The 57,170-nt window shown below is 67.2% G+C and carries 50 protein-coding genes, 3 tRNA genes, 1 pseudogene and 1 riboswitch (1 of these 55 running past the window's edge); of the genes and pseudogenes, 28 read left to right on the top strand and 26 right to left on the bottom strand.

The genetic code is table 11. From position 1 onward, the window contains the following. Nucleotides 1-486 carry the end of an NAD-dependent epimerase/dehydratase family protein gene (locus tag ASPHE3_RS11300; protein WP_013601345.1) on the top strand. 501 nt of this gene lie to the left of the window's left edge, so 486 of the gene's 987 nt are visible here — the last part of the coding sequence; the start codon falls outside the window, past its left edge; it ends in the stop codon at nt 484-486. Here ASPHE3_RS11300 and ASPHE3_RS11295 read toward each other — a convergent pair. Continuing rightward, the gene (locus ASPHE3_RS11295) at nt 483-956 is read right to left on the bottom strand and encodes an OsmC family protein (protein ID WP_013601344.1); all 474 of its coding nucleotides are present in this window, start codon (nt 954-956) and stop codon (nt 483-485) included. The two genes, ASPHE3_RS11300 and ASPHE3_RS11295, sit on opposite strands and share 4 nt — an antisense overlap. Continuing rightward, nucleotides 953-3,532 carry an aminopeptidase N gene (pepN, locus tag ASPHE3_RS11290; RefSeq protein WP_013601343.1) on the bottom strand — a complete coding sequence of 860 codons (2,580 nt, stop codon included), beginning with the start codon at nt 3,530-3,532 and terminating at the stop codon, nt 953-955. The genes ASPHE3_RS11295 and pepN overlap by 4 nt, the downstream gene beginning before the upstream one ends. A gap of 165 nt (nt 3,533-3,697) precedes the next feature. Here pepN and ASPHE3_RS11285 point away from each other — a divergent pair, with 165 nt between their 5' ends. The 3 genes from ASPHE3_RS11285 (at nt 3,698) to ASPHE3_RS11275 (ending at nt 6,261) form a co-directional block, all read left to right on the top strand. Continuing rightward, the gene (locus ASPHE3_RS11285; protein WP_013601342.1) at nt 3,698-4,717 is read left to right on the top strand and encodes a hypothetical protein; all 1,020 of its coding nucleotides are present in this window, start codon (nt 3,698-3,700) and stop codon (nt 4,715-4,717) included. 81 nt (nt 4,718-4,798) lie between these two features. Continuing rightward, complete coding sequence (locus ASPHE3_RS11280) at nt 4,799-5,293, top strand: ribose-5-phosphate isomerase (protein ID WP_013601341.1); 495 nt, start codon at nt 4,799-4,801, stop codon at nt 5,291-5,293. Beyond that, complete coding sequence (locus tag ASPHE3_RS11275) at nt 5,293-6,261, top strand: Fpg/Nei family DNA glycosylase (RefSeq protein ID WP_013601340.1); 969 nt, start codon at nt 5,293-5,295, stop codon at nt 6,259-6,261. The genes ASPHE3_RS11280 and ASPHE3_RS11275 overlap by 1 nt, the downstream gene beginning before the upstream one ends. A gap of 55 nt (nt 6,262-6,316) precedes the next feature. On the opposite strand, the gene ASPHE3_RS11270 is transcribed toward ASPHE3_RS11275, so the two are convergent. Beyond that, a tRNA-Gly gene (locus ASPHE3_RS11270) sits at nt 6,317-6,390 on the bottom strand. Nucleotides 6,391-6,532: 142 nt separating this feature from the next. Between ASPHE3_RS11270 and ASPHE3_RS11265 the strand changes: the two genes are divergently transcribed. From ASPHE3_RS11265 to ASPHE3_RS11240, 6 genes are all read left to right on the top strand, one after another. Beyond that, nucleotides 6,533-6,607, top strand: a tRNA-Pro gene (locus ASPHE3_RS11265). 81 nt (nt 6,608-6,688) lie between these two features. Next, complete coding sequence (gene tig, locus ASPHE3_RS11260; protein WP_013601339.1) at nt 6,689-8,086, top strand: trigger factor; 1,398 nt, start codon at nt 6,689-6,691, stop codon at nt 8,084-8,086. 231 nt (nt 8,087-8,317) lie between these two features. Then, the gene (locus ASPHE3_RS11255; protein WP_013601338.1) at nt 8,318-8,941 is read left to right on the top strand and encodes an ATP-dependent Clp protease proteolytic subunit; all 624 of its coding nucleotides are present in this window, start codon (nt 8,318-8,320) and stop codon (nt 8,939-8,941) included. A 37-nt stretch (nt 8,942-8,978) separates the two neighbouring features. Next, entirely contained in the window at nt 8,979-9,638 is a 660-nt protein-coding gene (locus ASPHE3_RS11250; RefSeq protein WP_013601337.1) for an ATP-dependent Clp protease proteolytic subunit, read from the top strand. Between the two features lie 175 nt (nt 9,639-9,813). Further along, nucleotides 9,814-11,094, top strand: coding sequence for an ATP-dependent Clp protease ATP-binding subunit ClpX (clpX, locus tag ASPHE3_RS11245; protein WP_013601336.1), 1,281 nt, complete (start codon nt 9,814-9,816; stop codon nt 11,092-11,094). Nucleotides 11,095-11,176: 82 nt separating this feature from the next. Beyond that, on the top strand, nt 11,177-11,791 hold the full coding sequence (locus tag ASPHE3_RS11240; protein WP_013601335.1) for a mycothiol-dependent nitroreductase Rv2466c family protein: 615 nt from the start codon (nt 11,177-11,179) through the stop codon (nt 11,789-11,791). Between the two features lie 349 nt (nt 11,792-12,140). Here ASPHE3_RS11240 and valS read toward each other — a convergent pair whose 3' ends face one another. Then, nucleotides 12,141-14,762, bottom strand: a complete 2,622-nt coding sequence (gene valS / locus ASPHE3_RS11235; RefSeq protein ID WP_013601334.1) for a valine--tRNA ligase — start codon at nt 14,760-14,762, stop codon at nt 12,141-12,143. A gap of 116 nt (nt 14,763-14,878) precedes the next feature. Between valS and ASPHE3_RS11230 the strand changes: the two genes are divergently transcribed. Beyond that, entirely contained in the window at nt 14,879-15,637 is a 759-nt protein-coding gene (locus ASPHE3_RS11230; RefSeq protein WP_041652111.1) for an SDR family oxidoreductase, read from the top strand. A gap of 3 nt (nt 15,638-15,640) precedes the next feature. Here ASPHE3_RS11230 and ASPHE3_RS21230 read toward each other — a convergent pair whose 3' ends face one another. Next, nucleotides 15,641-16,699, bottom strand: coding sequence for an endonuclease/exonuclease/phosphatase family protein (locus ASPHE3_RS21230; protein WP_013601332.1), 1,059 nt, complete (start codon nt 16,697-16,699; stop codon nt 15,641-15,643). Nucleotides 16,700-17,022: 323 nt separating this feature from the next. Here ASPHE3_RS21230 and ileS point away from each other — a divergent pair, with 323 nt between their 5' ends. From ileS to ndk, 4 genes are all read left to right on the top strand, one after another. Next, entirely contained in the window at nt 17,023-20,352 is a 3,330-nt protein-coding gene (gene ileS, locus ASPHE3_RS11220; protein ID WP_013601331.1) for an isoleucine--tRNA ligase, read from the top strand. Continuing rightward, a complete protein-coding gene (locus ASPHE3_RS11215) occupies nt 20,349-21,707 on the top strand; it encodes a bifunctional folylpolyglutamate synthase/dihydrofolate synthase (RefSeq protein ID WP_013601330.1) in 1,359 nt (452 codons plus the stop codon). Before ileS ends, ASPHE3_RS11215 begins: the two co-directional genes overlap by 4 nt. Nucleotides 21,708-21,710: 3 nt before the next feature. Further along, nucleotides 21,711-22,178, top strand: a complete 468-nt coding sequence (locus tag ASPHE3_RS11210) for a DUF4233 domain-containing protein (RefSeq protein WP_013601329.1) — start codon at nt 21,711-21,713, stop codon at nt 22,176-22,178. Nucleotides 22,179-22,245: 67 nt separating this feature from the next. After that, on the top strand, nt 22,246-22,668 hold the full coding sequence (gene ndk / locus ASPHE3_RS11205) for a nucleoside-diphosphate kinase (protein ID WP_013601328.1): 423 nt from the start codon (nt 22,246-22,248) through the stop codon (nt 22,666-22,668). Nucleotides 22,669-22,745: 77 nt separating this feature from the next. Here the strand turns inward: ndk and ASPHE3_RS11200 are convergent, their stop codons facing one another. Further along, nucleotides 22,746-23,417, bottom strand: coding sequence for a vitamin K epoxide reductase family protein (locus tag ASPHE3_RS11200; protein WP_013601327.1), 672 nt, complete (start codon nt 23,415-23,417; stop codon nt 22,746-22,748). A 440-nt stretch (nt 23,418-23,857) separates the two neighbouring features. Here ASPHE3_RS11200 and ASPHE3_RS11195 point away from each other — a divergent pair, with 440 nt between their 5' ends. The 12 genes from ASPHE3_RS11195 (at nt 23,858) to ASPHE3_RS11140 (ending at nt 37,311) form a co-directional block, all read left to right on the top strand. After that, entirely contained in the window at nt 23,858-27,451 is a 3,594-nt protein-coding gene (locus ASPHE3_RS11195) for an Rne/Rng family ribonuclease (RefSeq protein ID WP_013601326.1), read from the top strand. Nucleotides 27,452-27,592: 141 nt separating this feature from the next. Further along, nucleotides 27,593-27,690, top strand: a riboswitch (TPP riboswitch). A gap of 7 nt (nt 27,691-27,697) precedes the next feature. Further along, entirely contained in the window at nt 27,698-29,227 is a 1,530-nt protein-coding gene (gene thiD / locus ASPHE3_RS11190; protein WP_013601325.1) for a bifunctional hydroxymethylpyrimidine kinase/phosphomethylpyrimidine kinase, read from the top strand. A 264-nt stretch (nt 29,228-29,491) separates the two neighbouring features. Further along, nucleotides 29,492-29,800, top strand: a complete 309-nt coding sequence (gene rplU / locus ASPHE3_RS11185) for a 50S ribosomal protein L21 (RefSeq protein WP_013601324.1) — start codon at nt 29,492-29,494, stop codon at nt 29,798-29,800. A 61-nt stretch (nt 29,801-29,861) separates the two neighbouring features. Then, a complete protein-coding gene (rpmA, locus tag ASPHE3_RS11180; RefSeq protein ID WP_009372867.1) occupies nt 29,862-30,125 on the top strand; it encodes a 50S ribosomal protein L27 in 264 nt (87 codons plus the stop codon). A 116-nt stretch (nt 30,126-30,241) separates the two neighbouring features. After that, on the top strand, nt 30,242-31,831 hold the full coding sequence (gene obgE / locus ASPHE3_RS11175) for a GTPase ObgE (protein WP_013601323.1): 1,590 nt from the start codon (nt 30,242-30,244) through the stop codon (nt 31,829-31,831). After that, nucleotides 31,821-32,972: a glutamate 5-kinase gene (gene proB / locus ASPHE3_RS11170; protein WP_041652110.1), complete on the top strand. Its 1,152-nt coding sequence runs from the start codon at nt 31,821-31,823 to the stop codon at nt 32,970-32,972. Before obgE ends, proB begins: the two co-directional genes overlap by 11 nt. A 26-nt stretch (nt 32,973-32,998) precedes the next feature. Beyond that, the gene (locus ASPHE3_RS11165; RefSeq protein ID WP_013601321.1) at nt 32,999-34,378 is read left to right on the top strand and encodes a glutamate-5-semialdehyde dehydrogenase; all 1,380 of its coding nucleotides are present in this window, start codon (nt 32,999-33,001) and stop codon (nt 34,376-34,378) included. A gap of 78 nt (nt 34,379-34,456) precedes the next feature. Further along, nucleotides 34,457-34,687 carry a hypothetical protein gene (locus ASPHE3_RS11160; RefSeq protein ID WP_013601320.1) on the top strand — a complete coding sequence of 77 codons (231 nt, stop codon included), beginning with the start codon at nt 34,457-34,459 and terminating at the stop codon, nt 34,685-34,687. Between the two features lie 55 nt (nt 34,688-34,742). Further along, nucleotides 34,743-35,357 (top strand): nicotinate-nucleotide adenylyltransferase, encoded by a 615-nt coding sequence (nadD, locus tag ASPHE3_RS11155; RefSeq protein ID WP_013601319.1) that lies wholly within the window; start codon nt 34,743-34,745, stop codon nt 35,355-35,357. Nucleotides 35,358-35,364: 7 nt separating this feature from the next. Then, the gene (locus tag ASPHE3_RS11150) at nt 35,365-36,678 is read left to right on the top strand and encodes a hypothetical protein (protein ID WP_013601318.1); all 1,314 of its coding nucleotides are present in this window, start codon (nt 35,365-35,367) and stop codon (nt 36,676-36,678) included. A 46-nt stretch (nt 36,679-36,724) separates the two neighbouring features. After that, nucleotides 36,725-37,126 (top strand): ribosome silencing factor, encoded by a 402-nt coding sequence (gene rsfS / locus ASPHE3_RS11145; RefSeq protein WP_013601317.1) that lies wholly within the window; start codon nt 36,725-36,727, stop codon nt 37,124-37,126. Between the two features lie 112 nt (nt 37,127-37,238). After that, nucleotides 37,239-37,311 (top strand) — tRNA-Ala (locus ASPHE3_RS11140). A gap of 613 nt (nt 37,312-37,924) precedes the next feature. Here the strand turns inward: ASPHE3_RS11140 and ASPHE3_RS21515 are convergent. The 8 genes and pseudogenes from ASPHE3_RS21515 to ASPHE3_RS11100 all read right to left on the bottom strand — a co-directional run. Next, nucleotides 37,925-38,965, bottom strand: a pseudogene (locus ASPHE3_RS21515) (recombinase family protein); the annotation flags it as partial. A gap of 181 nt (nt 38,966-39,146) precedes the next feature. Beyond that, nucleotides 39,147-39,374, bottom strand: coding sequence for a hypothetical protein (locus ASPHE3_RS11130; protein ID WP_013601316.1), 228 nt, complete (start codon nt 39,372-39,374; stop codon nt 39,147-39,149). Nucleotides 39,375-39,378: 4 nt separating this feature from the next. Further along, a complete protein-coding gene (locus ASPHE3_RS11125; protein ID WP_013601315.1) occupies nt 39,379-39,918 on the bottom strand; it encodes a hypothetical protein in 540 nt (179 codons plus the stop codon). 37 nt (nt 39,919-39,955) lie between these two features. After that, entirely contained in the window at nt 39,956-40,396 is a 441-nt protein-coding gene (locus ASPHE3_RS11120; protein ID WP_013601314.1) for a single-stranded DNA-binding protein, read from the bottom strand. 80 nt (nt 40,397-40,476) lie between these two features. Further along, complete coding sequence (locus ASPHE3_RS11115; protein WP_013601313.1) at nt 40,477-42,231, bottom strand: type IV secretory system conjugative DNA transfer family protein; 1,755 nt, start codon at nt 42,229-42,231, stop codon at nt 40,477-40,479. A 20-nt stretch (nt 42,232-42,251) separates the two neighbouring features. Beyond that, nucleotides 42,252-42,803, bottom strand: coding sequence for a hypothetical protein (locus ASPHE3_RS11110; protein ID WP_013601312.1), 552 nt, complete (start codon nt 42,801-42,803; stop codon nt 42,252-42,254). After that, complete coding sequence (locus ASPHE3_RS11105; RefSeq protein ID WP_013601311.1) at nt 42,800-44,284, bottom strand: ATP-binding protein; 1,485 nt, start codon at nt 44,282-44,284, stop codon at nt 42,800-42,802. The genes ASPHE3_RS11110 and ASPHE3_RS11105 overlap by 4 nt, the downstream gene beginning before the upstream one ends. After that, complete coding sequence (locus ASPHE3_RS11100) at nt 44,281-45,111, bottom strand: hypothetical protein (RefSeq protein WP_041652872.1); 831 nt, start codon at nt 45,109-45,111, stop codon at nt 44,281-44,283. The genes ASPHE3_RS11105 and ASPHE3_RS11100 overlap by 4 nt, the downstream gene beginning before the upstream one ends. A gap of 149 nt (nt 45,112-45,260) precedes the next feature. Between ASPHE3_RS11100 and ASPHE3_RS11095 the strand changes: the two genes are divergently transcribed. Next, on the top strand, nt 45,261-46,022 hold the full coding sequence (locus ASPHE3_RS11095; protein ID WP_013601309.1) for a hypothetical protein: 762 nt from the start codon (nt 45,261-45,263) through the stop codon (nt 46,020-46,022). Nucleotides 46,023-46,064: 42 nt separating this feature from the next. Here the strand turns inward: ASPHE3_RS11095 and ASPHE3_RS11090 are convergent, their stop codons facing one another. The 12 genes from ASPHE3_RS11090 to ASPHE3_RS11035 form a co-directional block, all read right to left on the bottom strand. After that, complete coding sequence (locus ASPHE3_RS11090; RefSeq protein WP_013601308.1) at nt 46,065-47,534, bottom strand: PrgI family protein; 1,470 nt, start codon at nt 47,532-47,534, stop codon at nt 46,065-46,067. Nucleotides 47,535-47,537: 3 nt separating this feature from the next. Continuing rightward, nucleotides 47,538-48,917, bottom strand: a complete 1,380-nt coding sequence (locus ASPHE3_RS11085; protein WP_013601307.1) for a hypothetical protein — start codon at nt 48,915-48,917, stop codon at nt 47,538-47,540. Between the two features lie 31 nt (nt 48,918-48,948). Beyond that, nucleotides 48,949-49,245, bottom strand: a complete 297-nt coding sequence (locus ASPHE3_RS11080) for a DUF6112 family protein (protein WP_241263536.1) — start codon at nt 49,243-49,245, stop codon at nt 48,949-48,951. A 171-nt stretch (nt 49,246-49,416) separates the two neighbouring features. Next, entirely contained in the window at nt 49,417-49,683 is a 267-nt protein-coding gene (locus tag ASPHE3_RS11075) for a DUF6112 family protein (protein WP_013601305.1), read from the bottom strand. Between the two features lie 6 nt (nt 49,684-49,689). Then, nucleotides 49,690-51,300 (bottom strand): M23 family metallopeptidase, encoded by a 1,611-nt coding sequence (locus ASPHE3_RS11070; protein WP_013601304.1) that lies wholly within the window; start codon nt 51,298-51,300, stop codon nt 49,690-49,692. Between the two features lie 13 nt (nt 51,301-51,313). Beyond that, the gene (locus ASPHE3_RS11065) at nt 51,314-52,006 is read right to left on the bottom strand and encodes a hypothetical protein (protein ID WP_041652870.1); all 693 of its coding nucleotides are present in this window, start codon (nt 52,004-52,006) and stop codon (nt 51,314-51,316) included. 36 nt (nt 52,007-52,042) lie between these two features. After that, nucleotides 52,043-53,044: a ParB N-terminal domain-containing protein gene (locus tag ASPHE3_RS11060; RefSeq protein WP_013601302.1), complete on the bottom strand. Its 1,002-nt coding sequence runs from the start codon at nt 53,042-53,044 to the stop codon at nt 52,043-52,045. Continuing rightward, nucleotides 53,041-53,928, bottom strand: a complete 888-nt coding sequence (locus ASPHE3_RS11055; RefSeq protein ID WP_013601301.1) for a hypothetical protein — start codon at nt 53,926-53,928, stop codon at nt 53,041-53,043. Before ASPHE3_RS11055 ends, ASPHE3_RS11060 begins: the two co-directional genes overlap by 4 nt. A gap of 93 nt (nt 53,929-54,021) precedes the next feature. Then, complete coding sequence (locus ASPHE3_RS11050; RefSeq protein WP_013601300.1) at nt 54,022-54,426, bottom strand: hypothetical protein; 405 nt, start codon at nt 54,424-54,426, stop codon at nt 54,022-54,024. After that, complete coding sequence (locus tag ASPHE3_RS11045) at nt 54,423-55,070, bottom strand: DUF2637 domain-containing protein (protein ID WP_013601299.1); 648 nt, start codon at nt 55,068-55,070, stop codon at nt 54,423-54,425. Before ASPHE3_RS11045 ends, ASPHE3_RS11050 begins: the two co-directional genes overlap by 4 nt. Nucleotides 55,071-55,102: 32 nt before the next feature. Continuing rightward, nucleotides 55,103-56,035: a bifunctional DNA primase/polymerase gene (locus ASPHE3_RS11040; RefSeq protein WP_013601298.1), complete on the bottom strand. Its 933-nt coding sequence runs from the start codon at nt 56,033-56,035 to the stop codon at nt 55,103-55,105. Continuing rightward, nucleotides 56,035-57,114, bottom strand: coding sequence for an ImmA/IrrE family metallo-endopeptidase (locus ASPHE3_RS11035; protein ID WP_013601297.1), 1,080 nt, complete (start codon nt 57,112-57,114; stop codon nt 56,035-56,037). Before ASPHE3_RS11035 ends, ASPHE3_RS11040 begins: the two co-directional genes overlap by 1 nt. Between the last annotated feature and the right edge of the window lie 56 nt (nt 57,115-57,170).

The raw sequence follows: 57,170 nt of genomic DNA, 5'->3' as shown, positions 1-57,170 counted from the left end.
TGGCCCGCGCGGTTCGCCCGGGACAACCAGCCGGTGATCGTGCCCGCCATCGGCAGCAACCCGACGCAGGTCATCGATGTCCGCGACCTGGCCGCCTGGATCCTGCTGGCGGCAAGGCAGGGAACCACCGGTGCGTTCAACGCGCTCGGGGACCAGGTGCCCTTCGCAGAGTACATTGACGCTTCCCGGCAGGCTGCGGGCCATCACGGCCCACTGCTCACGGCAGCAGAGGACTGGCTGGCGGACCAAGGCATCGGCTACTGGGCAGGGCCGGACTCCCTGCCGCTGTGGCTTCCGCCGGGACATGGGGGCTTCATGGCACGGAGCAATAAGGCGGCACTTGAGGCCGGCCTGAGGCTCAGGCCATGGCAGGAGACCCTCGCGGACACGCTGGCCGACGAACGCCGGCGCGGACTGGACCGGCCCCGGAAGGCCGGCCTGGCGCCGGAAACCGAGGCGCGGCTGGTCAGCAGGCTGGCAGCCTAGGCCACCACTGTTTCCGGTTCATGCTCCACCGGGAAGTTCACACTGCGGGCAATGAAGCACACCTGGTTCGCCTCGTGGTGCAGCTGGGCAGCCAATTCCACGTGGCTTTGGTCCGCCACCGTCACGTGCGGGTGCAGCGTCACCCGCTCGAACTGGCCGCTGCCGTCCCGGTTCAGCTTCATCAGGCCGGTGGCTTCGTCGTGGTAGTCCGTGACCACCACGCCGTGCTTCACCGCCACGTGCAGGAACGACAGCATGTGGCACTGTGCCAGGGCAGCGAGGAGGAGCTGCTCCGGGTTATAACGTTCCTTGTCACCGTGGAACGTGGGGTCCGCCGAGCCCTGAAGGACCGGCAGCCCCGGTATGAGGATGTCGTGGTCCCTCGAGTAACCGCGGTAGGACGCTGTTCCCTCGCCAAGGTTGCCGGTCCACTGCACGGCCAGCGCGTAGTGGTGCTCATGCAGGCTCACAGCGCCTGCCGGGCGTCGCCGGGAAGCACGTCAGCCGCGCGGGCGCGCAGAGCACGGGCAACGCCGTCGCGGTTTTCCAGCATCATGCGCCGCAGTGCGGCACTTTGAGGCGGCAGCGAGGCCAGGAAACCGTCCGTCCGGTCGATGGTGGCCTGCGTGGTCAGCAGCGCAGGGTAAAGGCCGACGACGATCTGCTGGGCGAGTGCGTGGGTGCGGGTTTCAACAATTCCCGGCACGGCCTGGAAGTACTTTTCGGCGTAGGGCTCGATGAGCGTCCGGTCCAGCACGCGCATGAAGCCGGTGACCGCCGAACCTTGCAGGGCATTGGACAGTTCCCCCTTGACCACGATGGCTTCCCATGCGGCGGCCTTTGCCTCCGGGGTGGGAATGGCAGCCTTCGCCAGCGCTGCAGCATTCTGCCCGCTGGAGGTGTTGTCCCGCTGGAGTTCCGCGTCGATTTCCGCCTGGCCGAGGCGCCCGCCGGCCACCAGCGAGGCCACCAGTTCCCAGCGCAGGTCCTGGTCCACGGCCAGTCCCTCCAGCGTCAGCGAACCATCCAGCAGTCCGGCCACCCGGTCCAGCTGCGATCCGCTGCGCGCCAGCAGCGCGAAGGACTTCACGAACTGCAGCTGGGCGTCGGAACCTCCGGGGACATCCGATGCCAGTTCCCACAGCCGGTCCGCGGCAGCCACGGCCGTCTGCTCGCGGTGCTCCTCGGCCACGTAGAAGTTCAGGGTGGTTGCCAGCTGGCGCAGCTGGACCAGGATCACCGACGAATCGGATTCCGCGGCCACGTTGGCCAGGATCAGCTCCACGTACCGCCGTGCCGGGGTCTCGCCGTCGCGGGCAGCGTCCCAGGCGGAATTCCATACGAGTGTCCGCGGCAGGCTCTGGCTGAAGTCCTTCAGGTGGGCGGTGGCCGTCGCCAGGGACTTTTCGTCAAGCCGGACCTTGGCGTAGGCAAGGTCGTCGTCATTGACCAGGACCAGGTCCGGCCGGGCCAGGCCCACCAGCCCGGGAACCTCGGTGCGCTCCCCGTCAACGTCCAGTTCCTCGCGGTGCACCCGCTCGAGCTTGCCCGCGCCGTTGAGGTTGTAGAAGCCCACGGCCAGCCGGTGCGGGCGGATGGTGGGCCATTCCTCGACGGCGGACTGCAGGATGGCGAAGGACGCCAGCCGGCCGTCCGCGTCCACCTCCAGCTCCGGTTTCAGCGCATTGACCCCCGCGGTCTCCAACCACTGCCGTCCCCAGATGTCCAGGTCGCGGCCGCTGGCTTTCTCCAGCTCCACCAGCAGGTCGTTGAGCTCGGTGTTCTGCCAGGAATGCTTGGCAAAGTACTCGCGCACGCCGGCCATGAACTGCTCCGGACCCACCCATGCCACCAGCTGGCGCAGGACGGAGGCGCCCTTCGCGTAGGTGATGCCGTCGAAGTTGACCTCCACATCCTGGAGGTCATTGATGTCCGCGAAAATCGGGTGCGTGGTGGGCAGCTGGTCCTGGCGGTAGGCCCAGGACTTCTCCACCGAGGCGAAGGTTGTCCAGGCGCTGGTGAAGGAGGTGGCCTCCACCGCCGCGAGGTGGGACATGTACTCCGCGAAGGACTCGTTCAGCCACAGATCGTTCCACCAGCGCATGGTCACCAGGTCCCCGAACCACATATGCGCCAGTTCGTGGAGGACGGTGATGGCGCGGCGCTCCACCTGTGCGTCCGGGACCTTGCTGCGGAAAACATAGCCTTCCAGGATGGTCACGGCGCCCGCGTTTTCCATGGCGCCGGCGTTGAATTCCGGCACGAACAGCTGGTCGTATTTCTCGAACGGGTACGGGCAGCCGAACTGTGCTTCGAAGAACCCGAACCCTTGCCGGGTCAGCTCGAAAATGTTGTCGGCGTCCAGGTACTGCATCAGGGACTTGCGGGCAAAGACGCCGAGCGGGATGACCCGGCCGTCGGAGCTGGTGACCTCGCTGCGCACGGACTGGTACGGGCCCGCGATCAGCGCCGTCACGTAAGAGGACAGCCGCGGCGTGGGGGAGAAGGACCACACGGAGCGGGCACCGCCGTCGTCCCCTGGCGCGGCTGCCACCGGCGGAGGGGTGGGGGAGTTGGAGATGACGTCCCAGTGCGAGGGCGCGGTCACCGTAAAGGCGAAGGCCGCTTTCAGGTCGGGCTGTTCGAACACGGCGAACATCCGGCGCGAATCGGGGACCTCGAACTGCGTGTAGAGGTAGACCTCGTTGTCCACCGGGTCCACGAAGCGGTGCAGGCCCTCACCGGTATTCATGTACGGGGCGTCGGCCACCACGGTCAGTTCGTTGTGCTCTTCAAGCCCGGGCAGCTGGATCCGCACGCCGTCCGCCACGGTGGCCGGATCGAGGCTCCGGCCGTTCAGGGTAACGCTGTGGACGGCCCGGGTGACGGCATCGATGAAGGTGGAGGATCCGGCCTTCGCGCTGAACTTCACCGTGGTGGTGCTGCCGAAGACCTCCCCGCCGCGAGTCAGGTCCAGGCTGACGTCGTAGGACTCGACCGTGATCAGTTCGGCGCGCTCGCGGGCTTCTGCACGCGTCAGGTTCATGCCTGGCAAAGTGGGGCCTCCAGAAAGATTCGTCTGCCGGCTGGCGATGCCCAGCGGCGGCACTGCTCATTCTTGCATTCCTTCACCCCGGGACAAGTAGCGCGGCTCACAGTGGGTACGAATGGAGGTAGGAAGGGACGCGCGCGGCAGGAGTAGCGTTACATTATGGGCAAGTTCATGGAATCGGTGGACACCAGGGCCCTGCGCTTTGCCGCAGGCTACCCGGTGGTGCTGGCGGGCGCCTTCGTAGTGTGTGCTTTCCTGCTCCGCCCGGACCTTCCCGAGCCGCTCGCCATCCGGTGGACGGACGACGGCGGCGCGGCCTTCGCGCCCTTCGGCGCCTACGTGGGCGTGGGGGCCGCGATGATCGTGCTTTCCGGCTGGCTGGTGCTCTCGCAGGCACTGCCCATCTCCCGGCCTGTGCTGATGCGCCGGATCATGATGGGCGCAGGGCTTTTCCTTGCCCTGTTCGTCACCAGCGTGCTGGCTGCCGGCCTGGTAGGCCAGGCCGGACTCGCGGACGCCCGGGAGTCCCGGGTGGACATGACGGTCCTGGCGCTCGGCAGCGGCGCGGCAGTGTCGCTGGGGGTGGTGATGGCTTTCGTCTTCAAAGCCGACCAGCAGTGGTCGCCGGACGATGACCGGGCACTCCAGTTGGCTATCGCCAGGGATGCGGACCCGGACCTGGCCCGGGACAACATCCGGCTCTGGGTCCACGCCCGCAGTTCCGTCTTCATCATGATCGCCATCGCATCGCTGTTTCCCTCGGCACTCATTGCGGTTGCCGTGCCGTGGCTCGGTGCGCTCCTGGTGCTCCTCGCGCTCGTGGGCGCGGCGTTCCTGTGCGCCAGGATCAAGGCGGACCGCCGCGGCCTGAAAGTCCTGCTTGCCGGCATCGTGCCGGTGATGAACGTGCCCGCCGGCGCCATCTCCGGGGCCACCGCAGCCGACGTCAAGGCCGCCGACTATGGCGGGTGGGGCTATCGGCACCACGACGGAACTGCAGCCATGCTCGTCAGCAGCGGGCCCGCCGTCGTCGTCAACAAGACCGACGGGCAGCGCCTCGCCGTAAGCGGCGGCAGTCCGGCCTCGGCGGCCAGGCTGGCTGAAGTGCTGACCCGCGTGGCGGCGCGTGCGCGGCGGGGCGGCGGGCCCGCGCCAGCACCCGGCCAGCCGCAGTCCTAGTATTCTTGACGGTGTTGTCCTGACCCTGGCCAGCGCCGCGCGAGCCTGCGGCCGGCGCCACCGACCGAACGGATTCTGCTCGTGACTTCTTCCCCCGGCTTCCCGCGCGTCCACATCGCCACCGACCACGCGGGCATGGAACTCAGCGCCCACCTGGTATCGCACCTGACCGGCAAGGGATACGAGGTGGTGGACCACGGACCCAAGGTCTACGACGCCCAGGATGACTACCCGTCCTTCTGCATCAACGCAGCCCTTGCCGTGGTGGCGGACCAGCAGGCCGGGGTGCACGCCCTGGGCATCGTGCTGGGCGGCTCGGGCAACGGCGAGCAGATTGCCGCCAACAAGGTCAAGGGTGTCAGGGCTGCCCTGGCCTGGAACCTTTCCACTGCCAAACTGGCGAGGGAGCACAATGACGCGAACGTCGTTGCCGTGGGCGGCCGCCAGCACACGGTCGAGGAAGCCACCGAACTGATCGAAGCCTTCCTGACGGAGCCGTTCAGCAACGACGAACGCCACGTTCGCCGGATCGGCAAGATTGCCGCCTATGAAACCACCGGCGAGGTCATCGAGTAGTGCCTGAAGGGCATTCCGTCCGCCGGCTGGCACGGCAGTTCGGGGACGTGTTCGGCGGACGGCGGCTCAGTGTGTCCAGCCCGCAGGGACGGTTCAGTGCGGGCGCCGCCCTCCTGGACGGGCACAGAATGACGGCCGCCGACGCACACGGAAAACACCTTTTCCTGCACTTCGACAACGCCCTGGTGCTGCACGTCCACCTGGGCCTCTACGGCGCCTGGAGCTTCGGCGGCGACAGCACCTTTACCGGCTCCTCGAGCATTGGTGCGCCGCGGCGGATAGGGGAGCAGGAGACTTTCGCAGCGGCGGCCGACGACGACGCGGACGGCGGGGGTGATGCCGGCTACGCGGGTCCGCCCGCACCCGTGGGGGCTGTGCGGGTCAGGCTTGCCGCCAGCAACGGCTGGGCTGACCTGCGGGGCGCAACCACCTGCGAAACCATCACCGCTGCCGAAGCTGACGCCGTCCTTGCCCGGCTGGGTCCGGACCCGCTCCGGAACCTGCGGGGCGACGCCGGGCGCTTCGCCGCAAACCTGCAGGGCCGCAAGGCTCCGCTGGCGGCGCTCCTGATGGACCAGAAGATCATCGCCGGTGTGGGCAACGTCTACCGCGCCGAGGTCCTGTTCCGGCGCCGCCTGGACCCCTGGTTGCCGGGCAGTGACGTTCCTGAGCCCGCGGCACGCAGGCTGTGGCGCGACGTCGTGTCCGTCATGAACGACGGCGTGTCCGACGGCCGGATCATTACGACGCCGCCCAAGTATTGGTCGGATCACGGCAAAGCAGCGGGCCGGGCGGGGGCTGCACGGGCTGCGGCGCTGCCCAAGTCGGAAACCTACCCAGCCAGGGACAACGCGCACTTTGTGTATAAACGGGACGGGCTGCCCTGCCGGGTTTGCCGCACCACGGTATTGATGTCAGAACTGGTGGGGCGCAAACTTTACTGGTGCCCGTCCTGCCAGCAGTCTTAACACGAAAAAAGCCCTTCATCTGAAGGGCTTTTTTGTTGGGCGGATATTTGTCCAGTGGAGGGGACGACGGGAATCGAACCCGCGTAATCAGTTTGGAAGACTGAGGCTTTACCATTAAGCTACGTCCCCGAAAGAAGCTGCATCTGCAATGTTAGCAGGCCGGCAACTTCGGGCTGGCTGTCCAAGCCGGATACAACTAAACCTAATCCATGGCCTACGTGTCAAATGTGCAAACACGGCGCGTATCACCGTAGACTTGCCTGTGCACTAACGGGGTGTAGCTCAGCTTGGCTAGAGCGCCTGCTTTGGGAGCAGGAAGTCGCAGGTTCAAATCCTGTCACCCCGACTCTGCGGCCCGGACCACACGGCCTGGACAAAACATTGCGTTTGCAGAAACCCATCCCACAATCCCAGGAGTACTTAGACCGTGAAGAGCGCTGTCGAGAACCTCACCCCCACGCGGGTCAAGCTCAACGTTGAGGTTCCCTTTGAGGAACTGAAGCCCAGCATCGACTCGGCTTACAAGACTGTTGCTTCGCAGATCCAGGTCCCTGGGTTCCGTAAGGGCAAGGTACCCGCCAAGCTCATCGACCAGCGCGTCGGCCGCGGTTACGTCCTGGAGACGGCCATCAACGAAGGCCTCAACGGCTGGTACCAGGCCGCCGTGCAGGAATCCGGCATCCGTCCCCTGAGCCGTCCCGAGGTTGAGATCACCGAGGTCCCGGACCCCTCCGCAACGGACGGCGGCCTGAAGTTCGCCGCCGAGGTTGACGTCCGCCCCGAAATTGAACTCCCGGACTACTCCGGCATCAAGGTTGAGGTCGCTGCGGCCCAGTCCTCCGACGAAGACGTGGACAAGGCCCTGGACGAACTGCGCGGCCGCTTCGGCACGCTCAAGTCCGTTGACCGTCCCGCCGCCGATGGTGACTTCCTCACCATCGACATCACCGCCACCATTGACGGCGAAGAGGTTGACTCCGCCGCCGGCCTGTCCTACCAGGTGGGCGCAGGCACCATGCTCGAAGGCATGGACGAGGCCGTCACCGGCCTCAGCGCCGACGAGGACGCCATCTTCGACACCACCCTGGTGGGTGGCGACCACGCCGGTGAAGCCGCCCAGGTCAAGGTGGTCGTGAAGGCCGTCAAGGAGCGCGAACTCCCTGAGGCGAACGACGACTTCGCCCAGCTCGCCTCCGAGTTCGACACCCTTGCCGAACTGCGCGAAGACCTGGCCAAGCAGGCCGCCGATTCCAAGATCGTGGAGCAGGGCGTTGAAGCCCGCGACAAGGTCCTGGACAAGCTCGTTGAGCTCGTCGAGGTTCCCGTGCCGGATTCGGTCGTCGAAGAGCAGCTCGAAGCCCACTTCAAGGAGGGCAACGGCCACGGCGAAGGCGAGCACGACACCGAGGAGCACCGTGAAGAGGTGCGCGCCAACACCGCGCGTGCCTTCCAGAACGAGATCATCCTCGACGCCATAGCCGAAAAGGAAGAAGTCAACGTCAGCCAGAACGAGCTGATCGACTACATCGTCACCACCGCCAGCCAGTACGGCATGGACCCCAACCAGTTCGCCCAGATCATCGACCAGAGCGGCCAGGTTCCCATGATGGTCTCCGAGGTCCGCCGCCGTAAGGCACTGGCCGTCGTGCTGGGCCAGGCAGAGGTCACCGACACCGAGGGCAACGCCGTCGACCTGTCCGACTTCGTGCGTCCCGGCGGCGAAGAGGAAGCCCCCGCGGCCGAGGCTCCCGAGGCAGAAGCCCCGGCGGCTGATGAAGCAGAGACCGCCGCAGTTGAGGAAGACAAGGCAGAGGCCAAGGCCTAGGCCCGAACCGCGCTGCCGACGGCCCCTGGATCACTGATCCGGGGGCCGTTTGCGTTTGCTCGGTGCTGCCGCAGGCCAGGGCCCGCCGATCGTGCGCCGTCAGCGAACAGCCCTCGGTGCACGAACAAAACGCCTGTGAAACCGGTTAGTGTCCAAGTAGTGATTTTCAGTGATGTCACCGTCACCAGCGAGAGGTAAGTACACATGTCACAGCACCCAGAGTCCCCCCGGATGGCGACTGTCGATCCTGCAGCCCAGGACAACTACATCTACAACCGGCTCCTGAAAGAGCGCATCATCTGGTTGGGCTCCGAGGTGCGTGACGACAACGCCAACGCCATCTGCTCACAGCTCCTCCTCCTGTCCGCGGAGAACCCGGACAAGGACATCTACCTCTACATCAACTCACCGGGCGGCTCCGTGACGGCCGGCATGGCCATCTACGACACCATGCAGTTCATCCCGAACGACGTCGTGACCGTGGCCACGGGCCTGGCGGCCTCCATGGGCCAGTTCCTGCTGTCCTCCGGCACCAAGGGCAAGCGGTACGCCACCCCCAACGCCCGCGTCCTGATGCACCAGCCCTCGGGCGGCATCGGCGGCACGGCCTCCGACATCAAGATCCAGGCCGAGCTCATCCTGCACATGAAGAAGGTCATGGCTGAACTCACTGCAGAGCAGACCGGCCAGACCGTGGAAACCATCCTCAAGGACAACGACCGTGACAAGTGGTTCACGGCAACCGAAGCCCTCGAGTACGGCTTCTTCGACAAGATCGCGGCCCACGCCGGCTCGGTCGCCGGCGGCGGCGGAACCTCCAACGGTTCGTCCGGCGAGTCAGCTTCCCAGAACTAACCCGGCACCAAGAACACTCAGATCAGGAGCAAAGAACATGAACTACAACTTCGGGTGGTCTGCCGGTAATCTTCCGTCCAGCCGCTACGTCCTGCCCCAGTTTGAGGAGCGCACGCCCTACGGCTTCAAGCGCCAGGACCCGTACACCAAGCTTTTCGAGGACCGCATCATCTTCCTCGGTGTGCAGGTGGACGATGCCTCGGCTGACGACATCATGGCCCAGCTGCTGGTCCTGGAATCCACGGACCCGGACCGTGACATCACCCTGTACATCAACTCGCCCGGCGGATCCTTCACCGCCATGACGGCGATCTACGACACCATGCAGTACATCCGGCCCGAGATCCAGACCGTTTGCCTGGGCCAGGCTGCCAGTGCCGCCGCGGTGCTGCTAGCAGCCGGAACGCCCGGCAAGCGCCTGGCGCTGCCCAACGCCCGTGTCCTGATCCACCAGCCCGCGCTGTCCGGCGGCCAGGGCGGACAGGCCTCGGACCTGGAGATCCAGGCTGCCGAGGTGATGCGCATGCGTTCCTGGCTTGAGGACACGCTGGCCCACCACTCCGGACGGACGTCGGAGCAGGTCAACAACGACATCGAGCGCGACAAGATCCTGACCGCAGAGGAAGCCCAGGTGTACGGGCTGATCGACCAGGTCCTGGACTCACGCAAGATCAAACCGCAGGCCATCACCAGGTAGCGGTAAAGTAAAGCGCCGGTGGCGCCAATCATTTGGCTCCACCGGCCTTTTCCTTCCACCCTCGGAAGCGAATGTGACCTAGAGTGGATGTTGTCACAACCGGTCCTCGCAGGCTGGTGGAGATTCCAGCAACGGTGCAAGGCTGCCTGGCAGCAAGATACTAAGGGGTTCACATATGGCTCGGATTGGCGAGAGCACGGATCTGCTGAAGTGCTCTTTCTGTGGAAAGAGCCAGAAGCAGGTGCGCAAGCTCATTGCCGGGCCCGGTGTCTACATCTGCGATGAGTGCATTGAGCTTTGCAACGAAATCATCGAAGAAGAGCTGGCGGAAGTTGCGGACCTGGGAAGCTTCGAACTGCCCAAGCCCCGCGAAATCTTCGATTTCCTGCAGGAGTACGTCATCGGCCAGGAGCCGGCCAAGCGTTCCCTCGCCGTTGCCGTCTACAACCACTACAAGCGGATCCAGGCCGGGCATGCACCGAAGTCCGGCAGCCTGGCCGACGGCGGCCACCACGACGACGTTGAAATAGCCAAGTCGAACATCCTCCTGATCGGGCCCACCGGCTGCGGCAAAACCTACCTCGCGCAGACGCTCGCCCGCCGCCTCAACGTGCCGTTCGCGGTGGCCGACGCCACGGCCCTGACGGAGGCCGGCTATGTGGGTGAGGATGTGGAGAACATCCTCCTCAAACTTATCCAGGCCGCCGACTACGACGTCAAAAAGGCCGAGCAGGGCATCATCTACATCGACGAGATCGACAAAATCTCCCGTAAGAGCGAAAACCCCTCCATCACCCGCGACGTCTCGGGCGAGGGCGTCCAGCAGGCGCTCCTGAAGATCCTGGAGGGGACGGTGGCGTCCGTTCCGCCGCAGGGCGGCCGGAAGCACCCCCACCAGGAATTCATCCAGATCGACACCACCAACGTGCTGTTTATCGTGGCGGGCGCCTTCGCCGGCCTGGAGGAAATCATCGGCTCCAGGTCAGGACGGAAGGGCATCGGCTTCGGCGCGCCCCTCAACGAGGCCAGCAAGAAGGTGGACTCCTACGGCGAGGTCATGCCGGAGGACTTGCTGAAGTTCGGACTGATCCCGGAATTCATCGGTCGGCTCCCCGTGATCACAACGGTCTCCAACCTGGACCGCGACGCCCTGATCCAGATCCTTTCCACGCCCAAGAACGCGCTGGTGAAGCAGTACCAGAAGATGTTCCAGATCGACGGCGTGGAGCTGGTGTTCGATGAAACAGCGCTCAACGCCATCGCCGACCAGGCGTTGGAGCGCGGTACCGGCGCCCGCGGCCTGCGGGCCATCATGGAGGAGGTCCTGCTTCCCGTGATGTTTGATCTCCCCAGCCGCGAAGACGTGGCAAGCGTCGTCATTACCGAGGACGTCGTCCTGAAGGGCGCTGAGCCCACCATGATCCCGCATGTGACCAAGCGCCGGAAGTCTGCCTGATCCCCGCACAGCGCCCTTAACCGCAGCACCACTTACACGTCGTGGCTGCCCTGCGCCACTGAGACCAGCGAAGGAATTCCCTATGACTGAGCCCGTAAAAAACAAGGCCGACTTCTGGTTCGATCCGCTGTGTCCTTTCGCCTGGATCACCTCGCGCTGGATCGGTGAGGTGGAAGGCGTCCGCGACATCGAAACGCAGTGGCACGTCATGAGCCTGGCCGTCCTCAACGAAGGCCGCGACCTTGAACCCGGCTACCGCGAATCCATGGATAACGCCTGGGGCATGGTCCGCGTGATCGTTGCCGCCCAGGAGCAGCATGGCAAGGGCACGGTCAAGGCACTTTACGATGCCATGGGCACGTTGATCCATGAGCAAGGCGAAAAGGATCGCGACCTTGTGATCAGCAAAGCACTTGCTGAATGCGGCCTTCCCGCATCACTGGCCGGAGCCGCGGCCACAGACGCCTATGATCCCCAGCTCCGGGCCAGCCACGAGGAGGGCATCTCCCTGGTGGGCCAGGACGTCGGAACCCCGGTGGTGGCCTTCAACGGGACAGCCTTCTTCGGCCCTGTCCTGACCCGCATCCCGCGCGGCGAGGAGGCGGGCAGGCTGTGGGATGCCACCACCGCGATCGCTTCCTACCCGCACTTCTTCGAACTGAAGCGGAGCAGGACCGAACGCCCCGAATTCGACTAGGACCACTCCCTCCGGCAGGACCCGGCGGGAGGGCAAGGAGCCCCGGCAGAACTACTCGTTTGTAGTTCTGCCGGGGCTCTTGCGCATGGGGGTGGGCGGGACAACAATAGTTCTTACCCACTTCGAAAGAAGGGGGACGCAGAAACCAAAGATTCAGTGATATGCATCCGACGCAGCCATCGGCAAAGTCAGGATGCAAGCTACAAGTGACGAACGTAGGAAGACCTGAAGATCCGAGGATTCTGCCAGACCATCAAGACGTCACCGGATGGCCGAAAAGTCGAAGCCCCACCAACGGCAAAACGCTGATGGGGCTTCCCCTTTGCCCGGAAACAGGGCCCGAACCTCCCTAGGCCTTGGCCGGCTCCTCTGTCGGAGCCAGCGCCACGTCGGTTACGGCCAGCTCACCCTCACCCACCACGAGCGAGATTTCGCGGGCATTCGACGCTGCCTTCAGGTCAGCCAGGCCGGCCTGCAGCTGCGCGGCCAGCTCTTCGGGTGCCGTGATCGTCGCGGAGAGCACCTCGGTGCGTTGCTTGACCTTCGCCTCGGACTTCGCCTTGCGGACTCCGCTGAGGGCCAGCCCCACGGTGGCAAGCATGCCGGTGTCACCCCCCGGTACCTCAAGCGCGGCCGGCCACTCTGCCCGGTGGACCGAGCCCTTGCGCCACCAGCTCCATACCTCTTCGGTGGCGAAGGGCAGGAACGGCGCGAAGAGCCGCAGCAGGGTATCCAGGGTGGTGGCGAGTGCGGCCAGCACCGACGCCTGCTCGGCTTCGCCGGCGGCGCCGTACGCCCGGTCCTTGATCAGCTCCACGTAGTCGTCGGTGAACTGCCAGAAGAAGCTTTCGGTGATCTGGAGTGCCCGGGCGTAGTCGTAGTTCTCGAAGGCCCTGGTGGACTGGGCCACCACCTCGGAAAGCTGCGCCAGCACTGCCCGGTCCAAGGGATTGGCCAGGACGGCGAGGTCGTCCGAAACCACAGAGTTCTCGGTGGCACCGAGGTTCAGCACGAACTTCGAGGCGTTCAGCAGCTTGATGGCCAGGCGGCGCCCGATCTTCATCTGCGCAATCTCATAGGCGGTGTCGGCACCGAGCTTCGCGGAAGCAGCCCAGTAGCGGACGGCGTCGGAGCCGTATTCCTCCAGCACGTCGGTGGGGACCACCACGTTGCCCTTGGACTTGGACATCTTCTTGCGGTCCGGGTCCAGGATCCAGCCGGAGATCGCGGCGTGCTTCCACGGTGCGCTGTTCTCCAGGGCATCGGCGCGGACCACGGAGGAGAAGAGCCAGGTCCGGATGATGTCGTGGCCCTGGGGGCGGACATCGAACGGGAACACCTTGGCAAAGAGGTCCTCGTCCCGCTTCCAGCCGCCCACGATTTTCGGAGTCAGCGAGGACGTGGCCCACGTGTCCAGGATGTCGGCGTCCCCGGTGAAGCCGCCGGGAACATCGCGCTGCGCTTCCTCGTAGCCAGGTGCGGCGTCAGCCGCCGGGTCAACGGGCAGCTGTTCGTCCGAGGGGACGATGGGGGAGTCGTAGTCGGGGTTGCCGTCGGCGTCCAGCGGATACCAGACGGGGATGGGCACGCCGAAGAAGCGCTGGCGGGAGACCAGCCAGTCACCGTTGAGGCCCGCGATCCAGTTCTCGTAGCGGGAGCGCATGAAGGCGGGGTGGAAGTCGATTTCGTGACCCCGGGCGATGAGCCGTTCCCGGCGGTCCTCGTCGCGGCCGCCGTTGCGGATGTACCACTGGCGTGACGTGACGACTTCCAGGGGCTTGTCGCCCTTTTCGTAGAAGTTCACCGGGTGCATGATCTTCTTGGGTTCGCCATCCAGCAGCTCTGCTGCGGTGAGGAGCTTCACCACTTCTTCCTTGGCGCTGAAGACGGTCTTGCCTGCGATGGCGGCAAAGGCCTGGCGGCCCTCGTCGGTGGTGATCCACTCGGGCGCCTCGCTGATGATCCTGCCGTCCCGGCCCACGATGGCGCGGGTGGGCAGCTGCAGTTCGCGCCACCAGGTGACGTCGGTCAGGTCGCCGAAGGTACACACCATGGCGATGCCGGAGCCCTTGTCCGCTTTGGCGAGCGGGTGGGCCTTGACCTCAAGCTCCACGCCGAACAGCGGGGACGTGACCTTCTTGCCGAACAGCGGCTGGTACCGTTCGTCGTCGGGATTGGCCACCAGCGCGGCGCAGGCCGCGAGCAGTTCGGGGCGGGTGGTCTCGATGTAGATCTTTTCCCCGTCCCCGGTGAAGAACGGGTAGCGGTAGTACGCCCCCGGAACCTCGCGGTCCTCCAGTTCGGCCTGCGCAACAGCGGTCCGGAACGTGACGTCCCAGAGGGTGGGTGCCTCGGCCATGTAGGCGTCACCGGCGGCCAGGTTGGCCAGGAAGGCCCGCTGGGACACCGCCCGGGAGTTGTCGTCGATGGTGCGGTACGTCAGTTCCCAGTCAACGGAAAGGCCCAGCGTCTGGAAGAGGTTCTCGAAGACCTTCTCGTCCTCAACCGCCAGTTCTTCACACAGTTCAATGAAGTTGCGGCGGGAGACCACGTCAAAGTCCCGCTGGTTCTTGGCGGGTTGCGCCGGCGGCTGGTAGTCGGGGTTGTACGGGATGGAGGGGTCGCAGCGGACGCCGTAGTAGTTCTGCACCCGGCGTTCGGTGGGCAGGCCGTTATCGTCCCAGCCCATGGGGTAGAAGACGTTCTTGCCGGTCATGCGCTGGTAGCGGGCCAGCACGTCGGTCTGCGTGTAGGAAAACATGTGTCCCACGTGCAGCGATCCGGAGGCGGTGGGCGGAGGTGTGTCGATCGAATAGACCTGGTCCCGGGTGGTCTCCCGGCGGAACTTGTAGGTCCCTTCGGTGAGCCACCGCTGCGTGAGGGCAGCTTCAAGGCCCTCGAGGGCCGGCTTGTCCGGAACGTTGATGGGGGTGGTGGTGGGCGTGTCTGTACCCTGTTTGTCTTCAGCCATCTGCCAATTGTTTCATGTCCCGGCGGTTCCCCCGCCCGTCGGCAGGCGGCCCGGCCGCGTTCATCAGGCGAAACGGTCCGGGGCCGCGGCGCTGCTGTCACCGCTAGGGTGGTGCCATGACTGACGATTTTCAGAAAAAGGCAGCTTTGGTGACCGGTGCTAGCAGCGGAATCGGGGAGGCCACCGTCCATGCCCTGGCAGCTGAAGGGTGGAAGGTCTTTGCCGTGGCCCGCCGCGCAGAACGCCTTGCCGCCCTGGAAAAGGAGACCGGCGCCGTCGGCATTCCTGCGGATATTTCAGAGGACGACGACGTGTCCCGGCTTCTGGCGCAGGTCACCGAAGCCGGCGGCATCGACACGCTGGTCAACATTGCCGGTGGTGCCCGGGGCGCCGACCCAATCGGTTCAGCGGACACGGGCGACTGGGAGTGGATGTACCGCGTCAACGTACTGGGCACCATGAAAATCATCCGGGCCTTCCTGCCCATGCTGCGCTCCCACGGGGAAGGCACGGTGCTCAACCTGACCTCCACCGCGGCGCTGGCCCCCTACGAGGGCGGGGGCGGCTACAACGCCGCGAAGTCCGCCCAGCAGGCCCTGACGGGGGCGCTCCGGCTGGAAGAGGCCGAACACAACGTCCGGGTGATCGAGGTGGCACCCGGGCTGGTCCAGACCGAGGAGTTCGCCCTGAACCGGCTTGGTGACCGGCAGGCCGCCGACAAGGTCTACCAGGGAGTGGAGAAGCCGTTGACGGCGGACGACGTGGCCGAAGTGGTGCGATATGCCGTGAGCGTTCCGCACCACGTGAACCTGGACCGGATCGTGGTCCGGCCGGTTGCCCAGGCCGCCAACCACAAGCTCATCCGGAAGGGATAACGGCTACGGCACCACCAGGCGGGCCACCACAGCTGCATGGTCCGTCCCCGGCAGGGCCACCACCTGGAAATCGGTGACCGTGATGCCCGGACTCACCAGCACATGGTCCAGGGCAACGAACGCGGGAACGGCCGCATTGACGGGCCAGGTGGGGGCAAGGGCCTTGCCGGTGGCCTGGGCGGCGTCGGTAAGTCCGGTGCCCAGCAGTTCACGGAACTCGCGGTGGTCCGCACTGGCGTTGAAGTCGCCGAGGAAGATGGCCTGCCGGCCGGCTGGCACGTCCCGCCACAGCCCGCCCAGCTGCCGCAGTTCGGACCGCCAGAACGGTGTGTGGCCGGGGCGCGGGGAGTCCACGTGGACTGCCGTCAGGTGGACGGGTGCGGATGCGGCAGGGACCGTGGCCACGGCACGGGTCTGGTAGAACACTGAGCCGTGCACGCGTTCCGACTGGTCCAGGGGGAACCGGGAGAAGAGGGCACTTCCGGTGCCGGCCCAGTCCACGTCCAGGGCGCGGGCCGGCAGCAGCTCGCCCAGCCCGGCCGCGTCCAGCTCCTCCAGTCCGGCGGGAGCCAGCTCCGGCAGCGCCAGGATGTCCACGCTCCGGTTCCGGGCTTCTGCAACGAGAACGTCGGGGGCGATGCCGGTGGAGCCGACATTCACCGCCATAACCGTCAATTGCTGCCCGCCCGGCGCCGCCCCGGCCCTGGCCGCGGCAGCCGACCGGGCTGCAGCGGCAGTGCCTCCCGGCGGCAGCACACGATCCAGCACCGCGCCGAGCTGGATGGCCAGTACTCCGGCCACCAAAGCTCCACAAAAAGCCCTGCGGGTGCCGGGATGCAGCCATAGGGCTGCCACGGCGCACGCAAGTCCCGCCGTCGTGGCCGCCAGGCTCGCGGGAAACACCGACAGCAGCTGTACCCAGGGTGTCCCGATGTCCCACGGAACCAGGCGCAGGAGAACCAGTCCGGCACCGGGCGCGGCCAGGAGAGCCGCTGCGAACAGCCACCAGCGCCCCCGCCGCCGGGGCCTCCCGGGGCGCGTGCCGCCGTCGTAGTTCCGCATAGGCTCCATTATTGGTGGCCGGGCCACGGAAATAGTAGACTCGAAGTCGGCTACGACCCGGCAATCACCGGTGAGCTTCCGGAAGAACACGCGGACCGCCCTGCAGGGGCATCGCGCCAGTAGAACCGGACGGGTAAGCCCGTCACAGCAGTAACGAGTGGCCGCCGCGGCGCCGTTCCCCCGGGAACGCACAGCGACGGTAAGTGAGGTGGTACCGCGGTGAGCGTGGAGTCCGGCGGACAACACAGCAACCCGTCCTCGCATCCTGAACGGAACAAACGGCGCGAGCCGCCAGTTCGCCACGCTCAACCCAGGATGTCGACATGACGTATTACCCCAAAGCCTCAGCCTCCACCTCTGCCAGCGGTACTGCAGGTGTTTCCGCCTCCGTGAAGTTTCCGGAGATCGAAGAGCGCATCCTGAAGTACTGGGACCAGGACGGCACCTTCCAGGCCAGCATCGACCAGCGCAGCGCGGACAAGCCCGGCGGCGAGCCGGGCAGCAACGAGTTCGTGTTCTACGACGGCCCGCCCTTCGCAAACGGGCTTCCGCACTACGGCCACCTGCTCACCGGCTACGCCAAGGACCTGGTGGGCCGCTACCAGACCCAGCGCGGCAAGCGCGTGGAGCGGCGCTTCGGCTGGGACACGCACGGCCTGCCCGCCGAACTGGAGGCGATGAAGCAGCTGGGCATGACGGACAAGACCCAGATCGAAGCCATGGGCATCGACAAGTTCAACGACGCCTGCCGCGCCTCCGTGATGAAGTACGCCGACGAATGGCGGAACTACGTCACGCGGCAGGCACGCTGGGTGGACTTCGACAACGACTACAAGACGCTCAATGTCGAGTACATGGAGTCGGTCCTCTGGGCCTTCAAGCAGCTGCACGAGAAGGGCCTGACCTACAACGGCTACCGCGTGCTTCCGTACTGCTGGAAGGACGAGACGCCGCTGTCCAACCACGAACTTCGGATGGACGACGACGTCTACAAAAACCGGCAGGACCAGACCGTCACGGTCACCTTCCCCATCACGGCGGGGGAGTCGGACCTGTCGAAGCAGCTCGCCGGCGTCCAGGCCCTCGCCTGGACCACCACGCCCTGGACCCTCCCCACAAACGCTGCGCTCGCCGTCGGGCCTTCCATCACCTACGCCGTGCTTCCCGCGGGCCCGAACGGGATCAAGGCTGCGTCCGGGGAGGCACCCGTGACGGGAAGCTTCCTGCTGGCCGCCGACCTGGTGGGCAACTACGCCAAGGACCTGGGCTACGACGACTTCGAAGCCGCCCAGGCAGCCGTGGTGTCCACGCACACCGGTGCCGAGCTGGAGGGGCTTGCCTACGAGCCGCTGTGGCACGACTTTGCCGACAACGAAAAGTACGGCATGGAGAACGCCTGGCGCTTCCTGGTGGCCGACTACGTCACCACCACCGACGGCACCGGCATCGTCCACCAGGCCCCGGCCTACGGCGAGGATGACCAGAAGGTCTGCGAGGAAGCCGGCATCCCCGTCATCCTTTCCGTTGACGAGGGCGCAAAGTTCCTGCCCCTGTTCAAGCACGGCGACCTGCATGACATCGTGGGCCTGCAGGTGTTCGAGGCCAACAAGCCCATCACGCAGGTGCTCCGCGCCCAGGGCCGCCTGGTCCGCCAGGCCAGCTACGAGCACAGCTACCCGCACTGCTGGCGCTGCCGCAACCCGCTGATCTACCGCGCCGTGTCTTCCTGGTACGTGGAGGTCACCAAGTTCAAGGACCGGATGTCCGAACTGAACCAGGAGATCAACTGGATCCCCGGGAACGTCAAGGACGGCCAGTTCGGCAAATGGCTGGAAAACGCGCGCGACTGGTCCATCAGCCGCAACCGCTACTGGGGCAGCCCCATCCCGGTGTGGCAGTCCAGCGACCCCGAATACCCCCGCACCGACGTCTACGGCTCCCTCGCCGAGATCGAGGCGGACTTCGGCCGGCTGCCGCTGAACAAGGACGGCCAGGTGGACCTCCACCGGCCGTTCATCGACGAGCTCACCAGGCCCAACCCGGACGATCCCCGCACACCGGAAGAGGGCCAGTCCGTGATGCGCCGCGTGGAGGACGTGCTGGACGTCTGGTTCGATTCCGGCTCCATGCCGTACGGCCAGGTGCACTACCCGTTCGAAAATGAAGCCTGGTTCGATACCCACAACCCGGCTGACTTCATCGTGGAGTACATCGGCCAGACCCGCGGCTGGTTCTACATGCTGCACATCCTTTCCACGGCGCTCTTCGACCGGCCGGCGTTCCGGAACGTCATCAGCCACGGCATCGTGCTGGGGTCCGACGGGCAGAAGATGTCCAAGAGCCTGCGGAATTACCCGGACGTGTCCGAGGTCCTGGACCGCGACGGCTCCGACGCCATGCGCTGGTTCCTCATGTCCAGCCCCATCCTTCGCGGCGGCAACCTGGTGGTCACCGAGCAGGGCATCCGCGACGGCGTCCGCCAGGTGATCCTGCCGCTGTGGAACGTGTACAGCTTCTTCACGCTCTACACGAACGCTGCCAACGGCGGGGCCGGGTACGACGCGCGGCTCCGCTATGACGGCTATGCAGACACGCTGGACCAGTACCTGCTGGCGAACACCGGCGAACTTGTCAGCACCATGACCGAACGCCTGGACGAGTACGACATCTCGGGCGCCTGCGACGCCCTGCGCAGCTACCTGGACATGCTCACCAACTGGTACGTGCGCCGCAGCCGTCAGCGGTTCTTCGACGAGGACCAGGACGCCTTCGACGCGCTCTTCACGGCGCTGGAAACGGTGGCCCGTGCGGCCGCCTCCCTGCTGCCGCTGGTGTCCGAGGAGATCTGGCGGGGCCTCACCGGCGGACGCTCCGTGCACCTGGCCGACTGGCCGGATGCGGCACTGTTCCCGGCCAATCCGGACTTGGTCCAGGCCATGGACAAGGTCCAGCAGATCTGCTCCACGGGTTCCTCGCTCCGCAAGGCTGCGAACCTCCGTGTCCGACTTCCGCTCCACGAGCTGACCGTGGTGGCACCGGGTGCCGACGCGCTGGAAGGTTTTGCCGGCGTCGTCGCGGACGAACTCAACCTCCGCTCCGTCCGCCTGCTGGATGCTGCGACGGCATCGCCTGAGGAGTTCGGGATCCAGCAGAAACTGGTGGTCAACGCCCGGGCCGCCGGCCCGCGGCTCGGCAAGAACGTCCAGCTGGCCATCAAAGGCTCCAAGTCCGGTGACTGGTCCGTGGACGACGACGGTGTGGTCACCGCAGGCGGGCTCCAGCTGGAACCGCAGGAGTACACCCTGGAAACCGTCGTTGCGGAGTCCGACGGCGGTGCCGCCTCCACCAAGGCAGTGGCAGTCCTGCCCGGCGGCGGCTTCGTGGTCCTGGACACCGAGGTCACGCCCGAACTGGAAGCGGAAGGCCTGGCGAGGGACATGGTCCGCGCCATCCAGCAGGCACGCAAGGACGCCGGACTCAACGTCAGCGACCGGATACGGACCTCCGTGACCGCCCGGCAGAACGTCGTCGACGCCCTGCTGGCAAACGCCGGCCTGGTCAAGGGCGAGACCCTGACCGTGGACCTCCTGGCGGAACCCGGGCACCTGGACGAGCCCGCCGTCGTCGTGGAAAAAGTGGAGGCCGGAGCATGAGCGATTATTTCTCGGTAGAGAGTGTCTACGCAGAACTGCTGGGCCGGGCACCGGAAAACAAGATGGAACCCCGGCTGGCCCCGCTGTTCCGGGCCATGGACGTGCTGGGGGAGCCCAACAAGGCGTTCCCGATCATCCACGTGACCGGAACCAACGGCAAGACCTCCACGGCGCGGATGATCGAATCAGTCCTGCGCGCGCATGGACTGAGCACGGGCCGCTACACCAGCCCCCACCTGACCAAGGTCACCGAACGGATCAGCATCGACGGCCACCCGGTTTCCGACGAGACCTTCGTCCGCATCTGGGACGAAATCAGGCCCTACCTGCAGATTGTGGACTCCGAGTTGGAGGCCGAGGGACAGCCCCGGCTCACGTACTTCGAGTGCCTCACCATCCTCGGCTTCGCCATCTTCGCTGACCAGCCGGTGAACGTGGCCGTCATCGAAGTGGGCCTGGGCGGGATCACCGACGCCACCAACGTGGGGGACGGCCAGGTCTCCGTCATCACGCCCATTTCCCTGGACCACACGGACCTCCTGGGCGACACCACGGAAGACATCGCCCACGAGAAAGCCGGCATCATCAAGCCCGGCGGTTACCTCATCAGTGCTGCCCAGCCGCTGGACGCCGCCCAGGTCCTGCTCGAGAAAGCCAAGGACGTGGGCGTCCCGTTCCGGTTTGAGGGTGTGGAATTTGGCGTCGAGTCCCGGACCGTAGCGGTGGGCGGCCAGATGGTCACCATCCAGGGGATCGCCGGCCGCTACCCGGAGCTGCTGGTGCCGCTGCACGGCGCCCACCAGGCCCAGAATGCCGCAGTCGCCGTGGCAGCCCTCGAAGCCTTCTTCGGCGGCGAAAAGGAACTCGACTTCGAGGTCCTGCAGGAGGGCTTCGCCGGCGTGACGTCGCCGGGCCGGCTGGAGGTGGTGCGGACCGCGCCGACCATCATTGTTGACGCCGCGCACAACCCCGACGGCATCAAGGCCTCCGCCGCCGCCCTCCAGGAAGCCTTCACCTTCACCCGGCTTGTCCCGGTGGTAGGGGTGCTCAAGGAAAAAGACGCGGAGGACATCCTCCGCCAGCTCAAGGAATCCCTCGGCGGGCTGGCAGAGGAATTCTGCTTCACGCAGTCCAACTCCCCGCGTGCAGTGCCGGCAGCCGAACTTGCCGAACTCGCGGTTGAGCTCGGCTTCGGCGAGGACAACGTGCACATTGCGGAGAAGCTCGACGACGCCCTGGAATGGGCGGTGGAGCGCGCCGAAGCCAATGACGACCTCTCCGGCGGAGTCCTGGTGACCGGATCCATCACGCTGGTGGCCGAGGCCCGGATCCTGCTCGGGAAGACGGAGGCGTAGGGTATGGCCAGGCTGACCAAGGCCCAGCGTGAATGGCGGCCCGGAATGCCGAAGAAGCGCCGGTCCACCAAGGTGCTGTTTGCCTCCACCGTGCTTCTGCTGGAAGCCTTCGTGATGTTCTTTGCCACCCTGGCGGTGTTCGGGCTGCGCCGGGGGGAATTCGCGCCGGAGCTGATCCTGGGCGTCGGAATCGCCCTGAGCGTGGTGATGATCGTCGCGTGCGCTTTCCTGACGAAGGCCTGGGGCATCGGCTTGGGCTGGATCCTGCAGCTGGTCCTGATCCTCACCGGAATCTTTGAACCTGCCATGTTCCTGGTGGGCGCCCTGTTCGCGGCAGCCTGGTGGTACGGCATCCGCACTGGAATCCGGCTGGACAGGGAAGCCGCGGACCGTGCCCGTGAGCAGGCCAAGTGGGAGGCAGCGCATCCGGACCAGGCCGCCGGGCCGGGCCAGCAGCCGCAGGCCCCCTGACCTAAGGCCGGCTGCTCCGGCCACGTAGACTTGACCCCGAAACCCATCCCAACGCATTGGAGCAGTTGTGACCACTGAGCGCACCCTCGTCCTGATCAAGCCCGACGGCGTCGCCCGTAACCTCACCGGCGCCATCCTGGCCCGGGTCGAAGCCAAGGGCTACATCCTGGCCGACCTGAAGAAGGTTGACGCCTCGCGTGAACTCCTGGAGCAGCACTACGAGGAACACGTTGGCAAGCCGTTCTACGAGCCGCTGGTGGAATTCATGCTCAGCGGCCCGGTTGTTGCGGCCATCTTTGAGGGCCACCGCGTCATCGAAGGCTTCCGCTCACTGGCCGGGACCACCGACCCCACCACGGCAGCACCCGGAACCATCCGCGGCGACTTCGGCCGCGACTGGGGCCTGAAGGTGCAGCAGAACCTGGTCCACGGCTCCGATTCCACCGATTCTGCCGAGCGTGAGATCAAGATCTGGTTCCAGGAATCCTGACCTTCCCGAGCTGACAGATAAGGCCGATGTTCTTCGTGAACATCGGCCTTATCTGTCATCCGCGGGTGCGTGTGCAGCTAGAATCCCGAAGTCCCGGCGAAGACCTGGATGAACGCGAAGAAGATGGTGGCGATGACCGCCACATACAGCAGGGCGGTGATGATCCAGCCCGAGTCGCCAAGGACGCGTGCTGCGGTGGAGGGTACGGGAATGACCCCGGCGGAAATATTGCGGATGGTCACCCACACGAACAGCGGAATCATGGCGGCCCACACGACCATGCAGAACGGGCACAGGATGTGGATCACGTAGAGGGCCTGGGACCAGAGCCAGACCACGAACGCGAAGCCCAGCGTGACGCCGGCCTGCAGGCCCAGCCAGTACCAGCGGGCAAAGGTGGCTCCGGCGAGCAGCGACATGCCTACGGTGATGGTGATGGCGAACGCTACGATGCCGATAAACATATTTGGGAAGCCGAACAGCGAGCTTTGCCACGTCTGCATCACCTGCCCGCAGGAGATCCACGGGTTAACGTCGCAGACCGTAGTGTGGTTTGGATCCTTGAGGACCTCCAATTTCTCCAGGACCAGCGCTCCGGAGGCGAGCCAGCCCACCACTCCGGTGATGACCATGAGCCAGCCCAGGGGCCGGTTCCGGGTCATGGGTGGGCGGCCTCCGGACGTACTGCTGTCCGGATTTACAGTCCGTTCCGGCGCGTGGGTGCCGCTGACGGGGGAAATGCTGGGCATTGGCAAGGCGTCCTTTTTCATCGGGTGCTCTTGCCCGATTGTAACGCCGGCGGCTGGAAAGACGTTCCAGCCAAGGGAAGAAGTGCATGGGCCTCCGCCGGGAAATAGCCGCGGTATGAGAGAATGAACGTGGCTGGAACCCGACCCACATTCGGATTGCAGTCCGGTGGCTTGTTCGCAAGACCGCCAGTGATGAGCAGCGCAGGCTTGGGATTCTTCAATTCCAACTCCCGCAACTCCATTGGGCGGCACCTGGTTGTGGCACTTGGAACAACGGGTTTTAGGACATCCTGCCGGCCCCCACGGGCTGCCGCACCCCACTGCCGGTGCGAACCTGGGGGTATCCACTTGACTTCTGTCAACGCCTGCGGGTTTTGACAATATGTGCCCCAATGGGTGCCGGATGTGGCGGTACGTCAGGGGCAGGAGTGTTGCCACACATGGATAATGAACAAGTTTTAGCCGTTAACGATGAAGCAGCGGACACGGGGGCAGGGGCCACGCCGCCGAAGAAGGCCACGAGGACCCGGCGGAAAGCCGCTCCGAAAGCCGACGCTGCACTGATCCCCGAAGCCGAGGTTTACGGCGCGGGGCAGGACGCCGCCACCACCCCGCCTGCCGCAGGCGCCGATACTGAAGGCAACGAGGCCAAAACACCCGCGCGCCGCACCCGTTCACGGAAGACGGCAGAGCCGGCGGAGCCGCTTCCGGCCTTCGCCGCCGAGGAGGGCGCCTCCGCTGCCGTCGACGCCGACGGTGCACAGGGTGCCGCCGGGCCGGTTGCCTCCGGGCCGGCCGTCGCCGCGGCGGAAGAAAAGCCTGTCCGACGACGCCGCGTCGCCACCCGCAAGACCTCTGCCCCTGCGGCAGAGGCAGCGGCACCGGCAGCTCCCGAGGCCGTGCCGGAAGCAGCGGCACCCGAAGCGGCTGCATCCGAAACGGAACTTTCCGCAGCGGCCCATCCCGCCGGGGAGGTTGCCCAGGTGTCCAACGCGGCTGGACCCGCGGGACCGGCTGTTGAAGAGCCTGGCGCTGCACAGCAGGCAGAGGCAGCGGAGCAGGCAGCTGAAGACGACCAGAACGAGACCGCACAGCAGCCGGAAGCAGCCGATCAGGGAGAAGCAGCGCAGCCGTCCGCCGGCTCAGGCGCAGCGGCCCCAGCAGAGGCCGCACGGACAGCAGCAACAGGACCGGCAGCAGCCGGCGCGGAACCTGCCCAGCCTGCCGCCCCTGCCAGCCCCTTTGGTTCCCTGTTCATGGAACCCGGTTCACCTACGTCCGTGCTGTTCCAGGCTCCCGATCTCAGCACAGTGGTGCGGCCCGCGCCGGCGCCTGCCGAAGAACCTGAAGAGGGCGGGTCGGAGGAGGATTCGGACGACGCCGGTAGCCGCCGCAGGCGCCGCGGCCGGGGCCGCCGCGGACGCAGCCGGGCCGAGCGTGACGCTGACACGGATCTTGACACCGACGACGCTGCCGACGCCGATGCCGCCGAGGACGCCGATGAGGAGTCAGCAGGCCAGCTGGAAGAGGGCGTGACGTCCCGCCGTCGCCGCCGCCGCCGCCGGGGCGACCAGGACCTCGAACTGTCGGGCGGGGGAGACGACGACCCGCCCAACACGGTGACGCGCGTCCGCGCGCCCCGCGCGGTCAGCGAGCCCGCCGTCAGCAACCGCGTCACCAGCGTCAAGGGTTCCACCCGCCTGGAGGCCAAGAAGCAGCGCCGCCGTGAATCCCGGGACACCGGCCGGCGCCGCACCGTCATCACCGAGGCCGAGTTCCTGGCGCGCCGCGAATCGGTGGACCGCCAGATGATCGTGCGCCAGCGCGACGACAGAATCCAGATCGCTGTCCTGGAAGACGGTGTCCTGGCCGAGCACTTCGTCTCCAAGACCCAGCAGGATTCCCTGATCGGCAACGTCTACCTCGGGAAGGTGCAGAACGTCCTGCCGTCCATGGAAGCCGCTTTCGTGGACATCGGACGCGGCCGCAACGCCGTGCTGTACGCCGGTGAGGTCAACTGGGACGCTGTGAACCTTGAGGGCAAGCAGCGCCGGATCGAAAACGCGCTGAAGTCCGGGGACACCGTCCTGGTCCAGGTGACCAAGGACCCGGTGGGGCACAAGGGTGCACGCCTGACCAGCCAGGTCTCGCTGCCCGGCCGTTACCTTGTCTACGTGCCCGGCGGTTCCATGACGGGCATCTCCCGCAAGCTGCCCGACGTCGAACGCAACCGCCTCAAGCGCATCCTCAAGGACCGGCTTCCAGAGCAGGCAGGCGTCATTGTCCGCACCGCTGCCGAAGGCGCCTCCGAAGAGGAGCTGACGCACGACATCAACCGGCTTCGGGCCCAGTGGGAGGGCATCGAAAGCCAGTCGCAGTCCACCAAGATCCTTGCCCCTGAGCTGCTCTACGGGGAACCGGACCTCACCATCAAGGTGGTCCGCGACGTCTTCAACGAGGACTTCTCCAAGCTGATCGTCTCCGGTGAGGAAGCCTGGGACACCATCGAGGCCTACGTCACCTACGTTGCCCCGGACCTGGTGGGCCGGCTCGAGAAGTGGACCAAGGACCAGGACATTTTCAGCGCCTGGCGGATCGACGAGCAGATCCACAAGGCCCTGGAGCGGAAGGTCTTCCTGCCCTCCGGCGGCTCGCTGGTGATCGACCGCACGGAGGCCATGACCGTGGTGGACGTCAATACCGGAAAATTCACCGGCAGCGGCGGCAACCTCGAAGAGACCGTGACCAAGAACAACCTTGAAGCCGCGGAGGAAGTGGTCCGCCAGCTGCGCCTGCGCGATATCGGCGGCATCATCGTCATCGACTTCATCGACATGGTGCTTGAATCCAACCGCGACCTGGTGCTCCGCAGGCTGGTGGAGTGCCTGGGCCGCGACCGTACCAAGCACCAGGTGGCCGAGGTTACCTCCCTGGGGCTGGTGCAGATGACGCGCAAGCGCATGGGCACCGGCCTGCTTGAAGTGTTCGGCGAGCAGTGTGAGGCCTGCGCAGGCCGCGGCGTGGTCACCCACGACGATCCCGTGGAGCACCGCCGCGCCAACATCGTTGCCGCCGAGCACCATGTGCAGCGCTCGGACAACCGTCCGGATGCCCGCGCCGAGAGCCACCGCACGGAGGGCCAGCGCCAGGACAGCAGCCAGCCGGGCGTCCGCCCCGACCGGAAGCGCCGCCGTGGCCGCGGCGGGCAGCAGCCGGACGTGGCCCCCGCTGCCGCGGTCCACGTGCACACAGTCCACCCTGACCAGGCCGACGCCGAGCGGCATGCCAAGGCGGAAGCCACCAGGCTGGCCCTCGCCAACATCGCCGCGGCTGCCCATGCTGCCCACCTGCACGACGATGAGGTGGCGGCAGCAAGGCAGGCGCCCCAGTCGCCGTCCCAGTCCCAGCAGCCCCAGCCGCAGGCCCAGCCTGCAGTACCGGCAGAGCCGGAGAAGCACGACGCCGATGCGTCGCGGCCGGCTGCGGTCCTGACGTTCGGCGGGGAGAAAGTTGTCCTGCCGTTCGTGGAGCATGCAGATGAGCCGCAGGCCAAGCCCGCGCTAACACTGGACCGGCTTGCGGAGGCGTTTGCCCACCTGGGCGAGCCCGCTCCCGCGGCGACTGCTGAACCGTCCGCACCCCAGGACGAGCCCGTGCACAGCCAGCCCGTGCACAGCCAGCCGGTTCTGGACCAGCCGGTCCTGAAGCAGCCGGTCCTGAAGCAGCCCGCCCAGGAGCGGCCGGTTCCTGCTTCCGCGGTGAAGGACTATTCGGACCACACGCTGGAGCAGTCCCGTCCCCGCAGGGCCCGCCGCAACCGGAGCGCCAGCCGCGCGCAGGGTGCAGCCAATGAAACCACCGTCCAGCAGCACGAGGGTGTTCCGGCCGCGGCGCCGGGACACTCCGGGTCCGGACATTCCCACGCGGCCAAGGCTCCTGAGCCGGGCCAGGCAGAGGCGGCCAAGGCAGGCAGCAGCAAGCCCGCAGAGGCGCCGATCATCCTGGGCGTCGGGGTCCCTGCCTCCGAGCTCTAGGACCCGGGAAAAGCCGGATGCCCGGCAAACCACGTATTGTGTGGCTTGCCGGGCATCCGTTGTTTAAGGGTCAGGGCTTTCTCCAGGTGCCAGTCGCACTGCGTCACCTTCCTCCTTCGGCCGGCAAAAAAGCTAGGCTGGGGAATCGACACGGGGTGCCGCGCAGAGAGCCGGCTGAGATCCACACCCGTTGAACCTGTCCGGTTAGCACCGGCGAAGGGATGTCTCTTGTCTACGACCCTTACAGTGCCCGCTGCCACCCCACACCCCGCGCCTGCCGCTGCGGACCTGGCCGGCCAGGGCCGGGACGTGCCACGCGTCCTGTCCATTGCCGGTTCCGACCCGTCCGGCGGCGCCGGCATCCAGGCCGACCTGAAAAGCATCGCCGCCCACGGCGGCTACGGCATGGCAGCCATCACCGCCCTCACGGCACAGAACACCTGCGGTGTGAGCGCAGTCCACGTCCCTCCCGCTGCCTTCCTCACCCGGCAGCTCGAGGCCATCAGTGATGACATCGTCATTGACGCCGTCAAGATTGGGATGCTGGGCGACGCCGAAGTTATTGAGGCAGTCCGGGGATGGCTCGCAAAGGTGCGTCCCGCCGTCGTGGTCCTGGACCCTGTCATGGTGGCCACCAGCGGCGACCGCCTGCTCCAGGAGTCCGCCGAAGCCGCCCTCCGCGGCCTGCTGCCCCTGGCCCACTTGATAACCCCCAATCTCGCCGAACTCGCCATGCTGGTGGGCGGTCCGGTGCAGGAAACCTGGGACGGGGCACTCGAACAGGGCAGGCAACTGGCCTCCGCCAGCGGCGCCACGGTCCTGGTCAAAGGCGGCCACCTTGCCGGGGACGAGTGCCCTGACGCGTTAGTCAATACCTCCGGCATCCTTGGTGAGGAAGTGGTGGTGGTTCCCGGAAAGCGGGTGGCTACGGCAAACAGCCACGGCACTGGCTGCTCCCTCTCGTCCGCCATGGCCACAGTCCAGGCGCGGCTGGGGGACTGGGAGGCGTCGCTCCGGGAGGTCAAACCGTGGCTGGCCGGGGCGCTGGAGGCCTCCGGCCGGCTGGGGGTGGGATCGGGCAGCGGGCCCGTCCACCACTTCCACCACGTCCGGGCGGATAAACCTGAGGGAAGTTTCGCGGCCGGGCTGTGGACGGAAGCGGAAAACGACCTGGCAGAGATCTACGCCCTGGAGTTCATCCGGGACCTGGTGTCGGGGACCCTGCCGGAGCACCAGTTTGCGTACTACCTCGCACAGGACGCCATCTACCTCAATGGCTACTCGCGGGTGCTGGCCAGGGCCAGCGCACTGGCGCCCACGGAAGCGGAGCAGCTTTTCTGGGCACGCTCAGCGCAGCAATGCCTTGAGGTGGAATCGGAACTGCACCGCTCCTGGCTGGCCGCCCGCCCGGTGTGGCCCGGGCCCGGCCCGGTGACCAAGTCCTACGTGGACCACCTGGTGGCGGCATCGGCGTCGGGCAGTTACGCCGTCCTCGCCGCCGCAGTCCTGCCCTGCTTCTGGCTGTATGCCGAAGCCGGGAAGGCGCTCCACGCCCAGTTCCTTGCTGCCGGGGAACCGGCCGGACATCCCTACGCGGACTGGCTCCGCACCTATGCCGATGAGGGCTTTGCCGAAGCAACCCGGACGGCGATTGCCGTGGTGGACCGCGCCGGACTGACCGCCTCGGACGCTGAAAGGGCCGCCATGGTGACCGCCTTCAAGCAGTCCTGCCGCTTGGAAGTGGAGTTTTTCGACGCGCCGCGCCTTCACTCCTGACTGCCGCCGGCGCCGCGCACCGGTAGTATGGTGGGGCGCCGGTCCGGCTGCGGAATTGTTGTGTGGTTCCTATCACAGACAACCCGCCGGGACCAGCCTCATTTGCGGCCGGAGACAAAACTAGCGTATTCTAGATCTTCGGTGCTTACGCCAACACTTGGGTTATGACCCCACGGCGTTGAGGCACAGCGAGAGCCCAGCCACTTACGGAGCAGGGTTCCGCACGCAAATTTGTAATAAACGTCGAGAGAAGTGAGTTCCCAAGTGGTGTACGCGATTGTCCGCGCAGGCGGCCGCCAAGAGAAGGTTTCCGTTGGAGACTTCGTTACCCTGAACCGCGTCGCCGGTGGAGCTGGCAGCACCATTCAGCTGCCCGCACTGCTCCTGGTAGACGGTGACAAAGTCACCTCCGCCGCTGCCGACCTGGCCAAGGTGACTGTCACGGCTGAGATCCTCCAGGACCTCCGTGGTCCTAAGATTGTCATCCAGAAGTTCAAGAACAAGACCGGTTACAAGAAGCGCCAGGGTCACCGCCAGGAACTGACCAAGGTCAAGATCACCGGCATTCAGTAACCACCGGTTACCGTTCAGGTTTTTCAACAGATTCCCCAGAATTTAGAGGCAGGCATTTCAGATGGCACATAAAAAGGGCGCGAGCTCCACTCGCAACGGTCGTGACTCCAACGCTCAGTACCTCGGCGTCAAGCGCTTCGGCGGCCAGGTAGTTTCCGCCGGCGAGATCATCGTCCGCCAGCGCGGCACCCACTTCCACCCGGGCGCCGGCGTTGGCCGTGGCGGCGACGACACCCTGTTCGCACTGACCCCGGGAGCCGTTGAATTCGGCACCCGCCGCGGTCGTCGCGTCGTCAACATCGTTGCTGCTGCAGCTGCAGAGTAACAAAGAGTTCTGAAGCGGTGGAGCGGGCCATACGGTCCGCTCCACTGTTCTTTTAACCGCATTACAATCGTCTTGGCGCCCTTGGGCGTCCAGGAAACAGCACTGAGGAGATCCACGTGGCCAGCTTTGTAGACCGGGTAGTACTGCACGTATCCGGCGGTACCGGCGGCCACGGGTGCGTCTCCGTCCACCGCGAGAAGTTCAAGCCGCTGGGAGGTCCCGACGGCGGCAACGGCGGCAACGGCGGTGACGTCATCCTCCGCGTGGATCACCAGACCACCACGCTCCTTGACTACCACCACGCACCCCACCGGCATGCCACCAACGGCGGCCCTGGGATGGGGGACTGGCGCGGCGGCAAAAACGGCGAGACCCTCATCCTTCCCGTCCCGGACGGCACCGTGGTCAAGTCCAAGGACGGCACCGTCCTGGCCGACCTCGTGGGTGAAGGCGCCGAGTACGTCGCGGCCCATGGCGGCATCGGCGGCCTGGGCAACGCAGCCCTGTCCTCCCAGAAGCGCCGCGCGCCCGGTTTCGCGCTCCTCGGCATCGAAGGCGAAGCCAGCGACATTGTCCTGGAACTGAAATCCATCGCCGACATTGCCCTGGTGGGTTTCCCCTCCGCCGGCAAGTCCAGCCTTATCGCCGCGATGTCCGCTGCCCGGCCCAAGATTGCCGACTACCCCTTCACTACGCTGGTTCCCAACCTGGGCGTGGTCCAGGCTGGAGATGTCCGCTTTACGATCGCTGACGTCCCGGGGCTCATCGAAGGTGCCAGCGAGGGCAAGGGCCTGGGCCACCACTTCCTGCGCCACGTGGAGCGGTGCGCTGCACTGGTCCACGTCCTGGACTGCGGCACCCTCGAGGCGGACCGCGACCCGCTCTCTGACCTCGCCGTTATTGAAGCCGAGCTGGAAAAGTACGCGGTGGACATGAGCTACGCCGGGCAGGACGGGGAAGTTGTTCCGTTGAACCACCGTCCCCGGCTGGTGGCATTGAACAAGGTGGACCTGCCAGACGGCAAGGACATGGCCGAGTTCGTCCGCCCCGAACTCGAGTCCCGCGGCTACCGGGTCTTCGAGATCTCGGCCACCAGCCATGAAGGCCTCCGCCAGCTGGGCTTTGCCATGGCGGAAATCGTCCAGGCGGCCCGCGATGCCGTAGCGGCAGCCCCGCCCAAGGTCCAGCCAGTGGTCCTCAAGCCGCGCGCCGTCAACGAGGCCGGCTTCAAGATCCGCCGCGAGGAAAAGGGCCTCGAACCGCTGTTCCGCGTCCTTGGCGAGAAGCCGGTGCGCTGGGTCAAGCAGACCGACTTCACCAACGAGGAAGCCATCGGCTACCTCGCCGACCGCCTGGCCAAGCTCGGCGTTGAGACCGAACTGTTCAAGCAGGGCGCCAAGCCCGGCGACACCGTTGTCATTGGTGAGGACGACGGCGTCGTCTTTGACTGGGAGCCCACCATGATGGCAGGCGCCGAGCTCTTGGCCTCGCCGCGCGGCACGGACGTCCGGTTTGCCGACATCGGCGACCGTCCCACGCGTGGTCAGAAGCGCGAGGAACAGCAGGAGCGCCGGGATGCCAAGGCCGCCGCCCGCGCCGAGCTGGAGGCTGAGCGGAAGGCCGGCATCTGGACCGAGTCCGTGAGCAGCCGCCGCGTTGCCAAGCCGCTCAAGGAGAGTGGACTGGACGCAGGCGATGACCTCTAGGGCGTCAGCCGCGGAACCGTTGACCCGGCCCGTGGACAGGAGCGTGCTGGCCAACGCGCGCCGGATCGTGGTCAAGGTTGGCTCGTCGTCGCTCACCAGCATCAAGGGCGGCATCTCCGAAGAAGCGCTCACGGCCCTTGCGGACGCGTTGGCTGCCAAGCGCAACTCAGGCACTGAAATCATCCTGGTCTCCTCCGGGGCCATCGCTGCCGGCCTGGCGCCCCTGGGGCTCGCCAAGCGCCCGCGTGACCTCGCCACCCAGCAGGCAGCGGCCAGTGTGGGCCAAGGCCTCCTGATGGCGCGCTACACCCAGGCCTTTGGGGCCCACGGCGTGACGGTCAGCCAGGTGCTCCTCACGGCTGAGGACCTGATGCGGCGGAGCCAGCACACCAACGCGTTCCGCGCACTGGACCGGCTGCTCAACCTCGGCGTGGTCCCGGTGGTCAACGAGAACGACACCGTCGCCACCCACGAGATCAGGTTCGGCGACAACGACCGCCTGGCCGCGCTGGTGGCGCACCTGGTACGGGCTGATGCGCTGGTGCTGCTGTCCGACGTCGACTCCCTCTACGATGGCCCGCCATCCCTTGGCGCCAAGCGGATTCCGCTGGTTGAAGGCGCGTCCGACCTGGAAGGCGTGTCCATCGGCAAGGCCGGCAAAGCAGGCGTTGGCACGGGTGGAATGCTGACAAAGGTCGAGGCAGCCACGATGGCTGCGGGATCCGGCATCCATGCCCTTGTCACCTCGACACCCAATGCCGCCGCAGCGCTGAACGGCGAGGATGTGGGCACGTGGTTCACCGTCAACGGTGCCCGCAAACCGGTCCGCCTGCTGTGGCTGGCGCATGTGGCATCCGTCCAGGGCCGCCTGGTCCTCGATGACGGTGCCGTCCGTGCGGTACGCCACCACCGCACGTCACTCCTCCCGGCGGGCATCTCCGCCGTCCACGGCGAGTTCGAAGCGGGCGACGCCGTCGAAATTGCCGCTGCCGACGGTACGGTGGTGGCGCGTGGACTGGTGAACTACTCGTCCAGCGAGCTGCCCCAGATGCTGGGCAGGTCCACCCGGGACCTGGGCGAGGCGCTGGGCAGCGGCTACGACCGTGAAGTTGTTCATGTTGACGACCTGGTGCTGGTCTAAGCTTGCGGCTCGCCTAAACTTGGAACATGACTGAGGCCCTGACGCACACCACTGCCGAAAATTCCGGAGACACCACTGCTGCTGCCGCCACGCAGCCGGTTGCGTCCACGGCAACGCAGGCGCCGGCTGACGTCCCGCTGTCCTCCGCTGACGTCGAAGCGGCGGTGCACGCCATCGCGGACCGCTCCCGGCACGCCGCACGGCGGATGGCCATGGCAAACCGGTCCTGGAAGGACCGCGCCCTCCGCGCCGTCGGAGCCGCCCTGCAGGAGAATACCGGGGCTATTCTGTCCGCCAATGCCCGGGACGTCGCTTCAGGAAAAGCCAATGGCACTTCAGCAGCCCTGCTGGACAGGCTTACGCTCACGGATGCCCGGATTGCCGGACTGGTTGCTGCCCTGGAAAACCTGGCAAACCTGCCCGACCCCGTCGGCAACGTGGTCCGCGGGCAGACCCTGCCCAACGGGCTGCGCCTCCGGCAGGTCAACGTCCCCATGGGCGTTGTTGCCGCCATCTATGAGGCACGGCCCAACGTCACGGTGGACATCGCCGGGCTGGCACTGAAGAGCGGCAACGCAGTGATCCTGCGCGGCGGCAGCGCAGCCCAGGCCACGAATGAGGTGCTGGTGCGCGTCTTGCGTGACGCGCTGGAGTCCGTGGGCCTGCCGGCCGACGCCGTACAGACGGTGGACCAGTACGGCCGCGCCGGTGCCAATGCCCTGATGAAGGCGCGGGGCCGGGTGGACGTGCTGATTCCCCGCGGTGGCCGCGACCTTATCCAGACGGTGGTCACCAATTCCGCCGTCCCCGTCATTGAGACGGGCGAGGGGAACGTCCACATCTTCATCGATGAATCCGCCAACGAGGACATGGCCGTGGAGATCCTCCTCAATGCGAAGACCCAGCGGCCCAGCGTCTGCAACACCGTGGAGACGCTGCTGGTCCATTCCGGATCCTCCGTTCTTCCCGCGGTGGCCACAGCGCTTCGCAAGGCTGGTGTCCGGCTGCATGCCGACGAACGCATCCGTGCCGCGCTTCCCGCCTCCATCGAGTCCGAACCTGCCACCGACGAGGACTGGGGGACCGAGTACATGGACCTGGACCTGGCGGTGGCCATGGTGGACAGCCTGGACGAGGCAGTGAAGCACATCCGTACCTGGTCTACGGGCCATACCGAAGCGATCCTCACCAACGACCTCTCGAATGCCGAGCGGTTCATCGCCGAGGTGGATTCCGCGGCCGTCATCGTTAACGCCTCCACCAGGTTTACCGACGGCGGAGAGCTTGGGCTGGGTGCCGAGGTGGGCATTTCCACGCAGAAGCTTCACGCCCGCGGCCCCATGGGGCTCACGGAGCTCACCACCACCAAGTGGATAGTCCAGGGCGAGGGCCAGGTGCGCGGGTAGCGCGCGGTAACATAGACCAGAAGTCAGAAACGGCGGAGCTTTCCGCTGCCACCATTCGTTTGAGCCCTAGGGGAGAAAATGCTGTTCCAGCAGATTGCCGCAACCATCGCCGAAGGCGAACAACACGAACTCGCGCCGCTGTGGGCTGAGCCGTGGGTCTTCGGTGTGGTGATCTTCGCCATCCTGCTGGTGCTGATGTTCATCACGCTGTCCTACTCCAACCTGGGCAACCGTCACACAGCCACCGAGGAGCACGCGGACCCGCACCGCCAGCACCCGAACAAGCACGATCACGGGCAGGGCCACTAACATTTCCCGCGCTCTGCACCGCTCAGGCACCAACGGCAGGCTGCGGCTGGGCGTGATGGGCGGGACTTTTGATCCCATCCACCACGGCCACTTGGTCGCAGCCAGCGAGGTGGCGGCGGAATTCGATCTGGACGAGGTGGTGTTCGTTCCCACCGGCCAGCCGTGGCAGAAGTCCCATAAGCATGTCAGCGAGCCCGAACACCGGTACTTGATGACCGTCATTGCCACGGCATCAAACCCACGGTTTACCGTAAGCAGGGTGGACGTTGACCGGCCCGGGCCCACCTACACGATCGACACCCTCAGGGATTTGAGGGCGCAACGTCCGGATGCGGACCTGTTCTTCATCACCGGGGCCGATGCCCTGGCGCAGATCCTGTCCTGGAAGGACATTGACGAGCTGTGGTCCTTGGCCCACTTCGTAGGAGTTACCCGGCCCGGGCACGTCCTGGACGGGATGGGACGTTCTGATGTGAGCCTCCTTGAGGTTCCGGCCATGGCCATTTCCTCGACGGACTGCCGCACCCGTGTGGCTGCGAACAATCCGGTCTGGTACCTGGTGCCGGACGGAGTGGTGCAGTACATCGCCAAGTACGGCCTGTACGCAGCGGAATCGGAAGCCGGAAGTATCCCAACACCCGAAGCACGTGAACCAGCAAGTACTGAATGAGTCCTCAATGAGTCACGAACAGCCTCCTATCCGCAGCCGCCGGGAACTCCGGAAGGCCAGGGATGCCCAGCAGCCGCCTGTGCCCGCGGGTACGGACCAGGCCCCGCCTGTACAGGCCGGGGCTTCCCAAGCAGCTGCCGCAGGTCCTGCCGCGGGTTCCCCCGGTACCGGCGCCGCGCCGGCGCACACGTCCGCCCAGCCGGACCAGGCCGCCTCCCAGCGGTCCTCGCAGATCCGCGCCCGGGACCGGGCGGCACTGCGCACCATCAAGGAGCTGGAGGAAAAAGAAGGCCAGCTCTCGGCCGGCGGGCCGCCCACGCGGCGCCAACTGCGTCTGCAGCAGCTCAAAGAGCAGGCGCTGACCGCGGCAAACCCCATCGTTCCTCAGGCGTCAGTTCCTCCGGGACCAGCTGCACCGTCAAGCACCTCCTCGTCACCGGATAACGCAGCTCGGGATAACGCAGCTCCGGGTAGCGGCAACCGCGCCGGTGATGGCCAGGCCGCTGCCCCGCAGCGCGCAAACATGGGGGAGCCGGCGGCAGGGGACGGCGACCAGCCGGCCGGCGGCGGATCCGGTACCGCAGCTCCCAAGGGCATGACGGTTGAACAGGCCCTCGCAGCGCGGGCGCTGATTGCCGAGCAAGCCAAGAACCAAATCGCCAAGATGGAGCACATCGCTTCCTTGGATCCAGAGGCTGTGGACCCGGACATCCTCGCGGAACAGATCGCCCTCGCCGAGCGCGCCGCGATCATGAACCGCCGTGCGATGGCGAAGCAGAAGCTCGCCGAGCAGGCAGGTGCTCCGTTGCCGCCAGCGGGCAACCCCGCGCAGGCCGGTGGCCAGCGGCCCGCTCCCTCCACTGCCAACAACCTTGCCATGGTGACTCCGCTGGAGTTCGTGCAGGTGCCAGGCATTGACCGGCCGGTCATGAAGCCGCCGGCAACTTCACATGTGCCGGTCACCACGCGCCCGGGTAGCAAAGTGCCCGCAACGGGTACCAGGAAGCGTCGCCCGGTCCAGCCGCGGCAGTCAGCGGAGGCCGCGTCAGGCCGGTCCCAGGTCATCGCCAGGGCCGAAGCCGCAGCCAGGTCGGCTTCCCGTCCGCGTCCCGTTGCCACCCAGGACCCGGCAGAGGACCTGTTTGAGGACCTGCCCCGTATTCCCGCCCGGTCGGCACACGGACTGGAGCCCCTGGACGCAGCCACGGCTGGACTGGCCCGGGCAAAACGGAACAGGTTGCTGCAGTTCTGCATCCTGGCCTTCGGAATCGTGGCCCTGCTGTCAGGCATCGTCCTGATCATCAGCGGAATGTCCAGCTGACCAGCCGCCCGCGCCCCCTAAATTTTTCACCCCAACAAGGAGTCCCGTGACTGCATCAGATTCATCCATCACCATTGCCCGTGCCGCTGCCAAGGCTGCCGCGGACAAGCTCGCCCAGGACGTTGTTGCCCTGGACGTCAGCGAACGGCTTGCCCTGGCCGACGTCTTCCTGATTGCTTCCGCACCCAGCGAACGCCAAGTCAACGCCATCGTGGACGGTATTGAAGAAGAACTCGCCAAGCAGGACCTGCGGCCTGTGCGCCGCGAAGGCCGTTCCGGCGGCCGCTGGGTCCTGCTGGACTACTCGGACATCGTCATCCACGTCCAGCACGAGGAAGACCGCGTTTTCTACGCACTCGAACGGCTCTGGAAGGACTGCCCTGTGGTGGACCTGCAGTTGGGGGACGACGCCTCCGCGAAGGCCGCAGCTGTTTCCGACAGCGAGTAAATCCGCACAACCGCGGGGAATATGCCCGATTTGGAATTTTCGGAATTGCTGTTCTAAGATATTTGAGTTGCTCCGGCGAGGCCGGAAAAACTCGAAAGAACAGCAATAGTTCGGGGCTGTGGCGCAGCTGGTAGCGCACCTGCATGGCATGCAGGGGGTCAGGGGTTCGAGTCCCCTCAGCTCCACCCCACGCACAAGGCTCGAACCCTTGCCAACGGAAACGTTGGTTGAGGTTCGGGTCTTGTTGGTGTCTGCGGCCCAGGTCAGGGCGTTGGCGTTGACCTGTGGATCGAGGAGCATCTCGAAGGGCCGGTTGTGCTCGACGCGCAGCTCGTTGTCCTCGTCGATGTAGACCTTCGTGAAGAACGCCTGGTTGCACAGCCGCCGGTTGGTGTCGTCGCAGCGGGCGTAGATGTCAGCGCAGTTGGCGAGCAGGCCGAGCGCGTCGTCGAGGTGGGCGCGAGCGTCGGCGTAGTCACCGAAGTGGGCGTCGATACGGCGGGTCACCTGGTCGAGTTCGGCGACGATGCGGTCTTGCTCGCGCTTGAGCACGGAGAGCGGGATCGCGTCGGCGTAGTGCGCCTGCATGAGGCGGTCCTGCTCGCCTTCGAGCCGGTCGCGGTTGGCGGTGAGGCGTTCCAGTTCCTCGGTTTCGGCGGCCATGAGCCGGTCGAACTCGTGGTGGAGCATCCCCGCGAGCGCGTCCTGCTGAGCCGGCGTGATCTGGACGCGCGTGTAGTAGTCCTCGACGAGCTTCGCGACGTCCTCGATGAGCATCGCCTGGCGCGTGCAGTCGGTGCGCTTGGAATGCCGACCGGAGCACACGAAGTAGCAGTAGACGTTGCCGTGGCGGTTCTTCGCGTTGGAGACGATGAGCCGGGACCCGCACTGGCCGCAGTGGATGGTGCCTTTGAGGTAGTGGCCGTGGACTTGGGTTGCCTCGACGGCGCACTGGTGCGCGGTGAGCACGGACTGGACCTGGTACCAGACCTCGGCGGGCACGAGCGCCGGGTGGTTGCCCTTGTAGCGGGTGCCTCGGTAGACGACATCGCCTTTGTAGTACGGGTTGGTCAGGAGCCGGTGGATGGTGGACACGGCCAGCGGCTTCGCCGGCCGCTTCGGGGTGGGCAGACTGCGCAGCCCGCGCGAGGTGAGTTCGTCATGGAGCTGGCTGACGCTCCAGTTGCCCGAGGCGTAGGCCTTGAACGCCCACTCGATCATCGGTGCCCGTTCAGGATCGAGCTCGATGGTGCGGACTTCGCGGCCGAGTTCGTCGCGCTTGCGGACATTCAGATAGCCGATGGGCGCTCGTCCGTTCGTGCCGCCGCCGATGGCCTTTTGGGTCATGCCCTTGGCGACCTCGGTGGCGAGGTTGCGGGAGTAGAACTCGGCGATGGTGGACATGATGCCGTGCAGGAGCATCCCCGAGGGGGTCTCGTCGATGTTCTCGGACGCGGACACGAGCATGACCCCGCACTGTTGGAGTGCGAGGTGGATGCTCACGTCGTCGGCGCGGTTCCTGGCGAGCCGGTCGACCTTGTGAACGATGCAGTACGCGACCTTGTTGGTCTTGACGTACTGGATCATCCGCATCAGTTCGGGCCGGTCGGACGACTTGGCTGAGGCTCCCGCGTCGACGAACTCCTCGACGATGCCGGCGCCGAGCTGTTCGGCCTTACGCCGGGTCGCTTCGCGCTGGGCGGGGATCGAGAAGCCCTCGTCGGTCCCGCCCTTCTCTGCCTGCTCGCGGGTCGAGACCCGCAGGTACGACACGGCGGCAGCCGCAGTGTTGGGCGGGTCGATGAGGCTGGTAGCCGGATCATCGGCAATGGTGGTCATCGGGGGCTCACTCTCACGCGGTTCGACCCTCGCGCTCCCACTGTTGGTGGGAGGGGTGTTGATCGTGAGAGCAGCCGATGAAGGCTGTAGGGCGGGACCCGATGGTCTCGGTGCGTGTTGCTCGCCGAGCGGCGAGGTTTAGGCCACAACACCCCGCATCGCGAGGCTTGCAAGGTTCATTCTACCGGGCGGCTTCGGAGGCGGCCAGGCCATCCGTCGCCGCCCGGTAGGTGTCGGGCACCCGCACGGCCTCGCGGGCCGCGCGGCTCTCGCCGGTCTCCTGCAACGTCAGCCGGATGAGAACCTCGGCGAGCTTGTGCAGGTCGGCGCGTTCGCGGTGGACGGCCCGGACGGAGAACGACCGCTCCTCGTAGGGGCGACGGTCGGTCTTCTTGGCATAGCGGCTCATCGGTCTACGGAGTCTCGTCGCCGGCCAGGTTGGCGTAGAACTCGTCTTCGGCCTCCTGGCGCTTGCGGACTTGCGCGATGACGAACTCGACGAACTCGATGTCCCGGTCAGCGAAGGTGAAGTCCTGGATCGTGGGCGCTGGGTCCTCACCGGGCCAAGCAGCTTGCCGGGTCGGGCGGTCGCGGTCTCCACGAGTCCCGCAGGCGGTGACCCAATGGCGAAGACGCTCTCGTGCGTCGGCGAAGTCGCGGTGCCAGCCGAGCGGCGCGGATGCGTTCTGCTCGGGGTCGTAAGCCGCAAGCCAATGTAGGTGCAGCGCAGACAGCTCCCAGACCATCTCCGGGTGGTGATGCCAGTACGGCGGCACCACCGCGACCGTGAGGCCGTAGGTGCGTCGCAGCCAGTCAACCCACCGGTTCAGCGCGAGCCATTCCTGCTCCAGCTCGTGCGCCGTCAGCAGGTTCCAGTTCACGGGGTGCGGCGGTTCGGGCATGTCCGCGTTGGTGACGCGGGGCGGCCCGTCGAAGACGTCCGGCTCATCCATCTCATGCTGATCGTTCATGGTGCTGTGGCTCCCGAACTCACATGCTGACCGGGGCGTGCGTCGCAGTCGCTGCTCGCTGCGTCGGGTCGTACGCCGCTGCGTCCCGGCCGACTCCATTGCGCGGCGTCCGGTCCACCTCGTAGCGGGTCCGCGCGGTGTCGTGGCCGATCTTCTTGGCGACGAACTCTTCGCCCTCGATCGCCTGACCGTTGCGCTCGTAGTTGACCGGCCGCGTGTAGCCCTCGGCGACGAAGTTGTCGCCCTGGGCGAAGCTCGCGTGCGCGTGCTCAGCGGAACGCCCGAACATCACCAGGTGGTGATAGGTCGTCTCGGTCTGCGTGAACGAACCATCGTCCTCGCGGCGGAAGTGCTCCTTGCCGATACGGGCGAAGAACCTAGCGTCTCCCTTGGCCGTCTCAGTGAGCAACGGCTCCGAAGCGATGAAGCCCGACAACGATTCCTGGGTGTGAATGGCCATGATGGCCTCCTCCTGAACTCGGGCGACCAACTGCGTGTGGTCGCTCTGTCAGGCAGGTGCGCTGGCCCTTCCAAGCGTCGTCAGGACGCGGGGCGGTGGCGCAGCAATGCTTCGAGTTCGTTGCGGTCGCTGCGGAGCTGCGCGGCGTCGGGCCGGGTCGGCCAGGCGCGCAGATCGGTGACGATGGGCGGTGCGGAGCGCAGCATCGTGATGCCGGTGCCGAACGGCAGGGTGCGGATGCGGTCTGGCGGCAGAATCGGCACACGGCGGACCGAACGCTGGTTGGAGCGGGTGCCGTGGTCGCCAAGGGTCACGCTGTCGGTGTACTCGTCACGCTCACCGATGAGGGTGGAGAGGTCTTGGAGATCGCGGCTGTTGGATGCGCCGCCGAGGATGATCTTGACGATGCTGGCGTCCCAGATCGCGCCGGCCTGGTGTTCACTCCACCTGTCGCGTGCTTGGGCGAGGGACTGCAAGACCGGCATGGTCGTGATTCCGGTGCCGCCGCCTTCGGCCATGAGCGTCGGCAGGGATGGCAGCGGTGCGAGGTTCCCGATCTCATCGAGCGCGAGCAATAGCGGCGGGTCGAGCCGTGCTCCGGGTGAGCGGGCGGCAAGCCTGCGGGCGGTTTCGATGAGGTCTTCGACGAATGCCGCGACCAGCGATGCGGAGGCTCCTGCTCCCGCCCCGGTGGCGAGTAGGTAGAGGGTGCCTTGTTCGGTGAGGAAGGTCTCGGGGTCGAAGTGCTCGTGCGGGCCGGGCGTGACGGCATCGAGCACGCGCGGGTCGGCGAGGGCGGCGAGTGCGAGGGAGACGCCTTGCCAGATGCTGTCGCGGGTCTTGGGGTCGGCGTCGATCATCGCACCAAGGGAGTCGTCCCAACCCATCGCCGCGTTCGGGTGGGAGTTGAGGATGGCGACGGCCTCGGTCGCTGCGCTGGGGTCGAGGGTCCACCTGAACAGCTCGGCCGGTGGGCGGCCGTCGAGTGCGGCGGCGTGCAGCAGGCTCTGGAGTGCGGTGCGGGTCTTTCCCTCCCAGAACCCACCCGACTCGACGCCTCCGGCGCTGAGGCCGGTGGCGGCGGCGAGTCCGTTGGCGCGGATCATCGCGGTGAGCGGATCGTCGCAGCCGCGAATGGGTGACCAGCGGAGTCCGGCGGGGATGCCTTCGGCGAGGTGTTGGGGGTCGAACACGGCGACCGGCCCGCCTTTGCGGCGTCGAGCGCGAAGGGTCGCGGTGAGGTTGTCGGGCCTCGTGCTGGTGGTGACGACCGCACCGGGGGCGTCAAGGATCGCGTTGATGACGACGTGCAATCCCTTGCCGGAGCGGGGCGGGCCGATCAGCAGGATCGAGTCCTCGACCGATGCCCAGACTTTCGTGCCACGACTGGCCCCCAGGAGGTAGCCGACATCCTGCGGTGCCGGCGACTCCAAGGAGGGCCGCAGCGTGGCCGCACGGTGAAGCAGTGCCTTCGCGGATGCTGCGGTCTTGACTTCATGGCTGGTCGCGATCCCCGCGAGTCGGTGCGGGTCGGTCTCGGTCTTCCGCGTGTGTCGACGCAGCACGATCCAGACCCAGACGATCCCGGCTGCGAGTCCGCCGAGCAGTGTCGTGCTGACGAGCCAGTAGACGAGCGGGTTGAGTCCGTCGGCACCGAGCGCGGTCGCGGGGTCGCCGGGGTTGAACAGCACGGCGAGCCCCGCCGCTGCGCCGGCGTCGGGCTGGGGCGTGCTGGTGAGGAGCGCGGCGACGCTGCCGGCCGCGCGGAGGACGAGAGCGATCCCGAACATGCCGATCAGGCCGATGAGGGCGGCGTTGGTGAGTTCGTCGCCCATGCTCCCGGCTTGCCGCTGGTTCATGTCAGCCGCCGCACCGCGAGGGTGCCGGAGATGCGCCCAAGGAGGATCACCTCGGGCGCGCTTGCGTCGGGCAGGTCGTCGAGGTCGATGAGTGCGTGGGCCTCGCCGGTTCCGGTGGCGTCGGTGTGGGAGACGATCGTCGCGACGGCGACATCCTCGCCGGGTACGAACCCCTCGGCGGTGACCTCAGCCAGGCGCGGCACTCGTCGGGCGTGGCGACTCCGACGAGTCTCTGGCACAGGGGTCTCGGGCGGGGCCACGGCGCGTCGGGTCTTGCGTGTGCGGAGGATATCGGTGAAGACACTTCCATCGGTCTCGCGAACTTCGACCCGGACGGCGACGGTGCGGTCCTTGGTGATGGCGTCCATGAGCGGCCCGAACGTCGCTCGCGTCCACGCGCCCGCGTCCGGTGACGGAAGTGGTGTTCCATCGACCGTCGCGGCGAGGCTTCCGTCGTCGGCGACGGTGACGAGGACGTGCGGCAGCTCGACGGGAGCCGTGGCATCGTCGTCGGTCGTGGTGGATCGGCGCGGGCCCGTGAGGTTCATCGGTGACCTCCCGCGGCGCGGCTGCTGGTGTCGAACAGGGCGAGTTCGTCGGGGTGGAGCTGGTGCTGGCAGACGAAGCTCCTCGCCTTGATCCGCCACAGGCCTTGGCCGACGCCGAGGTTCGGCAAGAGTTGCTGCTCAGTGCCGGTCAGACCGAGGGCGGTCGCGGTCGGTCCGAGCTGGTCGGATTCCTGCCGGTACACGATCCGCGTCTCCGCGTTCGCGAGCAGCGAGTTGGCCAGGGAGCGCATGGCGGAGCCTTGGTCGCCCACGTTGTCGAGGTCGGTGAGCTTGTGGAAGATCAGCATGTTCGCGATCCCGTAGTGCCTGGCGAGTCGCCAGTGCGCATCCATCCGCCGCAACAGCGCCGGGTGGGACATGAGCCGCCATGCCTCGTCGTAGATCACCCACCGCTGCCCACCGTTCGGGTCGAGCAGTGCGGATTCCATCCACGCTGACGAGCACGTCATCAGGACTGAGATGAGGGTCGAGTTCTCGGTGACCCGCGAGAGGTCGAGGGAGATCATCGGCAATGACGGATCAAACGCGAGCGTGGAGGGGCCGTCGAACAGCCCGGCCAGGTCGCCTGCGACGAGGCGGCGTAGCGCGTGGCCGACGAGCCTGCCGTCCTCGGCCAGCCTGCCGTCGGCATCCTTGCTGGGGGCGAGGATGTGATCGACGACCATCGGCAGGATCGGCACGTCGTTCTCCCACACGGTCTGGGTCAGGGCGATGTCGATCGCGGTGTGCTCCAACGGCGACAAGCCTCGCGCGAGCACGGTCTCCGCGAGCGCGCCGATCAGGTCACGACGCCGCGCCGCGACGGTCGAGGCCCACTGCGCGTCCGACAGTCCGCTGGGCCGGTGACCTTCGTCGAGCGGGTTCAGGCGAGTGTTGAGCCCGTGCCCGAGGACGATGGCGCGTCCGCCGACGGCGTTCGCGACGGCGGTGTGTTCGCCTTTCGGGTCGCCGGGCACGTACACGCGCCGCCCGAACGGCAGCGACCGCGTGTAGAGCGACTTGGCTAGCGAGGACTTGCCTGAGCCGACGATCCCGGCCAGCACCACGTTCGGCGCGGTGATGATCCCGCGCGCGTAGAGCACCCACGGGTCGTAGACGAAACTCCCGCCCGAGTACAGGTCTTGGCCGACGAACACACCATCGGCACCGAGCCCACCCTCGGCGACGAACGGATACGCACCCGCCAGCGTCGCCGACGTGTCCTGATGCCGCGTCAGATGGAACCGACCCGGAGTGCGCAGCCTCGCGGCACCCGGTTCGCCAGACTTCGGCAGGTAGACCGTGGCGCGCCGCTCGGCACGCTCCTCCTCGGCCTTCGCCTTCGCCGCGGCGAGCGCGGCCCGACGCTGCTCGGCGTGGAGCCGGGCCTCTGCCTTGCGGCGCTGCTTCCGGAGCTTCCGCCGCTCCTTCGACGGCGCTACCAGAACTGCGGTGTGCAGCCGCGCGCGATCCTCGGTCACAGCACCAGCCCTCGCGCCTGCTTGACAGCCGTGATCTTGGCCGGCTCGAACCACGACCCATCCCGCTTCGCCGTCGGCACATCGGCCCGCTCCGTGGCACCCGGCGACGAGTACGACACCAGCAACTCCGGCCCAGCCTGCACCGGAGGGGTTCCGACTGGTTCGGCGTCCTGGGGCTCTGCTTCCGGTTCGGTGTAGCGGCGCAGGAGCGAGACGTAGCCGACGTGCGGGTTGACGACCAGCGCGTAGTCGCCCGAGAGCGCCACCTGGTCGTTGGTGCCCTCGCCGGGCTCGTCGTAGACGTACCCGTTCTCCAGCGCGGCCTGCGTGGTCTCGTCGCCGTAGTCCCACTGCGCGAGGAAGTCCACCGCATCGACATGCCCCAGCTCGCCGAGGATGCGCAACGGCCGGTCCGCCTCCTCGCCCTGAAGGAACACCACACTGACCCACCGAGACGGCGCGGCCTCCTCGACGGCGGGCTCAGGGTGCCAGGCGATCCGCCCGGCGGCGATGAACCCTTCCGCGAGCCGGTCATACGCCCGGTCGACGAGGTTCGCCGCCTGACGCAGTTCCTCCGCAGCAGCGAGGGCGTCACGCACTCCTGCCTCGTGGCTTCCGGCGTCATTGAAGGCGTGCGCGACCTTGCGCTCGTGAACATCGGCGATCTGATCGAGTGCCTGCCGCAGCGAGCGCATCCCCGAGGACAGATCACCGATCACCCCGTACATCTCGGCGGGCTGATCGAACCCCCGGCTCGGGTGCGCGAGTCCGCGCAAGGCTTCGGATGCCTCCGCTGCATCCGCGGTCGAATCGAAGAACGTGGGCATGGTGGCCTCCATCGGTAGGTCATGTCACCCACGAGGTGCGCCCCCGTGCACCCGCAGATCATTTGAGGCATTCAGCAGCAAGGGGCTTCTTATTCCTCCAGCCCACCGCGCTCGACGCCGGTAAACTTCGACCACCGAGGAGGTGAGGCATGAACGACGACGAAGAGCTGCGTTGGGTGCGGCGTCGCGAGGGAACCCACCGTTCCGAGTCGCGGGCGACCCGTGGGTATGAACGGGACCTGCTCCGTGACGACGACACCAAGAACCTGCTCGGTCCTACTGAGTCTCGCCCAGCCGACATCGACGAGATCGTGCGGTCGCGCGGACCCTTGGTACCAGCGCGCCCTTCGCCCGGTCAGGAGTTCCGGTACCAAGTCGGCGACGCAATCATGGAGGCGTTAGCGCCCTACATTGAACGTGGAGTTGATGTTGCGGTGGACGCCGCGGTCCTCGGTGTCTCAAGACTGTGGAAGTGGGCCACAACTCGACCGCCACGGCAGACGTTCTCTGTCGAAGTCGGCAAGGTAGATGAGGTTCCTACTGCGTACCTTGAAGGTCCGCTCGCCGAGCATAATGAGCCACCGTCGGAAGAGCTGGCGCGCAGCCCACAGAGCATGACGGCGGAGCAGTACCAGGCGATTCTTCTTTCAGCGTTGCTGGCGGACCAATACGCAGCTCGCGCGCGATCAATGCTCGCCAATGTCCGCATCGACGACGAGGTGCTTCCAAGCGAGTTGGAAGACGCGGTCCGCGCCGCTCTGGACGGACCGACGATTGACGATGCGACGCTCGTGCGCGTCGTTGAGCTGCTGCGCGAGAGCATGACCCCTGACGGCGAGTATGTTCTCGTTCGTCCGCGGCAGGTCGACGCTCCAAGGTCAATCGCCGACCGCACGAGGGACAGCGCGTAGTCGTTTGGTACGGGCTTCACACTGCGAGGCACGTAAGACCCGTCAGACCCTCCGGCAGAGCGGGAGCGCAGCGGCGGTGAAGGCGGCGGCTTGCTGGCCGACGAGCAGCCGGGTCTCACAAGATGCCTGGATCGCGGCTTGCTCGATGGCGGCGACGGCGGCGTCGAGTTCTTCGACGGTGGGTGCGGAGACGGCGATGAGGCCGGTGTAGCGGAGGATGCCGTGTCCGGCGGTGAGGTCGGCTTCTTGCTGGAGCACGTCGTGGTACTCGGCGGTCTGTGAGGCGTCTTCGATCTGGCCGATCTTCGCGCGCTGGGCCTGGTCGGAGATGTGCTCGACCTTCTTCTTGCGGATGTCGCGAGCAGCGGCGTCGGAACGCATGGGGGTGCAGATCAGCGAGAACGACCGCTGGATGCCGGTGGACAGCAGCACCGGCGACAGGAATCCCGGATAGACGAGCGACCTGGGCCACTCGCTGACCCAGAGCACTGCGTGGTGGGCGGAGTCGGTGCGGAGCTTGCCCCAAGTCTCGGTGACCGCGACCGGCCCTGCGGTCGCAAGGGATTGGCCGAGCCTGCCGTGGCGTTCCAGCGTGGCGGCGATAGCGGGGTCGTAGGCGGAGCGCAGCATCACCGCGATCTGCCCCGGCGTCAGCCATCCCGACGGCGAGAGGTCGGCGGAGCGGAGCGCGGCGACGAGCGTGTTCATCTCCTGCCGCAGCACGGCGGCAGCACCACGAATCCCGCCGCCCGCGGTCCTGATCTGCCGCGCACTGGTCTTCATGTCCAGTGATAGCGAGAGTGTGGTGGCGTGCCGTTCGCCGGCTGGGCCGGCGCGGTCGATGAGTTCTGCGTAGGTGTCGGCCGCCCACGAGCCGTCCGGGGTGCCGTGGGTGGCCCACCATTCGGCGAGTCCGGTGCCGGAGTCTGGGAGGGTGCGTTCGAGGACTTGTAGCGTCGCGATCCGCCCGGAGCGGCAGACGGTGGCCAGGACGCGACCCCAGGAGCTGACGCGGCGTTCCTGTTCGCCGGGGTCGAGGAGCACGAACGCGGGATGGGTGACCTCGCACACCACGGTCAAGGTTGCGGCGTGGGGGTCGTGGATCATTCCGGCGCTGGTGTCGGGGTCGGTGTATTCGCGCAGTCGCGCCATGTCGCCGGGCAGGGCGAGGGTTCCGACGGGGCGTGGGACGACGATCCTGTGTCGGTAGAGCAGTTGCCCGCCGGTGGTGCGCCACAGCCACCAGCAGGCGATGGGTAGCCATTCCACGATGGGCCGGCCCGCGATGGGTATCCAGGTCAGTGCGGCGGCGAGTACCCAGATGGGGGCGGTGTAGGCGAGCAGCATCCCGCCGCCGGCGTAGAACGCGCCGATGAGTGTGGCTCCGCCGATGGCGAGCGTGATGAGCTGGGTCAGCGACAGACCGAGGAGGACACCGCGGCGGGTGAGGCGGGAGAACTTCACCGGCACGAGTTCGCCCGCGGTGGGACGGTCGTGGTTCGTGCTGCTCATCGTCTACTCCTTCGGTGGGCGTGGCGCGGGCGGCGGGGGCTGCTTCGGTGGCGGTGACGGGTCGGTGCTCGGCGGTCGTGGTGCCGGGCTCGACGGCGGTGCCGCAGGCGAGGCTGCGGGAGGTGGCGGTGTCTGCGCGGCGGCGTCGGCGGCGTGCTCGCCCTGGGCTCCCAGCGCGGTTCCGGCTTTCGGCCCGGCGGTCGCGGCACCCTTGGCGACACTCGCCCCGACCACGACGCCTGCCGCGACGGGACCGGCCGCGGCTGCGCCGCCCCCGCCGGCTGCGGCCCCTCCACCAGCGGCGGCACCTCCGCCGCTCGCGGCGTGTGCCGGTGCCGGGGTCTTCGGCGGTGGCGGGGCGCTGCTTCCTCCACCAGAACCTCCGCCCGCGTTCCCGCCGCCACTGCTGGCTCCGTCGAGCACCTTCTTCGGGTCGCCGCCGCCTTGCGGCTTGGTCGGGACGGGGATCGGACGGTTGAGGGCGCTCTTGGCATCCTGCTCGGAGCCGATCGCGTGGTACATGTCGAACCCGACGAACGCGATGAACTTGTACGTGAGATACGGGGCGAATGCGGCCATCGCCATCAGCACGATTCCCGCGATGGGGTCGCTGACCGAGGCGAGGTCGGCGTCGATCGGTGCGGAGACTTGGGTGATCGCGACGAGGAACATCACGACGAGCACGAGCTTGGAGCAGATCAGCGCGACCACGAACATCGCCCACTTCCCGATCCACCCCCGCGAGGCATCCCACGACGCGCCGCTAAACGCGAGCGGCGCGAACACGACCGCCACCAACAGCAGCGCCTTCCTGACGAGCAGGGACAGCCACACGATCGCGGCGGCAGTGATCGCGAGCCCGGCCATGAAGATCGTGATGATCGCGCCCACGCCGGGAGCGGCGATATTGATCCCGACCAGCCCCGCAGCGAGCAGGGCGATCTTGTCGCCCATCGACTCGGTCGTTTCCCCGGCGGCCTGCACGATCCCGATGCACAGCTGATCAACGACCTCCAGCAGCAGCGCCGTCAGCGTGATGACCACGAACGACCCGAGGACGGACTTCGCCAGACCCAGGGCGGCGCGGGTGAGGGCGGTGGGGTCGCGTCGGATCAGCCCGGTAATGAGTTGGAGGCAGAAGAAGATCAGCATCACGAAGACCGCGATACCGAACAACAGGTTGTAGACGGCGATGTAACCGGGCTTGGTGACATCCACCAGCGTCGTGGTGTCGAAGACCGACCAGACCGCCTCGAACAGCCACCCCGCGGCGGCACCCATCGCCTGGGCGAGCCAGTCGAACGGGGCCGCGACCAGAGACGCAGCTCCTTCGCCGACGGCATCGCAGACCGAGGAGATCACGGGAACGTCGCACACGCCCATCACGAACACCAGCTCTCGACGACGGGGCGGGTCAGACGGACTGGCCGACGTTCCAGAAGAAGTTGATGAGCGTCACGCTCGCGCCGCAAATCACCGCAGCACCGCAGGAGACGAGGACGCCGATCTTCCCGCGCGAGGCGAGGTGCGGGTTCGACGAGTTCGCGCCGAAGCCCCACACGATCGCGGACACAATCAGCGCGAGCACGGACAGGATCAGGCCGATGGTCATCACCGCGCCGACGATGGTTCGCAACTGGTTGATCCCCGGCAGGCCGTCGGTGTTGGGGTCAATGTTGATGTCCATCGGCACCAGCAACGGCGCGGACATGACGTTGGCGAGCAGATCGAACACGGTAGGACTCCTTAGCGACGGGCGGCCCGCCCACGAACTCGCAGACGGGGTACACGCCACAGGTGCACCCGTGACCCCTCGGCGACGGAATAGCAATGCCCACGCCGGTGAGGACGTGGGCATCAACGGGCTCAGAGGTGTTCGGTGTCAGAGCTGTTGGCCGAGGTTGAGGAGCCAGTTCATCCAGGCGACGCCGCCTCCGGCGAGGACGGCGGCACCGACGGCGACGAGGACTCCGATTCGTCCCTTGCTGGCGGTGGCGTAGTTGCCGTGGGCCGTTGCGATGGCCCAGACGATCGCCGAGACGATCAGCATGAGGACGGCGACGATCAGGACGAACGTCAGGAGCGCGCCGACCACGGCGCGGAGGTCTCCGATACCGCCGAGCCCGTCGAAGTCGGGGAAGACACCCATCGCCGATCACCCCACCTTGACTGTGACGTGGAGGTGGTCGTAGTGGCCTCCGGTGATGGAGGCGGGGTCGTGCATGCCTCCGCCGTTGTACGGTCGCCAGCCGTCGGAGTCGCGGGCGAGGGACCAGATTTGGCCTTGCCAGATCAGGTACTCGACGCCGAGCACGTCGGCGTTGTCCTTCATCCAGTTGGTGACCTTCCAGCCGGCGTCGAGCTGTTCTGGGTTGGGTCGCTGGCCGATGCGGTTGCCGAAGGTGATGTCGCACGCCCTGCCGAGGGGATGCTCGGACTTGGTGCCGGGGCGCGGTGAGTAGCAGCCCCAGCCGGTGTCGGGGAACGTGGCGAGGGTCTGCTGGTAGAGGTGGAGCAGGCGGGCGGTGATCTTGCCCGAGCTGGTGGGATCGTCGACGAGCCGGTCGGGGTCTCCATCGACACCGACCGGCGTCCCCGCAGTGGCGTTGTTGCAGGCAGCGGGTGATCCGCTGGTCGCCGTCGGCAGGTTCGCGGCACCGTGCTCGTTGAGCCAGGCGGCGGCGTCGATTGCCTCACCGTTCGTGCCGCCGGGCCGGACCTCGAAGTGCAGATGTGCGCCGGTGCTCATGCCCGAGGAGCCGACATCGCCGATGTGCTGCCCGGCGCTCACCCGATCGCCGGGACGGACGTGGATGCCGCTTTGCCACATGTGTGCGTAAGCGGTCGCGACGGTCTTGCCGGCGATGGTGTGCTCGATGACGATGAGGCCGCCGTACCCGCCGGAGAACTCGGCGATGGTGACGGTGCCGTCCGCGGCGGCGAGGATCGGCGTGCCGTCGGGTGCGGCGAAGTCGGTGCCGGTGTGTATCTTTCGTTCGCCCGTGATCGGGTGCACCCGCATCCCGAACGGCGAGGACAGCACCCAGGTGCCCTCGGGCAGTGGGAATACCACCCGCGACGACGAGACCGCCGGGCCACCCACGCCAACCGGAGTGCTGCCGCCGTTGGTGAGGGCGGCGAGGATGCTGTCGGCGACGGGCGCGTAGTTGCGGTAGCGGTCGGGGTAGGCGGAGACCTCGACGGCTTGGGCGGCTTCGCCGGGGTCCATCTGTTGCCAGCCGGGGATGTCGAGCAGGCCGCGCGGCGAGGGGTAGTTCGGCCCGGTCGGCCCGCCGAAGAACGCTCGCGCCTGGTAGGTCGGGTCCATCAACTCTGCGACAGTGCCCCACCCCGATTGGGGGCGCATCTGGAACAGGCCGAGGGAGTCGTGGTCGCCGCCGTTGCCGTCGTTGGGGTAGTTCGCCGACTCGGGGTAGGTGCCGGTGTTGGTGAGCATCCGCAGCGTGGATTCGTTGAGTGCGGCCATCAGCGCGATCTTGATTCCTGGTCTGCCCACGTCGGTGATGCCGTTGCCGACGGAGATGATCGTGGCCGCGTGCGTGAGCTGCTGACGGTTCAGAGTGAAGGTCTCGCCGTTCGCGGTGGTCACGGTGAGCGAGTCCGGGATCGGGCCGAGGTTCACAGTCCCGGTAGGCGTGGCGCAGTAGGCGGCGGCGGGGTTCATCAGCACCCCGATCCCGAGGAGCGCTGCGGCGGGGGCGAAGAACAGCAGCGCCAGGGCTGCGGTGGCGGCTTTGCGGAACACGACACCATCCCCGTCAGCGCAGCGGGTTGTCGAGCTGCGACAGCCGCAGCAGATGGCACGTCGGATAGGTCGGTGCGCAGACGACGAACACGGTGAACGCGGCCGGATGCTCGCTGGTCACCGGTTGGCCGTTCCAGACCCCGGCACGGTGGCGGGTGCCCTCGATCGTGACGGCCGTCGTGCCTGCCGCGAGCTGCCCCGGCTGGGCCTGCGCTACCGCGTCGGTCCAGGCATCGGGGACGTACGAGGTGTCGATGGTGAGGTGCTGGCGGGTGGCGTACTGCCGCAGCTCGATCCAGGCGTCGCGGGTCGGCAGGTAGACGGCCACGTCGGAGGCGAGCCCGGCTTGCTCGTCTCCGCTGGGGTCACCGACCGCGAGGATCGCCGAGGTGTAGTCCAGCGGCCAGAGCCCCGAGGCGGTGTCCCACGCGAACATCGTGGACGCGACTCCCTGTGCGAAGGTCTCGGGATTGGCCGAATGCGGGACGGCTGGAACCCGGGGTGTCCGGGGCGTGCTCGGTGCCACGGTCGGCGGTGCCGTCGTGGCCGGGCCGGGCTCCGGGTCGGGATCGGTGCTGGTGCTGCTTCGGGGCCCGGTGAGGAGTCCGTACACGCCGACGCCGACCAGGAGCAGCAGGGCGATGCCGGCGGTGATGAGGGCGACGAGTCGGCGGCGGTTCCGAGGATCAGTAGGTGCAGGGCTCATGCCGAGCAGGTGCGCACCCGGCACCTCTGCCCGTTGTCACAGTGCGCGGAGTCGTGGCCGCTCCGCCGCGCCGTCGCGGGCGGCTCGGAGCGCGTCGGCGAACCGGACGGTGCCGTCGGCGGTGGCGAGGAAGTTCTCGAACTGCTCGTCGGTCAGTTCACCGGCGAGAGTGTCGGCGTCGTAGTGGGTCCACCAGTTCGTCAGTTCGCCCCAGGTCTGGATGAACGCGCGCAGTGGGTAACGGACGGGTTGCCCGTCTTCGGTGGCCAGGGGCAACGGACGCGGTGGGGTGCGCCTGCCCTTCTTGATCGACTTCGCGCGGGCCACGGCTGCTTCGGCGCGGGCGTGCAGCTCTGCCTCGCGCCGCTCCCGCTCGGTGGTGTCGGCGTCGCGGATCGCTTGATAGATCGGATGCACCGAGTCCCCGGCCTCGATCCTTTCCAGTCCGGCGGCGGCCTCGGCGCGCAACGTCTCGGGCTGAGCGGGGTTGTTGGCGATGTCTTCGAGGTAGCCGATCTTCTCCAGCGTCGTGTGTGACGCACCGCCGGGAATCATCGCCGCCGCTTGCTCCCGGGTCTTCCCGAGTGGCCCGCTCGACGGTGGTGCAAAGTTTGCACCACCGTCGTTCCCCGGCTGGTTCTCGCTGCTGAACTGCGTGGCGGACTTCCGGCGGGCGGCGTCTTCGGCCATGACCTGCTTGATCTCGCGGTACAGGCCGGCGGCTTCGAGCTGTGTGTAGGGCTTGTGCAGCATGTTATCGTCCTGCTCGGCGAGGAGCTGCCCGAGCCGGTCAGACAGACCGCTGCGAACCCACACGTTGACGGTGCGCCAGCCGAGCATCTTGATCGCGGCGAGCCGTCGTGCCCCGCACACCAGCACGCCATCGATGGTGATCGTGAGAGGTTGCAGCAGCCCGTCGCGCTCGATGGACGCGGCCAAGGCGTCGATGTCGCCGAGGTCGGCGCGGTGCCGGGTGCCGACGAGGATCGACTCGACGGTGCGGTCGAGCTGGATGCTGCCGATCTGTGGCTCGATCACGACGACTCACCGCCTCCACCACTCGGAGCGGCCAGTGCGAGCGCAAGGATCAGATCGTCGTCGCGGAGCAGCAGGTCGAGCGTTTCGCCCAGCAGCAGCCGGAGCAGGATGCCGCGACCGCTGCTGGTGGCCACGTAAGCCGGGTGCGGGTTCCCGAGCAGCGCCTTCAGCAGCGCGGCCCAGGAGCGGCGCGGCAGGTCGAGCAGTGCCCGCGCGTGCCGATCGCGGCGCAGTGCCTCGTAGGCGGACTGGCGGGTGCCAGCCTTCATCAACGCCCCGCAGACGTGCTCGACAGCGGCACGCGCCGTGTCGGTCGGCCAGTCGAGCAGGCACAGCATCGCGATGGCGTCCTCGGCCGCCGATCCAGCGGACATGCACGCTTGCGCTGACCCGAGACTGTCGCGCGGTTCCGGTTCGAGGTCGCTGGGACGAAGGTCGGTGGTGTGGAACGCGGGATGGTAGTCGGCCAGCGCGGTGTCGCGTTCGGAGAATCGTTCAGGGTCGTGGAACGCCGAGACGTGGGCGCGGCGGGCCTGGTGCACCGAGCAGAGCAGACCTTGAGCGCGTTCCTCGTAGACGCAGGTGATCCGCACGGCGTGGGTGATGATCGCCCACGGATCGTTGGCTTCACGGGTCGAGCGGTACTGCATCGCGTCGAACGCCGCCGTCACCGCTTCCCAGGTGTCGAGCCTGTGTTTCCTCGCGAGCGCGCGGTACTTGTCGGCGGCGAACTCCATCAGGTCGCGGGCCACCGGGTCGTGAACCCAGGCATCCTCGCCGCCCTCGGCGAGGCGATTGAGCAGGGCACGCAGGCCCTCGCCGGTGGTGAAGTCCTCAGCCCCGTCGGCCGTCTGCTCGGTGCTGGTGCTGGTTGGTCTGGTCATGGTGTCGGCACCTCCTGGCAGGCAGGTGCGCACTCGCTCCCACGAGCGCGTCCTGCATGCCGATGCCGTCGCAGCCATGACCTGTCACCACCGTCAACTCATCGAGACCCCGGAGCGGGACACCTGCGAGGCAGGTGCGGCGCTGCACCCGAACGCCGAGATCGGCGGCAACCGCCGGGCGCGATCCCCGAGACGACGAACACCTGCACCGAGCGGGGTGCGGGTGCGGCGTGCCAGCTCGGCCTGGAAGTCGAGACCCCGCCCGGCCGCGTGCGCCGAGTGCCGGGCGATCAAGTCAGTGGGGCGCACCCACTCCACGCCTCGCCCACGAACGAGCGCGTGCCGCTTGTCGTCGCGGGCGACCGGCGCGGCCCGCACCGCCTCCGGCGTACTCATCACTTCGACCGACTCGGGGCGCTCCCGCGGCTCCTCGGGCACCAGCCGTGCGGGATCGGGCCTCGCGGAATCGTTGCGCTGGGGGTTCTCAGTGGTGTTCATGGGATCGTCTCCTCCCGCTCGTCGGCGGTGTCAGTGGTGTCAGTGAGGTGCGCGACGGCGAACCAGCGGCCCACCGTCGACGGATGCACCCCGAGTTCGCGGGCGATCCGCTTGTTCGACCAGCCCGCCTCGCGCAGCTCCCACCCCAGCGCCCGCCGATCCGCCACACCCTCATCGCGACGGTTGGCCTCCATCTCGCCAGGCGGCAGCGCAGGCATCGAATCCGCGGTGTTCGTCGAGAACGAGTCGGCAGTGGCGGGTTCCGCATGGGGGTCGGTGGTGCGGGTGAGAATCACGGTCAGGTGCGTGATGGCCAGCAGCACGACGGGCGGCACCGCGGCGACCGAGGCCGCGAGCATCCTTGGCACGTCGGCGTCCGCGGCGACGACAGCATGAATGGCGTTCGCCGTCACCGACACGAGCGCGCCGCCTACCAGCAGCGCCCACGGATACCAGGCCGAGCGCTGCCCGGCGAGCGCGACGACGGCAACCGTGGCGACGACGATGATGCCGTCCACGATCAGCGGCCACGCCCACGCCTGCCCAGCCCCGATCCCGGAGCGAGCAGCCAGATCGGCCAACGACGTGAACGACAGCCAGAACGCCCCGGCGGCGATGAACACCGTCCCCGCGACCGCCGTCATCGCGGCCCAGCGCCGCCCTCCCGATTCACGCCTCACAGCCCAGCCCTCCCCAAGGCTGCGGACGGTGGGCTCGCCGAGCGACCGAACCACCGACCCGCGCTCTGGCTCCGGCCGCCGGGCGTCACTTCGGATGCGGGCTGGGTGGCTCGGTAGGCGGAGCGCACGGTCGTGGTGATCTCGCGATCACCCAGACCCGCCGACTGTGCCGCAGCACCCAGCGCATCGAGCGCCTCGGCGGGCGAGACGCCGTTCTCTGCGAGGCGGCAGGCAGCCCAGAACAGGCCTCGGTTCCGCTCGCCCTCACCCCGCCCAGCGACCCACGTCGCCAACCGCTCAGCATCCTCATCCATCGAGCCGCTGCTGGCGCGTAGTGGAGCGACGGGGCGCGGGTCGAGGAAGTCCCGCAGACGGGCCGCGTCCACATGACCGACCGAGTGCGCGGCGATGTCCGCGACCTCGTAGCGGCACACACTGCCGTCGATGATTCGCCGGGAGGGAGGAGCGATGATGTAGCCGCCGTCGCCCCGGAAGTCGACGCCCGCGGTGGCTGCCTGCCACGACCGCTGCTCGCGGCCCGGGGTCGCCGGGAAGTACACGTGCGCGCCTCCGGTGGGTGTGCGCACGAGCAGACCCGCGCCATCGACGAGCCCCGCGTCGGTGGCGCGCTGGAACGCCGCGCGGCCGTCGTGGGGGCCGTGGACATCGACATCGACGACGACAACGCCGGATGGAGCGCCGGTCGGGATGCCGATGTTCGCGTTCGGTGTGCGCGACCACCACGCGGCAACCTGTTCCGGGTCGCTGCTCGCATCGAGGAACCCACGGCGGGTCAGCGGACGCTTCCCCTCGACGACGCACGGAAACACGGGCACGCCAGCCGCCGCGAGGCTCCGCGCCGCGAGCCCCAGGCTCGGTGAACGATCCACGCGAATGAGCGCCGCCAGGACATCGAATGCTTCGGGCATCACAGCCTCCGCCCTGCCAGCGCTGGCGCCGACGCAGCACGCGGACGATCGGTCTCCACCGAGTTCGCAGCCGTACGGGAGGTGCGCGGACTGGGAGCGTCGCGTTCGAGTCCGGGCGGGGTGCCGTCGCCGACCTGGAGCGTGTCGAGCTGGTCGAGGATCGCCAGCGCGGTCTTCCGCACCCGCTCGCCGGTGGACTGCACCACCTGGACGGGCTCTTGGCCGTCCACGCGGGCGGCCCAGGTCGAGACGTACGGGATCGTGTACCCGGTGGTGTCCATGCCGTGCGCGGCACCGATCATCAGCGCGACGGACTCGGCTTCGACCTCGCGGATGCCGCGATGCTGACGTGCTTCCTCGTCGTCGGGATCGTGCATCAGCACGTGCGCCAGCTCGTGCGCGAGCGTCTTGACCTGCGCAGCAGGGTCCATGTTCTCCCGCACCGCTACCGTGCGCTCCTCATAGTCGGTCATGCCGTTCGCGCCGGAGATCATCCCCTCGTGTGGCACCCGCAGCACCTCGAACCCCGCGCCGCGAATCTGCCCGGCCAGCCTGTCCCACAGCCCCGAGGGTGCTTCGCCTTCCAGCAGCGTCGGAGCGGGCGGAACTGGCAATGGTTCTCCGTCGGTCTGGGAGGCATCCCACACGTAGGCCGGCCGGGCTCCGACCATCCGCGAGCGCACCACCTCGCCGGCCTTCGGCGTCTCCCTCGGCCCGAGCCGCCGCCACGAGCCCGCACCGGCAGGGGTCGCGGTGGCGAACCGGCCCGTCACGGGCGCGAAGATCATGTAGCCCGGCTGGCCCTTCATCACCTGCCGACCGAGCCCCTGCCACTGCCGGTACCCGGCAACCAGGGTGGGGAAGGGTTCGGGCACGCGGCCTGCCTCGAACGCGGCTTCGTGCTGCACCCAGATCAGCATCGTGTTGTTGAACGACCGCGACCGGAACCGCGCCGCGAAGGCGAGCGCCTGGCGCCAGTCGTCACCCGAGACCAGCGACTCGACCGCGCCGGTCAGCTTCTCGTGCAGCTCGTCGAGCTTCGCCTCTCGCGCCGCGCGGGCGTCCTCGTTCGATGCCATGCTCCGGCCTCCTCTTCGGCGGGCCGCGACGCGGCTGCGCGCGGCGGTACACCTGG

Source organism: Pseudarthrobacter phenanthrenivorans Sphe3, assembly GCF_000189535.1.
GTDB lineage: Bacteria > Actinomycetota > Actinomycetes > Actinomycetales > Micrococcaceae > Arthrobacter > Arthrobacter phenanthrenivorans.
This window is presented reverse-complemented; position numbering and strand designations above follow the sequence as displayed.

Excerpts from the sequence above, each read along its gene's own strand:
- pepN (WP_013601343.1), bottom strand. The coding sequence starts at position 3,532 with ATGAACCTGACGCGTGCAGAAGCCCGCGAGCGCGCCGAACTGATCACG.
- ASPHE3_RS11285 (WP_013601342.1), top strand. The coding sequence starts at position 3,698 with ATGGGCAAGTTCATGGAATCGGTGGACACCAGGGCCCTGCGCTTTGCC.
- ASPHE3_RS11255 (WP_013601338.1), top strand. The coding sequence starts at position 8,318 with ATGGCGACTGTCGATCCTGCAGCCCAGGACAACTACATCTACAACCGG.
- ASPHE3_RS11250 (WP_013601337.1), top strand. The coding sequence starts at position 8,979 with ATGAACTACAACTTCGGGTGGTCTGCCGGTAATCTTCCGTCCAGCCGC.
- clpX (WP_013601336.1), top strand. The coding sequence starts at position 9,814 with ATGGCTCGGATTGGCGAGAGCACGGATCTGCTGAAGTGCTCTTTCTGT.
- ASPHE3_RS11240 (WP_013601335.1), top strand. The coding sequence starts at position 11,177 with ATGACTGAGCCCGTAAAAAACAAGGCCGACTTCTGGTTCGATCCGCTG.
- valS (WP_013601334.1), bottom strand. The coding sequence starts at position 14,762 with ATGGCTGAAGACAAACAGGGTACAGACACGCCCACCACCACCCCCATC.
- ASPHE3_RS11230 (WP_041652111.1), top strand. The coding sequence starts at position 14,879 with ATGACTGACGATTTTCAGAAAAAGGCAGCTTTGGTGACCGGTGCTAGC.
- ASPHE3_RS21230 (WP_013601332.1), bottom strand. The coding sequence starts at position 16,699 with ATGCGGAACTACGACGGCGGCACGCGCCCCGGGAGGCCCCGGCGGCGG.
- ileS (WP_013601331.1), top strand. The coding sequence starts at position 17,023 with ATGACGTATTACCCCAAAGCCTCAGCCTCCACCTCTGCCAGCGGTACT.
- ASPHE3_RS11215 (WP_013601330.1), top strand. The coding sequence starts at position 20,349 with ATGAGCGATTATTTCTCGGTAGAGAGTGTCTACGCAGAACTGCTGGGC.
- ASPHE3_RS11210 (WP_013601329.1), top strand. The coding sequence starts at position 21,711 with ATGGCCAGGCTGACCAAGGCCCAGCGTGAATGGCGGCCCGGAATGCCG.
- ASPHE3_RS11200 (WP_013601327.1), bottom strand. The coding sequence starts at position 23,417 with ATGCCCAGCATTTCCCCCGTCAGCGGCACCCACGCGCCGGAACGGACT.
- ASPHE3_RS11195 (WP_013601326.1), top strand. The coding sequence starts at position 23,858 with ATGGATAATGAACAAGTTTTAGCCGTTAACGATGAAGCAGCGGACACG.
- rpmA (WP_009372867.1), top strand. The coding sequence starts at position 29,862 with ATGGCACATAAAAAGGGCGCGAGCTCCACTCGCAACGGTCGTGACTCC.
- proB (WP_041652110.1), top strand. The coding sequence starts at position 31,821 with ATGACCTCTAGGGCGTCAGCCGCGGAACCGTTGACCCGGCCCGTGGAC.
- ASPHE3_RS11165 (WP_013601321.1), top strand. The coding sequence starts at position 32,999 with ATGACTGAGGCCCTGACGCACACCACTGCCGAAAATTCCGGAGACACC.
- ASPHE3_RS11160 (WP_013601320.1), top strand. The coding sequence starts at position 34,457 with ATGCTGTTCCAGCAGATTGCCGCAACCATCGCCGAAGGCGAACAACAC.
- nadD (WP_013601319.1), top strand. The coding sequence starts at position 34,743 with ATGGGCGGGACTTTTGATCCCATCCACCACGGCCACTTGGTCGCAGCC.
- ASPHE3_RS11150 (WP_013601318.1), top strand. The coding sequence starts at position 35,365 with ATGAGTCACGAACAGCCTCCTATCCGCAGCCGCCGGGAACTCCGGAAG.
- ASPHE3_RS11130 (WP_013601316.1), bottom strand. The coding sequence starts at position 39,374 with ATGAGCCGCTATGCCAAGAAGACCGACCGTCGCCCCTACGAGGAGCGG.
- ASPHE3_RS11125 (WP_013601315.1), bottom strand. The coding sequence starts at position 39,918 with ATGGATGAGCCGGACGTCTTCGACGGGCCGCCCCGCGTCACCAACGCG.
- ASPHE3_RS11120 (WP_013601314.1), bottom strand. The coding sequence starts at position 40,396 with ATGGCCATTCACACCCAGGAATCGTTGTCGGGCTTCATCGCTTCGGAG.
- ASPHE3_RS11115 (WP_013601313.1), bottom strand. The coding sequence starts at position 42,231 with ATGGGCGACGAACTCACCAACGCCGCCCTCATCGGCCTGATCGGCATG.
- ASPHE3_RS11110 (WP_013601312.1), bottom strand. The coding sequence starts at position 42,803 with ATGAACCTCACGGGCCCGCGCCGATCCACCACGACCGACGACGATGCC.
- ASPHE3_RS11100 (WP_041652872.1), bottom strand. The coding sequence starts at position 45,111 with ATGCCCACGTTCTTCGATTCGACCGCGGATGCAGCGGAGGCATCCGAA.
- ASPHE3_RS11095 (WP_013601309.1), top strand. The coding sequence starts at position 45,261 with ATGAACGACGACGAAGAGCTGCGTTGGGTGCGGCGTCGCGAGGGAACC.
- ASPHE3_RS11090 (WP_013601308.1), bottom strand. The coding sequence starts at position 47,534 with ATGAGCAGCACGAACCACGACCGTCCCACCGCGGGCGAACTCGTGCCG.
- ASPHE3_RS11085 (WP_013601307.1), bottom strand. The coding sequence starts at position 48,917 with ATGGGCGTGTGCGACGTTCCCGTGATCTCCTCGGTCTGCGATGCCGTC.
- ASPHE3_RS11080 (WP_241263536.1), bottom strand. The coding sequence starts at position 49,245 with ATGTCCGCGCCGTTGCTGGTGCCGATGGACATCAACATTGACCCCAAC.
- ASPHE3_RS11075 (WP_013601305.1), bottom strand. The coding sequence starts at position 49,683 with ATGGGTGTCTTCCCCGACTTCGACGGGCTCGGCGGTATCGGAGACCTC.
- ASPHE3_RS11065 (WP_041652870.1), bottom strand. The coding sequence starts at position 52,006 with ATGAGCCCTGCACCTACTGATCCTCGGAACCGCCGCCGACTCGTCGCC.
- ASPHE3_RS11055 (WP_013601301.1), bottom strand. The coding sequence starts at position 53,928 with ATGACCAGACCAACCAGCACCAGCACCGAGCAGACGGCCGACGGGGCT.
- ASPHE3_RS11050 (WP_013601300.1), bottom strand. The coding sequence starts at position 54,426 with ATGAACACCACTGAGAACCCCCAGCGCAACGATTCCGCGAGGCCCGAT.
- ASPHE3_RS11045 (WP_013601299.1), bottom strand. The coding sequence starts at position 55,070 with ATGACGGCGGTCGCGGGGACGGTGTTCATCGCCGCCGGGGCGTTCTGG.
- ASPHE3_RS11040 (WP_013601298.1), bottom strand. The coding sequence starts at position 56,035 with ATGCCCGAAGCATTCGATGTCCTGGCGGCGCTCATTCGCGTGGATCGT.
- ASPHE3_RS11035 (WP_013601297.1), bottom strand. The coding sequence starts at position 57,114 with ATGGCATCGAACGAGGACGCCCGCGCGGCGCGAGAGGCGAAGCTCGAC.